The sequence below is a fragment of the Peribacillus saganii genome, assembly GCF_003429095.1.
In the GTDB taxonomy this organism is placed as follows: domain Bacteria; phylum Bacillota; class Bacilli; order Bacillales; family DSM-1321; genus Peribacillus; species Peribacillus saganii.
The window spans coordinates 1-57,671 of record NZ_QVTE01000033.1 but is presented as its reverse complement, the minus strand read 5'-3'; the positions used below and the strand labels follow the sequence as shown (position 1 = coordinate 57,671).

Below are 57,671 nucleotides of genomic sequence, written 5' to 3'. Positions count from 1 at the left end.
AACGAAGGCTCAATTCTCTCTATGAGAAAAAGGGTTTCCCTTCCTTTCGGGAATATTCTAAGGCAATTCAGGGCGATAAACAGGTTTTGAACGAATTTCTAGACCGGATGACTATCAATGTGTCTGAATTTTACCGAAATGCAAAACGGTGGGAAGTGCTGGAAAAACAAATTTTTCCCCGCCTGCTGAAAAACTCAAAAAAATTAAAAATATGGAGCGCAGCTTGTTCAACAGGAGAAGAACCATATACGATCGCAATGATTTTATCAAACATGATACCACTCTCATCTGTTTCAATAACGGCAACGGATATTGATGTCAATGTGATTGCCCGTGCCAAGCTGGGAGTATATCCATCAAGGTCCCTGAATGAGGTGCCGCCGGCTATCAAAGCAAAACATTTTACAAAAGAAGGCGAATTTTATAGGGTGACAGATGAGATAAAAAGGACAGTTACCTTTAAACAGCATAATCTCCTGGCAGATCCATTCGAGCCGCAGCATGATTTAATCATCTGCCGGAATGTCCTTATCTATTTTACGGAAGAAGCAAAGGATATTCTTTATCGGAAGTTCAGCCAGTCCATGAAATCTGGAGGTGTTTTCTTCGTTGGAAGCACAGAGCAGATTTTCAACCCGGCACAATACGATTTTGAAACGGAAGATACTTTTTTTTATAGGAAGCTCTAGACAGGGTTTCTGGCCGATAGCCTTGATCTTTGGAATACAGCCGAAGATCAAGGCTTTTTTTTAATAGAGAAAGGTAAAACCTGTTAATTTATTTTTCCTGCTAAGCTGGAACGGGCTTAAGTTAAAACACTGACGATTTGTTCTCCTCAATGAACAGTTCTGTAGCTTGGCAGAGGATGGAGGTGGAAACATCATAGTTTACTGCCCTGCCAGAATTAAGCCGGCGTTCTTTTGTATGCATTTCGCATTTTTAAAAACCGGAATTTTCTATCACTTTAGGTATCCACTTTTTGATAAACTATGGTATATTGATACATAAATCCTTTAAAGAGGAAAAGGAGGAGGAGCATTATATGCGCTATTTAACAGCAGGAGAATCGCACGGCCCTCAGTTGACAGCGTTAATCGAGGGACTTCCGGCAGGGATGCCGATTACCGAGGAAGATATTAATTCTGAGCTTGAACGCAGGCAAAAAGGCCACGGACGAGGCAGAAGGATGCAGATTGAAAAGGACAGAGCCTTTATTTCTTCAGGGGTGAGGCACGGCTATACACTCGGATCTCCAGTTGCTTTGGTCGTTGAAAATAAAGACTGGACGCATTGGACAAAAATAATGGGAAGTGACCCTCTGGCTGAGGATGAAGCAGAAGAAGTAAAGCGTAAAATTACACGTCCAAGGCCTGGACATGCAGACTTAAATGGCGGCATTAAGTATGGTCACCGGGACTTAAGGAATGTGTTGGAGCGTTCATCGGCAAGGGAAACCACTGTTCGTGTTGCTGCAGGAGCAGCAGCGAAAAAACTGCTGTCGCTGCTGGGGATTAAAATTGCATCACATGTTCTGGAAATTGGCGGAATTAAGGCCAACCCTGCAAATTATAAAACCCTTGATGAATTGAGGGAAAAGACAGAAGCGTCTCCTGTTCGCTGTTTTGATCAAGAGGCAGAAGCCAAAATGATGGCTGCAATAGATGATGCCAAGAAAAACGGTGACTCTATTGGCGGGATCGTCGAGGTTATTGCTGAAGGAATGCCAGTTGGCGTAGGCAGCTATGTTCATTATGACAGAAAGCTTGATGCTAAATTGGCTGCAGCGATGGTCAGCATAAACGCCTTTAAAGGAGTTGAGATTGGCATCGGATTTGAAGCTGCAGAGAAATTTGGAAGCGAAGTCCATGATGAGATTGCCTGGAATTCTGAAGAAGGATACTACCGTAAAACCAACAGGCTTGGCGGCCTTGAAGGCGGAATGACAACGGGAATGCCTATTGTCGTGCGCGGTGTAATGAAGCCGATTCCCACTTTGTATAAGCCTTTAAAGAGTGTAGATATTGACACAAAAGAAGAATTCACAGCAAGCATTGAACGGTCTGACAGCTGTGCCGTACCAGCCGCAGCAGTGGTAGCTGAAGCAGTGGTTGCCTGGGAGCTTGCCTCTGCGATTGTCGATCAATTCCCATCTGACCGTTTCGACAAGCTTGCAGCATATTTGGAGCAATACAGGCAAGAAACGAAGGAGTTCTAATATGGAGCAAATTATCGTCCAAACAACTTCGGAACAATATCCCGTTTATATTGGCAAAGATGCAATTAACAGACTGCCTGATTTTTTAAACAGCGCAGGGTATGGTAAGAGCAAACTGCTGATCATAACGGATAAGAAGGTTGCAAGCCTCCATTTGGAGACTGTAAAAATGCTTCTTCAGAATGAAGGTTTTTCTGTAATTGATTTCGTTGTCCCTGAAGGTGAGTTTGCTAAAACTTTCGAGGTGTTTTATCAATCCCATACATATGCACTTGAAGCAGGACTTAACCGGAAATCTCTCATCCTTGCATTAGGCGGAGGAGCAGTCGGGGATCTTGCTGGTTTTGTAGCAGCGACATTTATGCGGGGCGTACCTTTTATCCAGATTCCTACCACTTTACTTGCACATGATAGTGCGGTTGGTGGAAAAGTAGCAATTAACCATCCGTTAGGAAAAAATATGATAGGTGCCTTTCATCAGCCAATAGCTGTTTTTTATGATCTGGCATTTTTGCATACGCTCCCGCTTTCCGAACTGCGTTCAGGATTTGCGGAAGTCATCAAGCATGGATTAATTCAGGATCAAACATTTTTCAAATGGCTGACTGAAAATATTTCCGGACTGGATGAACTTATAGACGAGCAGCTGTCATATATGATTCTTAAAGGGGTAGGGATTAAGGCAGCCATTGTAAAGGAAGATGAAAAGGAATCAGGAATCAGAGCTTTCCTTAATTTGGGACATACGCTGGGTCATGCGATTGAATCTGAAATGGGATACGGAAAGATCAGTCATGGCGAAGGAGTCATCATCGGCACGATATTTGCGCTAAAACTCAGTATGAAGGAACTGGACTTGCGTTTTGATTTGCCTGGGCTTATCAAATGGCTGGATTCACTTGGCTACCGGACATCTGTACCGGCTGAACTGAATTCGGAAAAGCTAATTGCTGTCATGAAAAAAGACAAGAAAACAGTAACCAGCAAAATCAGATTTGTCCTCTTGGAACAAATCGGTATTCCCAAGTTGGTTGAACTGTCTGATAAAACTATACACGATGTGCTGGTAACAATGTACTCGTGAGCAGTACGGGTAATGACGATCCGGAATGGAGGGGCAGAAATGATTAGAGGAGTCCGCGGAGCAACGACTGTTAATATGAATGATGAGACGTTAATTGTAAGAGAGACTGAAAAGCTTTATTTGGCCATGATCAGTGAAAATGAATTAAAAGCGGATAACGTGGCTTCGGTATTGATTTCGGTCACTGATGATATTGATGCAGCTTTTCCCGCAAAAGCACAAAGAAATATTGAAGGATGGAAATATGTTCCCGTTATGTGCATGAAAGAAATTGCTGTACCTGAATCCCTTCAGCTTTGCATCAGAATAATGATGCATGTAAATACAGATAAGGGCCAGCAAGAGATCCATCATGTCTATCTAAATAATGCTGTTTCATTAAGGCCGGATTTATCGGTATCGAAGTAAGTGAATTAACCCTTTGCTGAAACTAGCATAATACTGATGATATGGGGAAACCGACACTTTTTTGAAAAAATTTTTTTAAAAATAGAATAAATACGGAAACGATTGCTGCTATGTGATACAATATCCTTATACTCTGTCGCTTTAAAGTGATGAAAGAATCGAGGCGTATTATAATGAAATGGAAAGAAGCAGTAACAAAATTACAGCCTTATCAGCCTGGCAAATCAATCGAAGAAGTGAAAAGGCAATATGGATTAACAAGCATTACCAAATTGGCATCAAATGAAAATCCGTTTGGCTGTTCGAATCTTGTCCGTGAAGCTATATCAGGCTATGGAACTTCCTATGCTCTATATCCTGATGGCTATGCTACTAATTTGAGAGCAGCCGTCGCAGAGCACGTTGGCAAGAAGGAAACAGAAATAATATTTGGTAACGGATCTGATGAGATTATTCAGATCATATCGAGAAGCCTGCTTTACCCTGGGCGGAATACTGTCATGGCAGCCCCTACATTCCCGCAATACAAACACAATGCTGTGATTGAAGGTGCAGACAGCCGTGAAGTGCCTTTAATAGACGGAGAACATGATTTATCCGGTATGCTTGCGGCAATTGATAATGAAACATCGGTTGTCTGGTTATGTTCCCCTAACAATCCGACTGGAATCCATATTCCTGCCGCGGAGCTTGTTGGGTTTTTATCCAAGGTTCCTAAGGATGTTTTGGTGGTACTTGATGAAGCGTATTATGAATATACCGATGCGGAGGATTTCCCTGATTCAGTAAAATTACTGGATTCATATGAAAATTTGATTATCTTAAGGACGTTTTCAAAGATTTATGGCCTCGCAGCTTTCAGGGTTGGTTATGGAATCGCACATGAGGAAATAATCCGCAAACTTGAGCCGGCACGCGAGCCATTTAATACGAATACGCTCGGTCAAATTGCTGCAATCGCTGCCCTTGCTGACCAGGGTTTTATAAGCCGCTGCAAAGAGGAGAATAAAATGGGCCTTCAGCAGTATTACAGCTTTTGTGAAGCAGAAGGTCTAGCTTACTATCCATCACAGGGAAATTTTATCCTGATCAACTTTGATATGGATAGTGATGAAGTGTTTCAATATCTGCTTGAAAACGGATATATCGTCCGTTCTGGCAGAGCGCTGGGCTTCCCGGGATGGGTTCGCGTGACAATAGGATCACATGAACAAAACGAAGGAATCATCGCGCAAATGAAGTCTCTTCTGGCTATGAGGAGCAAAAAACAAATAGAAATATAAATTCTTTTTTTGGAGAGTAGATAGGAGCGGAACTGTGAAAGGGAACGTTTTAGTAATTGGCCTTGGTTTGATTGGCGGATCAGTGGCACTCGCTATCAGGCAGGAGCATAAAGAGGCATTCATAACCGGCTTTGATGTTAATGAGCAAAATATCGCACTGGCAAAAGTACTTGGCATAATTGATGAAAGCTGCGATTCGGTTGAAAAAGAGGCTGCGCAGGCAGACTTGATTGTGATTGCCATACCTGTTCTCAAAACTGCTGAGATGATTAAGCGCCTTGCTGCTATGCCTTTGAAAAAAGATGTTCTGATCACAGATGTTGGCAGCACAAAAGAACGCATTGTGGAGGCGTCACAGGTTCTTGCCGAGCAGGGTATAGCCTTTATTGGTGCGCACCCAATGGCAGGTTCTCATAAAAGCGGAACAGGTGCTGCTAAAGCACATCTGTTTGAAAATGCTTTTTACATGCTGACTCCGGGGGAAAATATTACTGCTGAACAAATTGAAACGCTAAAGACTTGGCTGAAGGGGACGAGAGCACACTTTCTTGAAATAAGCCCGCGCGTTCATGACCAGCTTGCCGGAGTTATCAGCCATTTTCCGCATATCATAGCCGCCGGCCTTGTGAACCAAGCCAGGTCGAGCGAACTTGATTCGGAGCTTGTGTCAAGGCTGGCAGCAGGGGGATTCCGTGATATTACCCGGATTGCTTCCAGCAGTCCTGCCATGTGGCGGGATATCCTGCTGCAAAACCAGGAAGTCATTTTGTCATTAATGGACAGCTGGCAGACTGAAATGGAGAAGATCAAATCACTGATTAAGGAAAGGAATAGTGAAGGAATCTACCATTTCTTTGATGAGGCTAGAAGATTTAGAGATAGCTTGCCCTCCAAATCAAAGGGCGCAATTCCTGCTTTTTACGATTTATATGTGGATGTTCCGGATTATCCGGGGGTAATTTCTGAGATCACCGGTTATCTTGCCGAAGAACGAATCAGCATTACAAATATCAGAATTTTGGAGACCCGGGAAGAGATTTATGGAGTGCTAGTAATAAGCTTCCAAACAGACAATGATCGGGAAAGAGCACAGGATTGCCTCGGACGTCTTACCGAATATGATACATATTTAGTGTAAACAAACTGTAAAGAAGGATGATTGGATGGACACCGTATCACTGCAAACAAAAGTAAAATCATTGCGAGGAACGATTGAAGTCCCTGGAGATAAGTCGATCTCACATAGAGCCGTTATGTTCGGTGCGCTTGCTGAAGGTACAACGACCATCAGCCACTTTCTGCCTGGCGAGGATTGTCTTAGTACTATCTCCTGCTTCAGACAACTGGGGGTTCCAATTGAAAGGGTTGGAGACAGCGTCAAGGTTACGGGACGCGGGTTTAATGGCCTGTCAGAGCCTTCTGAGCTTCTGGATGTAGGGAATTCGGGAACTACCATCAGGCTAATGCTTGGTATTCTGGCAGGACAGCCATTTCATGCGGTCCTTGCAGGCGACAGCTCGATAGCTCAACGTCCGATGACGCGAGTGGTTGATCCGCTTAGAGTGATGGGGGCAGAAATTGACGGCCGGAAGAAGGGGGAAAGAACGCCTTTATCAATCAGGGGAGGTTCTCTTTCTTCCATTAATTACGAGATGCCTGTAGCAAGCGCACAGGTTAAATCGGCTATTTTGCTGGCTGGTTTACAGGCAGAAGGGGTCACCACTGTAAAGGAAGCATCAAAAACCCGTGACCATACTGAGCGGATGATTGCCCGGTTCGGTGGGGAAATATCGGTTAACGGGAATGAGGTATCTGTCCGGGGAAAGCAAAGATTTACAGGCACTACTATCAAAGTTCCAGGCGATATCTCATCTGCTGCCTTTTTTATGGTAGCGGCAGCAATTATCCCTGAAAGTGAAGTGACTTTGGTCAATGTAGGACTGAATCCAACACGTACCGGGATTCTTGATGTCATGCTTGCAATGGGTGCAGATGTAACAGTTGTACCGGATTCCAGTGAGGAAAATGCTGAGCCAGCAGGAACTATCATTGTCAGATCCTCACAATTGAAGGGCACTGAAATTGGGGGGGGCCTTATTCCCCGACTGATTGATGAACTGCCGGTTATTTCACTGCTGGCTGCCCATGCGGAAGGAACAACCGTGATTAAAGATGCACAGGAACTAAAGGTAAAAGAAACTAACCGGATTGATACGGTAGCAGGTGAGCTATCGAAGCTAGGAGCAGATATAACCCCAACTGACGACGGAATGATCATAAACGGCGGATCACGATTGACAGGCGGGTCTGTTTCAAGCCATGGAGACCATCGAATCGGGATGATGCTGGCTGTAGCCGGATTGGCATCTGCAGGAGAAGTGACTCTCGAAAATCCTGAAGCTATCGCCGTCTCTTATCCTCAATTTTTTGAGCATTTATCCTCACTTGTGCAAGGATAGCCTTATAAATAAAAATAGTGGTTAAAGCCCTGTTCTATATGCAGAACAGGGTTTTAAATTGAACGGATATTTTTTATTGTTTTCGTATAATCTATGTGCTGCCTATACTGGAAAGAAGTAAAAGCCCGCCCTTTTTCTTTAAGCTTATACTGTTTTGAAATTATTCCTCTTACCTGAGCTTCTCATATTTCTGCCAACCCCCTTATTAATAGACCAGGCCGCCTTGCTGTTTTCATTAAACCTGTCCAAAAAGGTCATATTTCTGCCATGAACACATATTCTGTCATAAGACAAGTTGGGGGTGGAATATGGCTTATTTGATGGAAAAATTCCAATTATTGCAGCATGGTGAGCTCAAAGAGACGTCGATGTTTATAAAAAACAATGAAATACAAACCATCCACATTTCAACAGCAAAACTCAAATTCATGAAAATGAATCTGGAGGGTTTTGTTATTGCTCCTTCCTTTTGCACGGTTGCAGGCGAGATTGGGAACGGCAAGCAAGACAGCCTAATGGAGCTATACGTAAGGAGAGGCATAACTTCGATCATCGTACCCGTGCCAATCTGTTATGAATTTGAGGTTAAAGAAAAAGTCAGAACCTTCAGGAAGAAGCTTGAAACCTCTCCTCTGGATTATGTCCTAGCCCTGCAAATTCCACAGCGACTGCTTACTCCCTCCATCATGATGTATTGCAAATCAGCAAAGATTCCTGCGGTATTTATTGAGGTCGATCAGCTGGATGCCCTGGAAAGTCTGGCATGGACCTGGATAAAACAGTCTGGATTTCCTTATAGCCCTGTACTTATTCCTCTTTTTAAGGAGAAAGAGTTTGATAGAGGGTATGAAAAACGATGGGTTCAGCTCATGCGGACTGTAAAAATCAGTAGCCTTGACAGCGGGCTGGTCGCTGGGGAACCTCTTGGGCTTGAGCAAATGAAAAAACTTGGTATCTATCCGAAAAAAGGAGATTTGCATGCCGGTGGAGAAATAAATTATAACATCTATCTTAAAGAAGCTGCTGGAGACCTCCTGAATGGAAAACACAGCCTTATTTATGATAAAGTAATTGGTACTGTTTCAAAAGGTAAGGTAATCAGAGCCGGGGAAACACTGTACCTCAATCCAGGCGATGGCAGGGAAATCATCGTACAAGTTCCCGGTTTTTTTATTTAAGAATGAAGTTTTTGCTGGAGGAAGGAATGTATATGAACTCGGTTGAAAATGTCCTGAAAATTCTAAAAAATGGAGAATTAGAGAAAGCCTTTTCACATATAAATCAAATAAAAAAGAGTGAATCGGATGAGGATATCCTGTTGCTTGCTGAAGAAATAACACAGCTTGGATTTATCGAACAGGGCAAGGATTTATTTGAATTCCTTCTCCAAAAATACCCTGATGAAGGGGAAATCCTGCTATCTCTTGCAGAGATCTTGACCGAAATGGATAAAGAGGATGAAGCAATGCTCCTACTCGAACAGATTGACCCGGAGGATGATATTTATCCAAGTGCGCTGCTGCTTGAAGCAGATTTGTATCAAATGCAAGGCATGGATGAAGTCAGTGAAAGGAAGCTTCATCAGGCCAAGCAGGCACTGCCTGATGAAATCCTCATCGACTTTGCACTTGGAGAGCTTTATTATCAGCAGGGTAAATTCGTGGAAAGTATCGCTTCATTTGAAAAAGTGCTGCCTGTCATGGAAGAGGTTGGCGGGATCGATATCAGCCAGAGGATGGCGGAAGCACTCAGCAGTTCAGGACAATTTGAAGCTGCACTCCCTTATTTTGATAAGGCTCTGGAAAATAAGCTCGAAATCAACACATTATTCGAATATGGACTTACTGCTTATCAGGCAGGATACTATGAAACGGCAGTTGCTAAACTCAGCGAGCTAAAAGAGCTTGATCCTGAATATCATTCTTTATATTTATTTCTTGCCAGATCTTATGAGCAACTTGAAGAACTGGAGCTATCCTTGAAGAGCGTAATGGAAGGGATTAAGGCGGATGAATTTAATAAGGAGCTATACTTTTTCGGCGGGAAAATTGCTCTTAAGACGGGCAGGGAGCAGGAAGCCGAAGACATGTTCCGGGAAGCTCTGGCGCTAGATCCAGGTTATTTGGAAGCAGCCCTGACATTGATGAAGCTGCTGGTGCATCAGGAACGCCATGAGGATGTCGTCGAATGTATTGAAAGCATCCGAAGCTATGGGGAAGATGACCCGCAATTTGATTGGCTCCTTGCGGTAAGCTATCAAGGACTGGAAGATTACTCAGAGGCATTAAACCATTATCAAAAAGCATATAATTCTTTTGAGACGAATCAAGACTTTCTGAATGATTATGGATATTTTTTAGTAGAAGAAGGAGACAGAGCAGGTGCTAGAGAAGTATTTAGCAAGCTGCTTAGCGAAAATCCTGCAAATGAAGAATACATCATGATGCTGGAAAGACTTGAGGCCGAATAAGAAAAATAAAAAAAGGACAGAGGAGGGAATTCGTGTGGCTGCCCCTGTATCTGTGAATGAGAAAAAAGATTTTATTCGCTGGTTTTTAAACCATTATCAACTGAAAAGAAGGGAATGTGTCTGGATATTAAATTACTTAATGAGCCATGACCAGCTGATGAAGAGGGTTCATTTTGTAGAGCAGGCGCAATATTGTCCAAGGGGGCTGATTATGTCCACACATTGTGTCGATGAAGCTCCGTTCAGATTTTACAAATCCAATATTATGACAACAGACGCCGAAAAGTCTTTTCACGATATCCGGCTTAACCGGGATGAAGAAATTTATATTCAGCTTAATTTCCGCTCGGCTTATTCCTCACACCAATATGCGGCTGTACTGGAGGAGAATCCATATGTTCCCAGGAATCTCCCGGGAAATGAAAAAGATAAAATCCTTGCCGAACAGTTCCTGGAGCAATCAATCCTAATCTTCCAAAGGGACCGGCTTATGAAACTTATTGATGAAGCTCTTGACAATAATGATTCAGATGCGTTTTCACAACTTGCTGCCCAGCTGGCTAAATTAAGCTCAATAAAACAATAATTAATTCGATGTAATAACAAAACGCGTACCTGCAAAAACAGGTGCGCGTTTTGTTATTTAAGATAGGCTATGTTAAAGCTCTTTGTTGATTACGACACTTTGTTGATGTCTAGCTGCAGCGCCCAGCCCCTCGAATGTTGTGATCAAAGGCCGGCCGTCACAACCCTGGTCATAATCCAAGCGCCTTCCGTCAGCGCTTGGATTATGCTTGCCGGACTTGCACAGGATGTGCTGGCGTCGACGTTTGGCACAGGACGTGCCAGAACTTAGTCGACGTTCCTTTTTTCACGATGTGGGTCAGAACGGCGTTGCCACAGGACGTGGCGAACTTAGCGTTCTTCCTCTGTCAGGGCGCTTTCGCTTTTCTATATTGATTGGAGCGGAAGGTGCGAGACTTCATAGCACAAAACGGATCAGAGAGACCCCGCAGGAGCCGAGGAGGCTCCCGAACCGCCACTAGATCGGAAATCAACAGGCAAGTTTAACAGAACCTAAAGAAAAGAAAGCTTGCCTTTATTAACAAGTCCAGATGCTAGTTCCTGAGTCAAGCAGCTTTTTTAAAAAGCCCCTGTGACTTCGCTGCTGGCCGTAGGTTGTAATGGCTTTAGCTACAGCACTGCCAGTCTTTAGGCGTCGTTCCTTCCCAGGATGCTTGAGAGTTTCTGAAAAGAAATGCAGTGAAAAATGCACGATTTAAAAATATTGTCATAGATACAATTCTATGAAAAAGTGCTAAGATATGAATGCAATAAACTGATGTACTAGGAGTGATAGCATGAAATGGACGCCAAATGAAGTAGATATGTTTTTACAGGCAAAGGAATATGTTGATACGGCCCTGATTCCGCTTGTACCTGTTAATTTTGCTGAGAATATAAAACAATCTGCATCCATGAAAGACTTTACTGAAATTTTAACCTTGGAAATCGAACGGCAATTTAAAGGCCGCATTATGCTTTTGCCGCAGCTTGCCTATTTATCTTCCTGGGATGAGCCAAAAAGACTGGAGCTGGCAGCGGACTGGGCCCGCGGGCTAAAAGAGCAGGGGTTTGCCCATGTGTTTTACATAACCTCCGACAGTGAATGGAGAGTGAACGAGCAAGGGCTTGAAGGTTCATTGATCTGGATTCCTTCCATACCTCTTGAACACTTGGAGGAAAAACACAAGCGGCCGATGATCGATGACCAGGTACGGCAGGTACTGGCGATTTTCACACGGAAATGGCATGATTAATATTTTTTAATAAAAACGCAATCATTTCCATCAATTTGGACACATTGTTGACATCTTTTAAATTTATCTGAATATTGACCTTGGCAAATTATTGATATATCATTGTAATGTCCTAGTTTTATAGTGTTGCTATTTGATTGGTCCGCTTGGACTCATTATAGTGATAGAGGGGGGAAAAGCATGAGCAAACATCGGGTTTCAAGACGTCAATTCCTAAGCTATACACTCACAGGTGTAGGCGGATTTATGGCGGCAGGCATGTTAATGCCTATGGTAAGGTTTGCAGTTGATCCTGTACTTAAAGCTTCAGAAGGCGGCGACTATGTCGCTACGAAACAGAAAGTGGATGATTTAACTGAGGAACCAAAGCGTGTCGATTTCACTATTAAACAAGTAGATGCGTGGTACGAATCTGAAGAAACACAAACAGCATGGGTTTATAAGGATGATAAGGGCGAGATCGTTGCATTATCACCGGTTTGTAAACATTTGGGCTGTGCCGTTGCATGGAACACAGATAAGTCGAATCCAAATCACTTCTTCTGTCCGTGCCATTACGGTTTATACACAAAAGACGGAGCAAACGTGCCGGGTACACCGCCGTTGGCTGGACTGGATGTGTACGAGCATACAACAAAAGACGGAATTCTTTACTTGGGTGCAGTAAAGCCGCATAAGGGGGCGTAATAATTGTTAAACAAGATTTATGACTGGGTTGACGAGCGTTTAGACATTACGCCTTTGTGGAGAGATATTGCAGACCACGAGGTTCCCGAACACGTTAACCCTGCGTATCATTTTTCTGCTTTTGTATACTGCTTTGGAGGATTAACCTTCTTCGTAACGGTTATCCAAATCTTATCAGGTATGTTCCTTACAATGTATTATGTGCCTGATATTAAGAACGCCTGGGAATCTGTATATTATTTGCAGAATGAAGTCGCATTCGGTCAAATTGTAAGGGGAATGCATCACTGGGGAGCAAGCTTAGTTATTGTTATGCTGTTCTTACATACATTGCGCGTATTCTTCCAAGGTGCGTATAAGAAACCACGTGAACTTAACTGGGTTGTTGGTGTATTAATTTTCTTTGTTATGCTGGGTCTAGGCTTCACGGGCTACTTATTGCCTTGGGATATGAAAGCGCTATTCGCTACAAGGGTAGGCCTTCAGATCGCTGAATCGGTGCCATTTATCGGCACAGCGGTTAAAACATTGCTTGCAGGTGATCCGACTATCGTTGGGGCACAGACATTGACTCGTTTCTTTGCGATCCATGTCTTCTTCCTTCCTGCAGCGCTTCTTGGATTAATGGGGGCTCACTTCATGATGATCCGAAAACAGGGTATTTCAGGCCCGCTATAAAATCTCGTAAATACTATAACCTTTTCAAAAAGGAGGGGGTTTTTCAATGCATCGTGGAAAAGGTATGAAGTTCGTTGGAGATTCACGTGTTCCAGCTCTATCAGAACGAAAACCCAATATTCCAAAGGATTACTCGGAATATCCAGGGAAAACAGAAGCTTTCTGGCCAAATTTCCTTCTGAAAGAATGGATGGTTGGAGCGGTGTTTTTAGTAGGTTACTTATGTTTGACAATTGCTCATCCGTCTCCGCTTGAGAGAGTGGCAGATCCTACTGACACAGCGTACATTCCGCTTCCAGACTGGTATTTCTTATTCCTATACCAACTGCTAAAGTATACGTATGCTTCCGGTCCTTATAACATAATCGGTGCCTTGGTAATACCGGGTTTGGCATTCGGAGGACTTTTACTTGCACCGTTCATTGACCGCGGTCCTGAACGCAGGCCTTCAAAGAGACCGTTGGCTACAGGTTTTATGCTGCTCGCTATTGCGGCAACATTCTACCTTACATGGGAGTCCGTTGTAACCCATGACTGGGAAGCTGCGAAAGCACAGGGTAAAATCGTTGCTGAAGCAGCCATTGATAAAGAAAGCCCTGGCTATAAAGTCTATGAAGCTCAAGGCTGTATTGGCTGCCATGGTGCAGAACTATCAGGTGGTGCGGGTGGAGTCGCTCTATTGGACACAAACCTGAAGCCTGAAGAAGTAGCTAAAATTGCTAAAGAAGGTAAAGGTGGCATGCCTGCAGGTATCTTCAAAGGTACTGATGAAGAACTAAAGCAGCTGGCTGAATTTATTTCCACAGCAAAAAGTAAATAATATGATTAAAACTGACGATTCGATCGTCAGTTTTTTTTTTCGCTGAATAATAGAGATTTAAATAGACATATTTTATAAATTAGTTCAGGTGCGGACACTAGTCCAAGAATGGATATTAGAGCGCCATTTTTTGGGAAACCTTGGATTTTGAGGGTTTTCAATGTAAAATGAAGCTAGTACATAATTGGGATTAACAAAGTTTATACTTTCCAATCCGCCAAGAAAGAGGGGCGTTTATGCAATATATATACAGTATTCTCGCAAATAGAAGTTTTCTTGTTCTTGTTTTATTTATTAATATTCTCGGCACGATTTACGGGTATTATTGGTATGGCTCGCAATTAAGCATTACACCTGATATATTCTTAATTTTTGTTCCTGATAGCCCGACTGCAAGCCTTTTCTTTGTATTTGTTATCATAGCTTTTTTAATGAAACAAAGTTGGGGCCTGGTTGAGGCGCTGGCCATAATTACCTTATTTAAGTACGGCATATGGGCTGTTATCATGAACCTCCTCACCCTCTATACTGTAGGCCAGCTAGATTGGACAGGCTATATGCTAATGGCATCACATTTTGCGATGGCTGTTCAAGGCATACTTTATTCACCTTTTTATCGGATTAAAATATGGCATTTGGCGACTGCTGGAATTTGGACAGTACATAACGATATCATCGATTACTTATTTGAAATGATGCCGCGATATAGTGATTTGATGCAGTATCTGCAGGAAATCGGCTACTTTACATTCTGGCTGAGCATACTTTCTATCTTTATCGGCTACTGGTTTGGTGTGAGGAAGAACAGATTCACCCTGTCTCTATAGCATTTGAAAGGCGAAACAAAAAATATTTGCAGGGTGGTCTACTCTCTCCCTATTACTCATACAGTTTTAATAGAGTAATGAGGAGGGACAAGTTGTATGCTTAAGAAGATTCTATTGCTATTTTTATTTGTTATGTCTGTACCGATGTCTGCTGTTTTTGCCCAATCCTCTGCCAGTTTGGGAAAGCTCGATGACATATCAGATGAAGCCCTGCAATTAGCACGGCTGCACCGCTATGATGACTCAGCGAAAATGCTGAATTATTTTTCAGAACAGTTTTTGGAGGCAACGGGTGAGGAAAAGCTTTTCAGTATGGACGAGCTTCGGATTATCACAGTGGCTCATAATGATGCGTTAAAGGCTGTTAAGGATTTAGAACAGGAAGATGAGGAAAAAATCAATTCCATTACAAAGTTTCGGCTTGTGATGGATGCTGTTCAATCGACGCACCAGCCCCTATGGACTTCGATGGAAGATCAAATGATGGCTACCTTCAGCCAGGCAAAGGAAGCCGTATTAACACAGAATTCCAAGCAATTCGAAAATAAGCTGGATACGCTGTTAGCCCAATACGATATGATTCAGCCGAGCCTGAAAATTGACTTGGATCCAGAAAGAGTACAAAAGCTGGATGCAAGGCTAAGCTTTATCAACCAATACCGTCCTCAAGTCTTTTCTGAAAAAGCCAGCCAAAAGGAGCTGGACGAGCTTCATGACGATTTGGTATCGATTTTTGATGAAATGACCGAGGATGAGACAGATCCTTCATTATGGTGGGTGATTTTCACCACTGGGAGCATAATTATTTCTACATTATCCTATGTAGGTTGGAGAAAGTATAAAGGGGACAAGGAGAAGCAAAAACCGAGCAAAGGTCAGAATGATTGACACTTATGGCCCAAACTTCTTAAAATATATGTAAGACGTAATATCTTGGAGGGTACAATGACTTACATTATTTATTTTGCGATCATCATCTTGGTTCCATTGTATGCACAAATGAAAGTAAAGAGCGCTTATAAAAGATATTCAAAGGTCCCTTCTTCTTCAAGAATGTCCGGTGCACAGGTTGCAAGGCAAATTCTTGATCAAAACGGTCTCTATAACGTAACAGTAGAAGAGACCCGAGGAGTTTTAAGTGACCATTACGACCCACGCTCTAAAACGGTTCGCCTGTCTTCGGGAAACTATCATGGCTATTCCCTGGCAAGCTCCGCGATTGCAGCTCATGAGGTAGGCCATGCTATTCAGGATCAGCAGGATTACGCTTTTCTCCGTTTTCGCCACGCTCTAGTTCCTGTAGCAAACCTTGGTTCCAATCTATCCTGGGTGCTGATCATGATCGGGATTTTTGCTCAGCTTTCCGGTTTATTGCTGATTGGTATCTTATTCATGGCTGCTGCAGTTGTTTTCCAGGTAATAACATTACCCGTTGAGTTCAATGCATCAAACAGAGCGATGGATCAGGTTGTTTCCCTAGGTATTATCCGCAATGATGAAGAACGTGAAACCCGTAAAGTGCTTAATGCTGCTGCTATGACTTATGTGGCTGCTGCTGCAGTAGCTGTACTTGAATTAGTTCGTTTGATTCTGATTTACACAGGCATGACTAGAAGTGAAGACTAAGAATGTTTATAAAAACAGCCCATCCGGCAAATCCCGGCTGGGCTGTTTTTATTCGACCAACAAAGGATTATTTTCATAACGCTGTTTGCGGAAGGTGTATTAACATGGGAGAAGTATAACAGCTGTAAAAAGTCGCGTGCAGAAAATCTTAACATGCGCAGGTATTATCATCTTTCAATCGGATTTTTATCTTGATCCAGCGTAAATCCTTCGCCAAGCACATCATGGACTACACTGACTGAAACAAATGCATGAGGATCCACAGAAGTTATCGCGTTTTTTAATCGGACGATCTCATTTTTTGCAACAACGCAATACAATACTTCCCTCTCCGTTTTAGTAAACGAACCGTAGCCCTTTAGCACTGTGACACCACGATCTAATTCTTTCATTACCTTGTCGGCAATTTCACTGTTCATATCACTGATAATTATGGCTCCCCTGGCTGAGTAGGCACCTTCCTGCATAAAATCAATGACTCGGGCGCCAATAAAAACTGCTACTAGCGTATACATTGCTTCTCGGGCATCTATGTAGGTTAAAATGGATAGGGTAATCACCAAAGCGTCAAATAAAAACATGGTCCTCCCAATGCTCCATCCGAACGCGCTCTGCGCAAGCCTTGCAATAATATCGACTCCCCCTGAAGTGCCTCCGAAACGAAAAATCATGCCTAGGCCTACTCCCAGGAAGCCCCCGGCAAATAATGCGACAAGCATGAGATCATCATGGAGCGGGACTTTAAATTGGTATCGCTCAAAGACCCAAAGCCAGGCAGAAAGACCGACTGTTCCAACGATAGTATATAGGAAGGATGTTCTGCTAAAATATTTCCAGCCGAGAAAGAACAGCGGAATATTTAATAACAGGTTCGTATAGGAGGGCCTGAGTTCCCAAACTTTATATAATATTAAGGTTACACCAGTGATACCGCCTTCAGCGAGGTTGTTTTGGATGTTAAAATGAATAAGTCCAAACGCCATGATGGCTGCACCTAAAAGGATAAAAAAGATATTTCTCAGTCGTAAGCCGAAAATCATTCGCGATCCTCCTGGAATTTCTATTCTTTCCCAATATTATATCGAAACAGGTCGCAAGGGGCAATGTGGCGAAAATATTTGTCTTCACGGATGGTTTTCGCTAACATGGAAGAATAAAGGTAAAGGGATGATCACTATGGAAAAAGTTAGGACTGTTCAGGACCTGCAAAAGGAAGTGGATGAATACATAAGCCAGTTTAAAGAAGGGTACTTCAGCCCTCTGGCAATGCTTGCCCGTATGAGTGAGGAATTGGGGGAGCTTGCGAGGGAAGTGAACCATTATTATGGCGAGAAGCCCAAAAAAAATACAGAGAAAGAAAACACTGTAGAAGAAGAGTTAGGTGATATGCTGTTTGTCTTAATCTGCTTTGCCAATTCCCTAGGCATTGATTTGCAGACTGCCCATGATCGTGTGATGAATAAGTTTAACACTAGAGATCGGGATCGCTGGACACGTATAGAATCAGGAGGAACTGAAAATGGAGAAAATTAAAATTGTTGTAGCAGGACCTAGAGGAAGAATGGGAAGAGAGGCCGTAAAACTTGTCCATGAAACTGGGGAATTTGAGCTGGTTGCCGCGCTTGACCGAAAGCATGGCGGAATGCTTGTAAAGGATATCGAAGGACTTCCCGCTATAGATGCACCTGTCTATTCTGATATTGAGGAATGTCTTTCTCTTGTTAGGGCAGATGTGTTAATTGATTTAACAACACCAGAAGTGGGCATGAAGCATACTGTAGCAGCATTAAACCATGGAGTTCGGCCGGTTGTGGGTACCACTGGCTTTTCTAAAGAAGATATACAGGAGCTTGAAGCACTTACCGCGGAGAAAGACCTGGGCTGCATCATTGCCCCCAATTTCGCAGTAGGGGCAATTTTAATGATGAAATTCTCACAAATGGCAGCGAAGTATTTTCCGGACGTTGAGATAATTGAGATGCACCATGATCAAAAACTCGATGCACCATCGGGAACGGCAGTGAAAACAGCAGATTTGATTATGGAGACCAGGACAAAGAAAACTCAAGGTCACCCTTCTGAAAAAGAGACATTAGCAGGAGCGCGCGGCGCAAATATTGACGGGATGCGCATCCATAGTGTACGCCTCCCGGGACTGGTGGCACATCAGCAGGTCATGTTTGGTTCAGACGGGCAAATGCTGACTCTTCGGCATGATTCTTTTAACCGGGCATCTTTTATGTCAGGCGTTAAGCTGGCAGTTGAAAACGTAATGAAAATGAATGTGCTTGTGTACGGCCTTGAGAATATATTAGAGTAGGTGAACCCCCATGAATATTGCATTAATTGCCCATGATGATAAAAAAGATGACTTAGTACGGTTTGTAACAGCTTATCTGGATATTTTTAAAGACCATACACTTTTTGCGACAGGCACTACCGGAAAGCGCATTATGGAAGCGACGCAGCTTTCGGTCCAGCGGTTTCAATCAGGTCCGCTTGGCGGCGACCAGGAAATTGGAGCACTCATCGCCAAGAAGGAAATGGATATGGTGATCTTTTTCCGAGATCCGCTCACTGCACAGCCCCATGAACCGGATGTTACCGCACTGGTCCGATTATGTGATGTATATTCCATTCCGCTTGCCACAAACATGGGTACAGCTGAGGTACTCATACGAGGGATGAAATATGGACTGATGGAGTGGCTTGAAGGAAATCCAGGTGAAAATAATGAATCGTAAGACTGATGTACTAGCCTTTGGCGCCCATGCAGACGATGTCGAAATCGGGATGGGCGGCACAATCTCTAAATTTACAGCCCTTGGAAAGAAGGTTGTTATCTGTGACCTGACGAAAGCAGAGCTGTCTTCTAATGGGACTGTGGATACAAGAATAGAGGAGGCAAAGGCAGCAGCCGGCATATTGGGGGTTGCGGAGCGAATTACATTAAGCCTTCCTGACCGGGGACTGTTTATGAAGGAAGAATACATAAGAAAAATCACGGAAGTTATCCGTACTTATAAGCCATCGGCCGTTTTTGCTCCGTATCCGAACGACCGCCACCCTGACCATGGAAATTGCGCCTGTTTGGTTGAAGAAGCTTCCTTTTCAGCGGGAGTTAAAAAATATGAAACAGCAAACGAGCAGGAACCTCACCGGATTGCGAAGTTTTACTATTATATGATCAATGGATTTCATAAGCCAGGGTTCGTAGTGGATATTTCCTCGCATATGGAACAGAAATTGGCCAGCCTAAATGCTTATACGAGCCAATTTCAAAAGCTTGAAGGAGGCATGGATACACCGCTTACCCATGGATACATAGAATCGGTACAGGCAAGGGAACGGTTATTTGGCAAAGAGGCTGGAGTGGATTATGCCGAGGGTTTTTTCAGCAAAAAACCTATCGTTCTTGATTTAGACCTGTTAGGAGAATAATCATGAAGCTAAAAATAGGCATTACCTGTTATCCGACTGTTGGCGGATCAGGTGTAGTGGCAACCGAACTGGGCAAGCTGCTCGCGGAAAAGGGTCATGAGATCCATTTTATTTCCTCTAGCATCCCTTTTCGGCTGAATAAAATATACAGTAATATTTTTTACCATCAGGTTGAGGTGAGCACGTACTCTGTTTTTCAATATCCTCCTTACGACTTGGCTCTTGCAAGCAAAATGGCTGAAGTAATCAAGCGTGAAAAGCTTGATATACTGCATGTTCACTATGCAATTCCGCATGCGGTTTGCGCAATCCTTGCAAAGCAGATGTCCGGAACTTCTGTTAAAATCGTCACCACGCTGCACGGAACAGATATCACAGTTCTTGGCTATGATTTATCTTTAGCAGAAATGATTAAGTTCGGCATTGAGAAATCGGATTCAGTCACTGCTGTCTCAAAGGCCCTGGTAAAGCAGACACACGAGCTTATTTCGCCTGACAAGAACATTCAGGCTGTTTATAACTTTGTCGATGAAAGAGTATACCGGAAAATGGATTCCCAGCATCTAAGGGAACAATTCGGGATAAAAACGTATGAAAAAGTAATCATTCATGTTTCCAATTTTAGAGGAGTAAAGCGGGTTCAAGACGTAATAGAAGCTTTTGCCCTAATTACAGAAAAGGTAGACGCAAAACTGTTACTCGTTGGAGATGGGCCGGAAATGTCTGCCATCTGCCGGCAAGTAAGGAATCTAGCATTAGAAGACAATGTCCTTTTTCTAGGCAAACAGGATAATTTGGAAGAGCTATATTCTATAAGTGACCTAAAGCTGCTGTTATCAGAAAAAGAAAGCTTTGGACTGGTTCTTTTGGAAGCAATGGCTTGCGGTGTTCCCTGTATTGGCACAAACATTGGAGGTATTCCGGAAGTAATTATGGACGGAGAAACCGGATTCCTCTGTGAATTGGGAGATACCCGGTCAGTAGCAGAAAAAGCAGTCATGCTTCTCAAAGACCGTGAGCTGCACACCAGTTTCTCTGCAGCCTCACGTGAGCTGGTTAAAACCAGATTCCGCTCCGATATCATTACAGAACAGTATATATCCATATATGAAGACCTACTCAGTGATACAGGAGCTTGATAATCATGAGTGAAATTTTTTCCAAGGCTGCGCCTGTTCTGCAAATAATAGAAGAGGCCGGCTATGAGGCATATTTTGTTGGAGGATCGATCAGGGACATGCTCCTGGGGAGAACCATCAGCGATGTTGATATTGCTACTTCGGCTACACCAGCAGAAATTAAGGAGATTTTTCCTAAAACCGTTGATGTGGGCATAGAACATGGAACAGTTATGGTTTTGCATCATAACGAGGCGTATGAGATTACGACATTCCGTTCAGAAAGCGGCTATTCTGATTACAGGCGGCCTGACCAAGTTACATATATAAGGTCACTTTATAAAGATTTAATGCGCCGTGATTTTACAATGAATGCAATGGCCATGGATAAGGACCGGAATCTATCAGACCCATTTGATGGCCGTAAAGCCATAGAAGAGCGGATAATCCGGACTGTTGGCAGTCCTGATGAAAGATTTAAAGAAGATGCACTGCGTATGATGAGGGCCATTCGCTTTGTGAGCCAATTAACATTTTCACTGGATGACGCAGCCTTTAAAAGCCTTGAACGGAATGGACAGCTGCTGCAAAGAATTGCAGTGGAAAGAGTCTTCGCCGAATTCGAAAAGCTGCTTAAGGGGGAAGGAAAGAAAGAAGCACTGAAAATGCTTTTGCATAGCGGGCTCTATGCCTTCTTGCCCGGATTTGAAAACAAGCAACAAGGATTATCCAAACTTATTGCCCTGCCTATTGAAAAGGTCACAGAACCTGCAGGAATTTGGTCACTGATGCTCTATTCCTTCGGAGAGCAGGATACTGAGGCTTTTTTACGGCGCTGGAAGATGCCTGTTAAGCTGATAAAGGAGATCAAAAGGATCATAGTAAACCTGCATACAGGAGTAGTTCCCTCGTCTTCAAATGAAAAACTGTTTCGTTCAGGCTTGGAGGAAGCTTTGATTACGGAAAAAATTATTTCTGTGCTCAATGATTCCGATCCCGGCCAAGCGGAGGAGCGGGTTCGACAGGCATATAAAATGCTTGCTATAAAAGCTGTCTCTGAATTGGCTGTTACAGGCAATGACTTGATGAAATGGTCTGGAAGAAAACCAGGTCCCTGGATTAAAGAGGACCTCGATAGAATTATTAAAGCAGTGCTTGAGCATCAAGTGATGAATAATAAGGCAGCAATAAAGGAGTGGCTCGTAAGTTGGAATCAAACGTAAAAATGAAGCTGATCGAGGCTTTTTCAAGGGCAGCAGAAGGCGATTTCGTTTCTGGCCAGGAGATAGCAGAAGTCATTGGCTGCTCCCGGACAGCTGTCTGGAAGCATATCGAGGAGCTTCGAAAGGAAGGCTATGAACTGGATGCGGTCAGGAAGAAGGGCTATCGGATTGTTTCTGCACCAGAAAAAGTAACAAAAACGGAAATTCAGATTGGTTTGGGAACAAACCGGTTTGGAAAAGAGGTAGTTTACGAGGAGACCGTGTCATCCACCCAGCAAATTGCCCACAGGCTTGCAAACGAGGGCGCTTCTGAAGGGACGATAGTGGTTGCGGAGGAACAGGTATCCGGCAAAGGCCGGCTATCTCGCAGCTGGCATTCGCCGAAATTCACCGGCATTTGGATGAGCATAATCCTTAGGCCGATTATACCGATTGATAAGGCCCCGCAGCTAACCCTGCTTGCGGCAGTGGCTGTAGTACAGGCCATAGAAGAGGTTACGGATACACTGCCGCAAATAAAATGGCCAAACGATATTCTCATAAATGGAAAAAAGGTAACTGGAATTTTGACGGAAATGCAGGCCGAAAGTGACGGAATCCATTCTGTAATAATAGGAATCGGCATTAATGTGAATACCAAGCAGGATGATTTTCCTGATGACTTGAAGGAAAAGGCAACCTCTATTCAGATTGAACAGGGTAAGTCTATTTCAAGAGCGAAGCTTATCCAAGTGTTGCTGCTAAGGCTTGAGAAAATATATGATTTGTATCTGGAAAAGGGATTCTCGCCCATCAAGCAGCTTTGGGAAGGTTATGCTGTGACAATAGGAAGGGACATTATTGCCACCACCCTTACCGGAACGATCACCGGGAGGGCCCTCGGGATTACAGAAGAGGGAGTCTTGCTGCTGGAGGATAATAAAGGCGAGGTCCATAAGATTTATTCAGCGGATATCAGCCTGGCCTAACATTTTTTCCCTTTCCCGGAAAGAATACAATAGCCTTTTTCATTTAGAATTTGTTATACTCTTTGTGGGCAGTATCATGAATTTGGATAATTTTATACAAATTTGAACTGCACCTGAAATAAACCATGCAAAAAATAATGATATTCTGCCTTGATCCGGGTGCCGGACTGGGACGGAGGGATGAAACTTCTGGATATTACAGGATCCTTCTGTCATGAAGGGTCTTTTTTTACTAGTTGAAGAAAGTATAACTATTTTAACTAGTACAAATCTCTAGCTCCAGCGCCCTGGGCGCTTGCGCTTTTCTATCCAGAATTCTAACATCTGAAAAGGTGTTTCATCTCCTCTTGATAAAAAAGGAGGAAGAAGGATGAAGCTATCCAATCAATTTATCAAAATGAAGAACGAAAAAGAGAAAATTGTCATGCTGACAGCCTATGATTATCCATCGGCAAAACTTGCGGAAGGGACAGGCGTTGATATGATTTTAGTCGGCGATTCTCTTGGAATGGTAGTTTTAGGTTATGACTCAACAATTCCAGTGACAGTGGAGGATATGATCCATCATACAAAAGCTGTTAAAAGAGGGGCGCAAAATACGTTTGTTGTTACAGATATGCCATTTATGAGCTATCATTTATCGATAGAAGACACGCTAAAAAATGCAGCAAGAATCATCCAGGATGGCCAGGCCGATGCTGTCAAGCTTGAGGGCGGTGGCCATGTGATTACCATGATATCTGCCCTAACCAGTGCTGGAGTGCCCGTAGTTGCCCACTTAGGTCTTACGCCGCAGTCTGTCGGAGTGCTAGGAGGCTACAAGGTCCAGGGGAAGGATGCTGATGCAGCAAGGAAACTGATTGAAGATGCTAAGGCTTGTGAAAAAGCAGGTGCACTTGCCGTAGTTCTGGAATGTGTGCCGCACCAAGTTGCGGAAATGGTTACCAAGGCATTATCTATTCCAACCATCGGAATTGGTGCCGGAAAAAAGACAGATGGCCAGGTCCTTGTTTACCATGATGTAATTAATTACGGGGTTGACAGGGTCGCTAAATTTGTCAAGGTTTATGGCAATGCAAATGAAATGATTTTTAAAGCCTTATCCCAATATGTTTCAGAGGTAAGATCGAGCTCCTTTCCGGAGGACAAGCATACATTTACAATGCAGGAAGAGGAAGTTGCCTCTCTTTACGGAGGAAAAAAATGAAGATAATCACCCGTGTAGATGAAATGCAAACTCAAATCAAGAATGAAAAATCTGCAGGCAAAAGCATCGGTTATGTGCCGACAATGGGATACTTGCATGAAGGCCATGAAACGCTGCTGCATAAGGCCCGAAGAGAAAACGACATTCTCATTTTAAGCATTTTTGTTAATCCGATCCAATTTGGGCCGAATGAAGATTATGATTCCTACCCGCGTGACATGGACAGGGATGAGCAAGCAGCAAGAAATGCAGGTGCAGATTATATTTTTTATCCAACTGTACAGGAAATGTATCAGGATGACGTTTCCGTTTCCGTTCTCGTCAAGGACAGAACTGATGTGCTCTGCGGCAGAAACAGGCCAGGTCATTTTGACGGAGTAGCAACAGTGCTGACAAAACTATTCCATATTGCCCAGCCTGACAGAGCTTACTTTGGGATGAAGGATGCCCAGCAGGTTGCCGTCGTAAAGGGACTGGTGAAGGATTTTAATTTTATGGTTGAAATTGTACCTGTTGAAACGATCAGGGAAGAGGATGGGCTTGCAAAGAGCTCCCGGAATATCAACTTGCTTGAGGAAGAACGTTCAGAGGCCAGTGAATTGTATAAGGCCCTTTCTAGCGGGAAGAAAGCAGTGTTGAATGGTGAAACAAACCCTGAATCGGTCATTTCACTTGTAAGGGAGCACCTCGAAAACCACACGCATGGAAAAATTGATTATGTAGAGGTTTATTCCTATCCAGAGCTAAAGCCGCTGTCACAACTGACTGGCACAATTATAATCGCGCTGGCAGTCAGATTCAGCAGGGCTAGGCTTATAGATAATGTTGTCTTTACCATCTAACAACATAGATTGCTATAGGAGGAAGAAGAAATGTTTCGCACAATGATGAATGGCAAAATCCACCGCGCACGTGTGACAGAAGCCAATTTAAATTATGTAGGGAGCGTTACGATCGATGAGAATATTCTTGATGCTGTCGGAATGCTTCCGAACGAGAAGGTTGCCATTGTAAACAATAATAATGGCGCACGTATTGAGACTTATATTATCGCTGGTGAGAGAGGCAGCGGAGTTGTATGCCTAAATGGTGCTGCAGCTAGGCTTGTCCAGCCCGACGACATCGTGATCATTATTTCTTATGTAATGCTTCCAGAAGAAAAAGTCCGTGACCATAAGCCAAAAGTCGCTATTATGGATGAAAATAACCGGATCGTTGAAATGATTTCACATGAGCCGGAAGCTACTGTATTTTAGTAACATAACAAGGGTGAAACTGGAAACACAGTTTTGCCCTTGTTTTATTTATTTTCTTTTGCAATGAAGGATGTCAGCGTAGTCTGAAATGGTTTAACTTTAATGATGCCCTGAAAAAAGACAGAGAATCCCTGAAGAACAATTTTTTTGAGAATAATTCCATGAAAAACGATTTGTTATTCAGTGAAAAACAATAATTCCGGCACATCAGCCAGTTGTCTTTAAAAAGACAAGGGGATATCCAGTAATCAGGCTTTTTCCATTAATATTTTTTTAAAATATATGTTAATAATAAATAATAGATTGCCTTCCAATTATAGACGGGAAGCTGTTTCCGAAATCTGGAAAAGCCTATAATCTTTATTCATAACCATTTTATAATTTTACAGCTTATGGTATAAAAAGATAGATGAAGTCCGTAAAGTGCTTGAAGTAAATTGAGGTGTAATAATAGTGCAGCGATATATAGTGATAGATTTGGAAACAACAGGAAACTCACCAAAAAAAGGGGACCGGATAATCCAATTTGCTGGAGTGGTAATTGAAAATGATCGGATCATCGACGAATTTTCTACTTTCCTTCGTCCGGATTTAGAGATTCCAGTGTTTATTGAGGAACTAACCGGAATAACGGAATCTATGGTCGAAGATGCTCCTACCTTCGAGGAAGTCGCACCGAAAATTGTTGATATGCTGAGGGATTCCTGTTTCGTTGCCCATAATGTCCTATTCGATTTATCATTTTTACAAGAAGAGTTAAAGCGCTGCGGATATCACGGTTTTTATGGTTCAACCATTGATACAGTTGAGCTTTCCAAGCTGCTGCTGCCAACTTCGGACAGCTATAAACTTAGCTATCTTGCCAAACAAGAAGGGGTCACTCACTGGAGGCCTCACCGCGCCGACAGCGATGCCTATGTTACAGCCGTGCTTTTTATAAACCTGAAGAAGAAGCTGATTTCTCTGCCGCTCCTTACTTTAAAGCATATGTATAGACTGTCGCTTTCACTTAAGAGCGAGGTGGCAGAACTGATAAAAGAAAGTATTGAAATAAGGAAGAAGTCATCTCCTATACATAACCCAAACATTGAAATTTTTCGCGGTCTTGCATTAAATCAAAGCAATGAGATTCCATCAGTCAACGAAGGTGATGTGCAAGAATATCCTGCAAGCACAGAAGAAAAGCTGGAAATGCTCAGCAAAGCTTTTTTGCATCCGGAACACCGGGCAGGACAATTAAAAATGATGGATATTGTTTATGATGCCTTGAAGAATGGGACGCACGCAATCATTGAGGCTGGCACTGGCATTGGCAAATCACTGGGTTATCTGCTGCCGGCGGCGTACGTATCCAAGTCAACAGGAACACCCATCATGATTGGAACCAATACTCTTCAGCTTCAGGAACAGCTTTTAGAAAAGGAACTCCCAAAACTAAAGACGATATTGCCTTTTCCCATATTAGCTGTACTTATTAAAGGACGAGCGAACTATCTTTCACTTGCGAAATTTGAGCGGTCTTTGAGGGAGAAAGAAGATAATTATGAAACTGCCCTAACGAAAATACAAATTCTTGTTTGGCTTACGGAAACTGCAACAGGAGACAGGGATGAACTTAATCTGACCAGCGGGGGACAGCTGTTCTGGGAACGGCTGCAAAGTGAGGAAACGATATACAAAGGCCTTCAGGAACCCTGGATGGAGAGGGATTTTTTTGAAAGGGCGAAAAAGAAAGCATCAAAAGCTGATATTATCGTAACAAATCATTCTTTTTTGCTTGCAGACTTTCGTTCAGAAAATCCCTTTTTCTCACGGGTAACGAATTTGGTGCTGGATGAAGCGCACCATTTTGAACGAGCTGCTTCAAGATACCTTGGGGAACGGCTGGATTATATTACCGTAAAGACTATGTTAAATAGAATCGGAATGCATGATCAGAAGCAATTGCTTTATCGATTGGAAAAAATGGTTCAGGAACACGGGATATCATATACTCAGCCTTATACGGCAATTGAAAGGGAGATGAATGATTTTTCCTATGAATTTGAGCAGCTGTTTTATACGCTAGCCAGATTGGCGGAAAGAAATGCGGCTGTAACAGGATTTAACAGAACTTCAATCAGGATTCATCATAGCCGGGAAAATCAAGGAAGCCTAAAGCCGGCACAGCTCCTCGCGGAAAGACTAATTCATTATCTTGGAGAGATTGATAAAAAGATTCGGGCCAGGACAGTCCTCCTGCAAGCAAAGCAAGACCAGCTTAAGAAAAATCAGCTGTTCTTTCTAAATGAAATTGATTCCATGCTTACGGGAATCTTACAGGTGAAAAGTATGCTGCATGAGTTTTTTCTCAATCCTTCAGAAGAAGCTGTCTATTTTCTCGAAACGAGCAAATCGGTTACTCATGCAAGTATATCTCTGTATTCCCAGCCAATAGATGCAGTAAAAAAGCTTTGGAAAGAGTACTTTTCAAGGTATGACAGTGTGGTAATGACATCTGCAACCCTTAGTGTGAAAGGCTCATTCCGGTTCTTTATGGACCAGCTAGGGGTACCGGACCATAAGGATATTCAAAAGGCGGTTTTTCCATCTGCCTTTGATTATCGAAAAAATGTGAAAGCGCTGATTGCGAAGGATATGCCGGATATTAACCGGGTAACGAGTGATGAATATACAAATGCCCTTGCCAGCCACATTATTACTGCTGCTTCTGCCTCAAAGGGAAGAATGCTGGTCCTATTTACTTCAAATGAGATGCTGCGGAGCACCTACGAGAAAGTAAAAGAATCCGGAAAGATTGAGGAATATTCCTTGTTTGCCCAGGGTGTGAGCAGCGGGAGCAGATCCAGGCTTATCCGTAATTTCCAGAACTTCGAAAAAGCTGTGCTATTTGGAACGGCAAGTTTTTGGGATGGAGTAGATATTCCGGGTGAAGCTCTGTCCTGCCTGGCTATCGCAAGGCTGCCTTTTTCGCCGCCAGATGAACCGATAACGGAAGCCAGAAGCAATAAAATTAGATTGGAAGGCAAAAATCCATTTTCCGTTTATGCATTGCCAGAAGCTCTCCTTCGTTTCCGGCAGGGGTTTGGCAGGCTGATAAGGACAAAAGACGACAAAGGCATCCTGTTGGTGTTAGACCGGCGTATTATCTCCGCTAAATATGGTGAAGAATTCCGCCGGGCAATTCCTGCCCTGGAGTGGGAGGAAGCTGATCTGTCAGGATTAGAGACTGAAATAGTCGATTGGCTTTAAATTTCAAAAACTGACAGAAATATTATCGGAAACCGGCAGTTGCTGTTATAATAGTATTGTCAAAAAAAGAACGCACTTAGTCGGCTAGTGAAAGTGGGGTCAGAAAGATGGAAAGCAAAATTGAAGTAATTTCGACTGTAAAGATCCAGCATTCTCCAGATCTTTATAAAATTGTCGACGCGCTGAACCGGACGCTTAAGGAAGAGGATTTAATGTTCGGACTTGCGCTGGATTCAGAAAATCAGGATAAAGCAATTTTTACTATTTATCGGACTTAGAAAGAGTGACTGCATTGAAAAAGTGGCTGATCATTACTTCTCTTGTCGTGCTGGTTCTAATCGGCATTTCTGCCGGTGCATACATACACGCGATGAAGCCCAAAAACGAAGCATATAAAAGGGCGTTTAACGAAGCTCAAAACGAAGCAGGACTCGTCACGAAGGATAAGTTTTATATTTATAATGGTATGGAGTCCTACTACGTGGTTGTCGGCAGGGATGAACAAAAAAAGCAGAAAATCGTCTGGATTCCTTTCGATAAAAAGCGTAAGGTTGTTATAAAGGATTTTCGCTCTGGCAAAACAGAGGAAGACATTAGAAAAATAGTGGCCAGTGAGATGAATCCTGAAAAAATCATCACCGTCAAACTGGGAATGGAAAAAAGTGTCCCGTTATGGGAAGTAACATACCTGGATGAGAAAAATCGCTATAACTACGAATACTATGAATTCAAAACTGGTGAATTGCTTAAATTTTACCGAAACATTTAAAATGGGGGATTTAACATGAAATTGGCAAATCGCGTACAGGCTCTTACGCCGTCTACTACACTGGCAATAACAGCAAAAGCAAAGGAATTAAAGACACAAGGCCATGATGTAATCGGCCTTGGTGCTGGTGAGCCCGATTTTAACACACCGCAGAATATTATTGATGCAGCCGTCCGCTCCATGAATGAGGGCCACACTAAATACACTCCTTCAGCCGGGCTGCCTGCACTGAAAAATGCGATTGCCGCTAAGCTTAAAAGAGATCAGGATCTTGAATATAACGTATCGGAAATTATGGTCGGTTCTGGAGCGAAGCATGTCCTTTATACTCTTTTTCAGGCCATTTTGGATGCAGGAGATGAAGTAATCGTACCAACTCCTTACTGGGTAAGCTATCCTGAGCAGGTGAAACTGGCAGGAGGGATACCCGTTTATATCGAGGGGAAAGAAGCTAATGATTTTAAAATCACTGCCGAACAGCTTGCCGGAGGCATCACCCCGAAGACAAGGGCAATTATCATTAATTCTCCGAGCAATCCTACAGGTATGATTTATACGAATGAAGAACTGCAGGCGATTGCCGAGATATGCGTTAAGAATGAAATCCTTATCGTATCCGATGAGATATATGAAAAGCTTGTATACGGTAGTGCAAGCCATACCTCTATCGCCCAGCTGTCTGATGCCATTAAAGAGCAGACTATCATTATTAACGGTGTCTCTAAATCACACTCCATGACAGGGTGGAGAATTGGCTATGCTGCCGGAAATGAAAAAATTATTAAAGCGATGACGAATTTAGCAAGCCACAGTACCTCCAATCCAACAACAACGGCACAATACGGAGCAATCGAAGCATATAATGGGCCGCAGGATACCGTTAATGAGATGAGGGATGCGTTTGAAAGCCGGCTTAATGCCATTTATGGCAAGCTAACGGCCATACCTGGAATGACATGCGTGAAGCCTCAAGGAGCGTTCTATCTTTTCCCAAATGCAAAGAAAACAGCTGACTTATCTGGATATAGCAATGTCGACGAATTCTCGCAAGCCTTGCTTGAGGAGGCGTTAGTTGCCGTTGTTCCAGGATCCGGATTTGGTGCTGACGACTATATCCGCCTGTCATATGCAACTTCCCTTGATCAGCTTGAAAAAGCGATTGAACGGATTCACAGCTTTGTGAATGCCAAAATCGAACAGGTGCAACAAGCTTAACGCAGGAGAAAGAAAACCTTGTCAATATTAGCTGACAAGGTTTTCTTTACATACTTTACTAATTCAATTGTATTTGCCTGTCATTATCCTCAAATGTATAATGATAAAGTAAAATTAGCTGTTTTGCTGTAATGATGGAGGGAAAACAAATTGAAAATTACCATAGCGGAGGTCAGCAAGCATGTTGACCAACAAGTTACTCTAGGCTGCTGGTTAGCCAATAAACGTTCAAGCGGAAAGATTGCCTTCTTGCAGCTGCGTGATGGAACTGGGTTTATCCAGGGAGTTGTTGTCAAGGCTGATGTACCGGAAGAAACTTTTGCGCAGGCAAAGTCTCTAACACAGGAATCATCCATGTATGTAACAGGAACCGTTCAGCGTGATGAGCGTTCTCCGTTTGGATATGAGCTGCTCGTTCAAGGCATTGAAGTTCTCCACGAGTCAGTTGACTATCCGATTACACCGAAGGCACACGGTCCTGAATTTTTGATGGATAATCGCCATTTATGGCTCCGTTCCAAACGCCAGCACGCTGTAATGAAGGTCCGTAACGAGATCATTCGTGCTACATACCAATTTTTCAACGAAAACGGCTTTTCAAAGGTAGATCCGCCAATCTTGACGGGAAGCGCGCCTGAAGGAACAACGGAGCTGTTTGCTACAAAGTACTTTGACGAGGATGCATTCCTTTCACAGAGCGGCCAATTATATATGGAAGCTGCGGCTATGGCACTAGGAAAAGTATTTTCGTTTGGCCCGACTTTCCGGGCGGAAAAATCCAAGACCCGCCGGCACTTAATTGAATTCTGGATGATTGAGCCTGAAATGGCGTTCTATGAGTTTGAGGATAACCTGAAGGTGCAGGAAGAATATGTATCCTTCATTGTTCAATCTGTTCTGGAAAATTGTAAGCTGGAATTGAATACTCTCGGCCGTGATGTTTCTGTTTTAGAGAAAATTACCGCGCCATTCCCGAGAATCACGTATGATGAAGCTATTAAATTTTTGCATCAAAAAGGCTTTGACGATATCCAATGGGGCGATGATTTTGGGGCTCCGCATGAAACAGCGATAGCTGAAAGCTACGATAAGCCTGTATTTATCACGCATTATCCAACAACCATAAAGCCATTCTATATGCAGCCGGATCCAAATAGGGACGACGTCGTACTTTGCGCCGACCTGATTGCTCCTGAAGGGTACGGGGAAATCATTGGCGGATCCCAGCGTATCCATGATTATGAATTATTGAAAAAACGGTTAGCAGAACATGGGTTAAACGAAGAGGCGTATAAATGGTATTTGGAGCTTAGACAATACGGCTCCGTCCCACACTCAGGCTTTGGCTTGGGCCTAGAGAGAACAGTGGGCTGGATTACCGGAGTCGAGCATGTACGTGAAACAATTCCGTTCCCTCGTTTGCTAAACCGCTTATATCCTTAATAGGGTATTTGCCTGACAGTCCAGTTTTCCTGTTCTATATGAATAAAGCTTTCAACCATTTTACGGCGGTTTAGAAGAACCTTGTCAACTGGCAAGGTTCTTCTTTTTCACTATAAATTTATGAAGCCTATAAAACTAGGAAAGCCAGGGAGGAAGGAAATTTCCTGACAGACTGTAAAAAGTTTCTCTATTTTTGGAGTTAGCCTCGGGTGGGATTTTCATGTTATACTACATATGAGGTGTGTTTCCTATGATTAAAACCGGATTGCTTGAATGGATGAAAGAAGGCCATATTCTGGTTCCTTCTTTTCTTCTATCACATTATAAAACGCTCGGATTGAATGAAAGTGAGCTTATGCTGCTGCTGCAGCTGCAAAATTTTTCTGAACAGGGAAACATGTTTCCCACTCCGGCAGAAATATCGGCAAGAATGACATTTACAGAGGCGGAATGCCTATTCTTTTTACAGAAGCTGATTCAAAAAGGCTTTATCATTATCGAAGAGCAAATTACGGATTCTATTCGCCACGAAAGCTATTCACTTGAACCGATGCAAGTAAAAATAATTAATTGTTTTTTGAGTGAGCAAAATCATAAAGAGTCGGAGCAGGTTAAGCAGGAGGAAGAAAGCCTGTATACGGTGTTCGAAAAAGAATTTGGGAGACCATTATCCCCGTTTGAATGTGAAACGCTTGCCATGTGGATGGACGATGATGCACATAAGCCGGAAATCATTAAAGCTGCGTTAAAAGAAGCTGTGATTTCCGCTAAGTTGAATTTTCGCTACATAGACAGGATTTTATTTGAATGGAAGAAGAATGGAATAAAAACCGTTGAACAGGCGAAAAGACAAGGTGAAAAATTCCGTGTTCACCAAAAGCGCGGAAGGAAGCCTGAAACGGCAGTTATAACAGACGTCCCTTTTTACAACTGGCTTGAGCAATAGAGTCGGCCAGCTATACATTTAATCAATAGTAATTCTGCCGGGCGATTGCTTCTAATTTCCCGGAAGAATGAAATTTGTCCAAAGGCGATTCATATCGCCCATTTTTTATTTGTCCAAATATTAAAATTTTTTCCAATTTAAAGAAGGTGTAAGTACTAAATGCTGAACAAAGCACAAATTCGCCAGTGTCTCGATGTAATGGGAGAGATGTTTCCCGATGCTCATTGTGAGCTAAACCATTCTAACCCGTTTGAGTTAGTAATTGCTGTAGCATTATCCGCACAATGTACTGATGCATTAGTAAATAAGGTAACGAAGGACTTGTTTAAAAAGTATAAAACTCCCGAAGATTATTTAGCGGTGCCGATTGAAGAACTGGAAGGGGATATCCGTTCCATCGGACTTTACCGCAATAAAGCAAAAAACATTCAAAAACTGTCAAGGATGATCATTGAGGACTACAATGGTGAAGTACCGAGGGACAGGGATGAATTGACAAAGCTTGCGGGTGTTGGGAGAAAGACTGCCAATGTTGTAGTGTCTGTGGCTTTTGGGGTTCCTGCAATTGCTGTTGACACACATGTTGAACGGGTGAGCAAGCGCCTCGCTTTTTGTAAATGGAAAGACAGCGTCCTTGAGGTGGAAAAAACACTCATGGCGAAGATTCCAAAGGATGAGTGGTCTATTACACACCATCGATTAATTTTCTTTGGGCGTTATCATTGCAAAGCGCAATCACCACAATGTGAGATCTGTCCGCTGCTTGATCTATGCAGGGAAGGGAAGAAAAGATTAAAAAGGAAGAATGCGCAATGACACTGGTGACTTGCAAAATACCTGCTGGTTTGGCACATCCTTTTTTTTATCCTTTTGGAGAATTGACGCTGGACCTTGATTCTTTTCAAGTGTGGAACAGTGACGCGGCATTCGCTGTATTCCCATATGAGCTGCTGGCTTCTAACGGAAGCGATGGATTTAAGCCTTGGGAAAACGACAGACAAGCTTTGCCTGACCTGTTTGAAAAGTGGAACACAAACAAATTAGAAGCAGGCCAGTTCTTCGCTGAAAGAAATGTAAAAAAAGTAGAGAGGCCGATGAAGGAAGGGCTTGCTATATTCATATCCGGCCTGTTCTGGATGAATGCGCAGCCTGTAGCTCTTTCAGCCTGGCCAGCCAGTTTAACTGAAATTTCATTTAAGCCTGTTAATGCTGCAGAGCGGTTAGACTTCATCCTGGCCAGACCTCTCTTATACCATTCCTACAAGCAGCTGTCAGAGCTCATGCTTGAGCTGGAAAAACAGTATTATAAGAAAATAGCATTACAAAAATAAACCTGGCTTCTAAAAGAAACCGGGTTTATTTATATCGAATGACTGGAAGTGAGGATGATTTGGCAAAATAGTTTTGCCTGCAGGGTTGCTAATTTAGTGGGTTGTTCTTGTCAAAATAAAAGGCAGGTCCGAAATGTAGTCGTTACTACATCGGTCCTGCCTTCATTTTTTAAACTAAATGGTTCGCATTGCTTCAGATTCTTAAAGTTTATCAGGGGATAGTACCAGGATTGGCATTGCCTGGAACGCCTTCTTGAGGAGTTCCAGGTTGTACTTGCCCGTCATCCTCAGGGTTGCTTTCCTCAGGTTCGTTCTCCTCAGGTTCATTTTCATCGGGTTGGTTCTGATCTTCATCATTGCCGTTCCCGTTCCCATTGCCGTTCCCATTGCCGTTCCCATTCCAATTTCCGTTCCCATTGCCGTTCCCGTTGCCATTACCATTCCAGTTCCCATTTTCGCCCCAACCAGGTTGTTGTTCGTCAACATCACCTTCGTCTTCGGTGTTAGGGCCTTCTGGCTGTTCTTCAGGTATCTCACCTGGAACCTGATAAGTGACTGACGCGGTGTCGCTTTTTTGTCCATCAACCGTTGCCGTAACTGTAAATTTGTAAATACCGCCCGGAACGGCACTTTGAACAATGAGTTGGTTTTCCTTCGTTGTGACAGCTTGTTCTGTTCCGCCTTCCATTGATGCCTTTACTTCAAATTCAGGCTGTGAGCCATCATCTGATGGATAATCCCATTCGAGAAGCAGCTGGTTCAGCGGCTGGTCATAGTTGACACGAAGATTACTTGGAGCATCCAGCCTGTCAAATTGCTTGGATACCTTTTTTGGCTCCGTCCCTTTAATAAAGTATTCATAGACAATTTTATCATCAGGCGTATATTTGCTTGGAAGGCTTGCAGGCATGGAACCCGCTTCTACGCCAACTTCCACAACGTTCTTCGGTTTCGTGAAATCAGCCGTTTTCACATCTTCAGATACATACGTCATAAGGTTTTTGAACATTTTCTTGGCAATATGCTGGGATTCCTGGCCCAGATAATCTTCCTTCTGATTATCATATCCTGTCCAAATGGCTGCAGTGTAGTTTGTCGTATAGCCTGCAAACCAAGCATCCCGAACTGCGCCGCTTGGAAAACCATATTCCCTTTTTTGATCTGCAGTGTAGTTGGTTGATCCTGTCTTACCTGCTACAGGAAGGCCGGGAATATTGGCTGAATGTCCTGTACCATAGCTCTTTCTAAGAACATCCTTAAGCATGTCTGAAATCATGAAGGCAGTGGATTCTTTCATCACAACCTCTGGATCTGGAGCTGTTTTGATAGTTGTATTTTTATCGCGCAAGACGATTTTCGTTACAGAGTGCGGCTTCGTATAAATTCCATTGTTTCCAAAGGCACTGTATGCACCAGCCAGCTGGAGCGGAGAAATCCCGGGATTTAGAGACCCAATGGATGCAGATTCATAGAAAGTATCTTTCTTTAATGAAATGCCAAGCTTTGCCGCGAATTCGCGAGAAGTATCCTGGCCTACTTCCTGGAATGTTTTCAATGCCGGAATGTTCAGCGAGCGTACAAGTGCTTCACGGATTGATACCTGCCCATAATGCCGCTTGGATGCATTATTTATTTTCGTACCATCAGAGTACTCATATGGCTCATCAACAATTTGTTCATAAGTGGACCATTTTAGTTTCTCAATAGCTGGACCATAATCAAGGACCGGCTTAATCGTTGAACCTGGGTCTCGCTCAATGTCAGTTGCAAAATTCATGCCGCGTTTAACGGTTGCATTTCTGCCGCCGCCTATAGCCCGAATTTCCCCCGTTTTAGTATCAAGAAGGGTAATGCCTGCCTGCATTTTGTCACTAGGATAATTGATAATTTCTTCAGTTGAAAGCATTTTATCTACATACTCCTGTGCTTTTGTATCAAGGGTTGTGTAGATTTCGAGTCCGTCAGTATGAACGTTATAGTCGCCCATATCTTCAACTTCCTCTATAACGGTATCAATAAAGTAATCATAAGGGGTTGTATCCTTTTCCTGTTTCTCAGATTTTACAAGACTCTTTTCCACAGGAATAGCCTGAGCATTTGTCATTTCGTCCTTCGTAATAAAGCCATGTTGGTTCATAAGGCCTAACACGATGTCACGCCGTTTTTTCGCCCTGTCTGGATGCTCGAATGGATTATATCTGCTTGGGCTCTGTGGTAAACCGACGAGCAGCGCTATTTCATGCAGCTCAAGATCCTTAAGTTCCCTGCCATAATATACATTGGCAGCAGTAGCAATCCCGTTGGCATCATTTGCGAACCAAATTTTATTAACGTACATTTCCAAGATTTCCTGTTTCGTGTACTTTTGTTCCAGTCTATACGCCAGCCAGGCTTCCTGTGCTTTTCGCTTAATCGTTTTATCCGGTGTAAGGAATGAGCGCTTTACCAATTGCTGGGTGATTGTACTTGCACCCTGGGATCCAAATCCCTGGGTAATATTTGCAACGACGGCGCTTCCCAGACGAAGAAGATCGACACCGTGGTGTTTGTAGAAACGCACGTCTTCCGTCGCAAGAAATGCTTCCTCAACCTCTTTCGGCAATTCTTCATACGGAATGTAATCGCGATTTTCCTTGCCTACTTCATCTATTAAGTTACCATCTTTATCATATATTTTTGATGAAATTGGGTCCTTTAGCAGCTTTTCATCAATCTTTGGGGCATCGCTGACAAAATAAGCGAAAGTCCCAGCACCGATGACCATACCGGCTATTCCCAATGTAATCAGCAAGAGAAAAATCTTTCTGAAAAGACCTCTAGGCTGTTTCTTGGTTTTGGTCTTTGCTTCGGCGATTTTTCGGCGTTCTTCCCTTGTTTTATATTTTTCTGCCATTACAGCAACCTGCCTTTCTAATTTAAACCACTAGCTATTTACTTACTCTTATTATTTCATCGATGACTTTAATATAGTCAATCCGCGGCTGAAATCCTAGGGGGATATAACTGGAATGAGCTTCCACTTCCTCTTTCGTGATTGATTTCCTTCCTCCCTGGAGCATTCGCTCCCAAAAGCCTGATAAACATTGCGAATCCATAAGGAAAATTTCATCAACCGGCGAGAATTTCAGCAGTACAAAGGAAATGCCTCCTTGTTTTGTGACAGCCTCCATATGCCTAATTTGGTGCTCATGAAAATTTTTCAATGGAAAAGAGGTTGGATTTTGGGTCTCCTTCGCTTCAAAATCAATGTAATTTCCGTTATATACCCCGTTATAATCTGTTGTAGATGCCTGTTTAAAATATGCTTCCTTAATAACGGCAGCACTTCGCTTAGGGTAGTGCACATCGACGATTTGAATAGGGGTTGGCTTCTTATGGATCACGGCAACCCCATTAGCCAGGTAATATTCATTGGAGTCATTGATATCATCCTCAAGCGATTTTCCCCTGTTGCCATAATTCGCTTTTTTAACAGGGCGGCTAGTCAAAGCGGAAACAGCCGGGACATACCTTTTCCCATTGGGATAGTGAAAGGCCACAATTCCCCCTCCTTTTTGGTACCTCATCTATGATAACAAAAATAGCGGGAAATGGGTGAATAAAAGTCACTAATTGTTGAACCCTACAAGTATTACCATGGAAAACAGAGGAAAGAGTGAATGAATCATATGAGTTTTCCGCTGTCAGACAATGAAAAACAAATTATTGATAACATTAACCGTTTAACAAAACGAGGAAATTTAGATAATATATCCAGAACAAAAGCATATGCCCAATTTTTCGATCAGCATCCTTCCATTAAATGGGCGTTTCTGGCCAGCATGGTATCACGAAATGCCGGCTATAACATGTGTGATCTTGAAGGAAAGTGGCTGAAAAAGGGGCTTCCCCGTCCTTATAGATATACATTGTTTCTAACATATGAGCGAGCAAATTGGCTAATATTTGAAGATGCATTTCCTCAGCTGCTTCTCTATCATTATTCGACGGAATTAGGGACACCTATGTTTCACTTATGCAAATATTTTTCGATTTCTTATTTTATGGAGAAAGCATGGAGTTATTTTTGGAATGAAAGAGATGAACAAAGGCTTGTTTATTCATTGATTATTAATGAGCAGAATATCATACAGGAGCCTGTGATCAACCAGCTTTTTTATAGGAAGCATGTTTTCCATTCAGCGGTTTACCTCCTCCAGGATTTGCTGCATTTCAGCATTGTTCTTTTTCCCACTTTGAATGGAGAACTGTATGGAGCTTCTGTATCCAAGTTCTCAAAACTGGAATCGCGGATTGAACTTGGTAAAAAATTGTCAGCTATTTTATTTTCGCCAGAGCTATTTCCGCAATTCTTAAAATTTTCAAGTACGATCGAACATACTGGATCCAGATTCGATTACGAACAATTTTTCAAACGAAAAAAAAGTCGGAACACCCCATTTCTTCGGACCACTTTCCCTGTAATATCCCACCACCGAAGAAACTTTCAACAGTGGGAAAGCAAGGTTAAAGTAAAAAGGAAATGGTTTCGGGAACCGGCCGTTCCCCAAAAAATTTATATAAACGATTGGTTTGCCAAAAAGCAAAAACAGATGCATTTGGGGATTACGATTGAAAATATATTTACGGGGAGATGCTGCGACAAAGAATAGGCACGTAAATTGAACATTATACAGCATCTCTATCTTTTTGTCGAATATCCGTAGATTGGCACTTTGTTTGCCGATTCTCTTCTAGTTTTGTCAACAGTGAAGGAAATGTTGATGTAATCCAAGAATGTAACAGGAAAAGCACACAGGGAGATGTAAAAATGGCAGTCAAACTTATACCAAAACAAGAGATACTAGAAATGCTTTTAGAGATAGAAGCCTCGATTGATATGTTGGAAACAAGCCTTGATAAAAGCGTTGAAAGGGAACGCAACCTCATTATGTATAACAGGGAGGATGTGGCGGAAGGCTATCAGCTGAAAATGAAAAAAGCGAGAGTATCTTCAGAACCAATAAATGGAAGCCAAAAGTTACCTAACTTAGGTAAACGCATTTCCATTGAACCAAAGCTCAGTTATTAATAAAATTCTGTAAGTCCTGGACGCTTGCCATTCGATTAAAATGATTGGTTGAATCCGCCTTGTTTACGTAAATGCCGACGTATAACTATGCTATTTACAGTTATTTCTGCTATTTTATAATTACATAGCAGACTTATGTCTGACTCCATAGTTTTTCTTAGGAGGGAGCATTTTTGGATAAAAGCTTTATTTTGGAGCAAACCAAAAAATTGATTGAATATAATCACCGTGCGGATGAAATTTTTGAACAGGTGAAAGCCGAAGGGAAGGAACGCGATTTCTATTCCGAAGTTAAGCCGTTTGCGGATGATGTTCACCTTTTAGCGAGAGAATGGGCCGAAGCAGTTAAAAGTTGGATGAAGGTAGAGAGCCTTTCTTATTTATATCCGCTTCAGGTAGACCAGGCGGCAGATAATATATCGAATGTTGCGATACAGGCATTCTATCCCAAAACAAGCCTGAGCCGTTTTAAGAGCCATGTTCAATCGGTTGAATTTACTCTCCAGAACATTTTACGGGAAGCAGAACGTAAATTAAAATAAAAGTGTGCCGCACCATATTCGTAATCTCCTCATATAGTATATCAGCTATTATCACGAGGAGGATGAAGGGCTCATGTATAGAATGGGATCCCTTTTTGGACATCAGCAGTTTACCAGACAAGATGCAGCCATTCAGCCATACGGAGGAATGGCACAGCAGATGCACTATCCCCAGCACTATGGTTTTCCTGCCGGGCAGTTTGGCGGGTACCAAGCCTTTGAACCGGCACAGTACCTCCACCCGCACCAACGGCCGCCATTTAATGGGGGAACGGCCGGAGCAGGGACATATATGCAGGGAACACAGCAGAGCCCTCCCCAAGCTGTCCCTTATTACACTGAAAAACAGAATAATCCATTTGATAACCCGCTCCAGCCGAGCACGGTCCCCCACCAGCAGCCGGGAATCCACCAGTTTGTTAATCCATATCCGAAACAGAGTTTTATGCAAAAGCCTCAGCAGGCCGGTATTTCATCAGTGCTCAATCAATTTAAAACACAGGACGGATCTATAGACATCAATAAAATGATGAATACCGCCGGGCAGGTGCTTAATACGGTCAGTCAGGTATCGGCGATGTTTAAAGGTGCTGGAAGCCTATTTAAATCATAACCGGAAATACCATCCTAGAGACCATTCTAATAATTAGAATTATAAAAGATCGATAGCTCATGAAAAAACACGGTTTATATTCACGTTTAAGTGGATATCGCCGTGTTTTTTGTTAGAAAAAAACCAAAAAACAAGGGGGTACAAAGACTCCCCCTCATTCGATTATTTGAATTCTTTTTCCCTTCAGTTTAGGCACAATTATTTCCAGCAGGCCGTTGCGATGGTTTGCTTTGATGTGTTCTCCCATGACAGGTTTTGCAAAGCCTACCGAATGGGACAGCCTGCGAGTGGATGAGTGCTTTTTAAAGATCCCTTTTGATTCGTTCTCTACCATTTCTAATTCATGATGGCTGATAGAAATGAACAGGGTTTGAGAATAAAACTCCAGTTCAATCTGTTCGCGGCTAATCCCCGGAAGTTTGGCGATGACGACATATGCGCTTTCTTTTTCGGTTAGCTCGACTGGAAAGGTTTTCTCCATTGAAGCCGTGGCAAAGAAATCATCCATCGACTGTAGTAAACCTTTAATCGGCTTATCACCGAATAATCGGTCCATTGAATGAATGAAATCGCTGAATGCATCTTTCTTCCAATTCTTAGAGGGGTGATTGTTTTCAGGTGTAGCCAAGGATTATCCCTCCTGTATGAATGCTTCTTCTAATCAATCTATGATAATAGAAACCTGTTGGTGCATTCAAAGCTTAAATATGTAAAAACAGTGAACAATGAAAAAGTGCTACGCCCATCACAATATTTCAAAATTATAGCTGGTATGATGGAAAAGCAGAACATGAAGAGAGGGGAAGACGTAATGTTTTGTGATCAATGGGAACAAACAGCAACTGGCGGATGTACTGTTGTCGGAGTCTGTGCTAAGGCTGAAAATACAGTCAGCCTGCAGGACACATTTGTTTTTACTTTAAAAGGGATTGCTGCATACAGAGCGTATGAGCACAGCTTTGTTATACAGATCCATTTGAGGCTGTGACGCACCGGACAAAGAGGGAGAGTATTATCGAGAGCTTTCAACTTCCCTGCCTCGAGAAACAGTTATCCTAACTACTTACTGCGGTGAATTCCAATTCAATGATGTAGATTATGGCACAGTACAGGGCACGAATATGCCTCAGTATATTGATCTTGGCCAATGCATTAACTCAGTATCAACAATCAAGATCGCAGCAGCACAGATATGCCTCCTTCGATTCGTTCAACTATTCACGTTTTTCACCCTCTCCTTTTTGAACAAAAGAATCCAAAAATGAAAGAATGTTAAAATGTAAAAATTTATTCCTTTTTAAACGAACATTCATTCGTTAAAATAAAAGAATGGGGTGATAATAATGAAACTGCGAAAAAATCTCCAGGAATTGATTTCAGAGCTAAAAACGAATGAAGATTTTAAAGATAACATTGCCCATTGGCATACTATAGACGCAAAACCAGCTTCAGTAGTTCCGTATCCTGAAACAATGGATAAAAGGTTACAGGAGGCGTTAAAGAAACGAAAGATTGACGGGCTGTACACCCACCAGGCAACTGCATTTGAAGCGGCGACCAAGGGAAAGAGCCTAGTCGCCGTTACGCCGACCGCTTCTGGAAAAACATTGTGCTATAACCTGCCGGTGATTCAATCAATTCTTGAAAATGACAAAACAAGGGCTCTTTACATATTCCCGACAAAGGCATTAAGTTATGATCAGAAAAGCGAATTGCATGAAATGATCACTGAGATGGAGGTCAATATTAACAGCTACACCTATGATGGTGATACTCCATCCAATATCCGCCAAAAAATCCGCAAGGCTGGACATATAGTTATAACCAACCCTGATATGCTGCATTCGGGGATTTTACCTCACCATACAAAATGGGTATCCCTATTTGAGAACCTGAAATATGTGATTATAGATGAACTTCACATATATAGAGGAGTATTTGGCAGCCATACCGCCAATGTAATTAGAAGGCTAAAGCGGATCTGCCATTTCTACGGCAGCGATCCGGTGTTTATTTGTACCTCAGCAACAATAGCAAATCCAAAGGAGCTTGCTGAAGAGCTAACTGAAAAGAGCATGGTTCTTGTAAACAATAATGGAGCGCCAAGCGGGAAAAAACACTTTGTTTTTTATAATCCTCCAATCGTAAATAAGCCGCTTAATATCAGAAGAAGTGCTATTCTGGAAGCAAGAAGACTTGCAATGGAATTTTTAAGGAACAAGATTCAAACAATCGTGTTTGCCAGAAGCCGAGTTAGGGTGGAAATTCTGCTAACGTATCTTCAGGAATTGGTATCAAAGCAACTTGGACCGAAATCTATCCGTGGTTATCGAGGCGGTTACCTACCGAAGCAGCGCAGGGAAATTGAAAAGGGTCTGAGGGAAGGCAGCATTTATGGTGTAGTCAGCACAAATGCACTGGAGCTTGGTGTAGATATAGGCCAGCTGCAGGTATGCATTATGACTGGATATCCGGGTTCAATCGCCAGTGCCTGGCAGCAGGCCGGCCGAGCGGGACGGCGGCATGGGGAAGCGCTGATCATAATGGTAGGCAGCTCCAGCGCCCTTGACCAATATATTGTCCAAAATCCGGAATATTTTTTCGGCAAGAATCCGGAAACAGCACGAATAAACCCGGATAACCTTGTTATTCTGGTCGATCATGTAAAATGCGCTGCGTATGAGCTGCCTTTTAAAGCAGGGGAAACTTTTGGGAAAGCTGAGATTGCAGATGTCCTTGAGTTTTTGACCGAGGAACGTGTCCTCCATGAAAATAACGGGAAGTGGTTTTGGATGAATGACGCTTTCCCGGCGCATAACATTTCCCTGCGTTCTGCTTCTCAGGAAAATGTGGTGATCATTGATTTGACGAATGAACCGGATGTAAAGGTTATCGGAGAGATGGACCGATATAGTGCAATGACGCTGCTTCATGATGAGGCGATTTATCTGCATCAGGGGGTCCAATTTCAAGTCGAGGAGCTGGATTGGGAAGAAAAAAAAGCATATGTGCGTGAAGTGAATGTCGATTACTATACAGATGCAAATCTTGCCGTTCAGCTCTCAGTGCTTGAAATTGACAAACAAAGAAACTCAGATTCACATGAAGCTGCATTTGGGGACGTTTCCGTTCGGGCTATGGCGACGATTTTCAAAAAAATCAAATTCGATACTCATGACAATATCGGGTCTGGCCCCATTACACTGCCTGAGGAAGAGCTTCATACTGCTTCAGCCATGCTTTCTCTTAATCCTGTAAAACTTGGCTGGGATGAAAACAGGATTGAGCAGGGAATGATTGGCGCAGCACAAGCGTTAAACGGCATGGTGCCCTTGTATGTAATGTGTGATCCGCATGATATCCATGTGTACCCGCAGGTGAAAGCGGCACATAATGAAAAACCAACGATTTTTATTTACGATCGGTATCCGGGTGGCGTCGGGCTAAGTGAAAAGGTATATGAAAATGCGGATTTGATCTTGCGTGAGACAAGGCAGATGATAGAGCGATGCCAATGTGAAACGGGATGCCCATCCTGTGTGGGGACAGATTCAGCATCTGATTCTGCAAAAAGGGATGCCGTCCAGCTCCTGAAGCTGTTTGGATCTGAGATTATATAGTATAAGAAGGGCAGTGGTGGCATGTCGCTGAAAAGCAAACTTGGACGGATGAAAAGCCATATATCTCTTCCGGAAACGGAAAACACCGTTCCGAAAGAGAAGAAGACGACTAAAGATAACTTTTCGGCCATTCCCTTTTTAGAAAAATGGACGGAAAACTTAACAAGCGTTTATCGATTGGACGGCAGCCATTGCCTGATAAGAGAGACTAGTTATCCCCTTGATTATCAGCATGGCAGCTATCGCTTTAACGATTTATTGGGCATAGTTGACAGCTGGAACAATAGTCCTCTTGAGCACCCTCTTTCTAGTGCAGGGCATCAGGCAGGGGACCTTTTCTTTTTTGATACGGAAACAACCGGACTCGGTGGAGGTACTGGCAATACAATCTTTTTGCTTGGATACGCTTTTTTTGAGAATGACCGTGTTGTCGTCCGGCAGCACATCCTTCCTGAGCCTGGAAATGAAATTCCGCTGTATCAAAGCTTTTTAGAAAAGGTCAATTATGAAACGCTTGTCACCTACAATGGGAAAGCGTTTGATTGGCCTCAGCTGAAAACAAGGCACACGCTGATCAAGGAGCATGTGCCAAAACTTCCTGATTTCGGCCATTTTGATTTGTACCATGGTTCGAGAAGGCTTTGGAAAAACAAGCTTGACAAAGTAAAACTGGCAGCAGTGGAGAAGGACATTCTTGGAGTGCAAAGGGAAAATGATATCCCTGGCTATTTAGCGCCCATTATTTACTTCGATTTTGTTGAGCGTAAGGATCCGGAGATATTATTTGGCATCATGAAGCATAACGAAATTGATGTACTCTCGTTAATTACGCTTTATATCCATCTTTCACGGCAAGTACTTCAATTGGATGGCTATAATAGAGAGTCGCTGGAAATTGCGAGGTGGCTGAAGCTGCTAGGGAATGCAGAAGCCGCCCGGCAGACTTATGAGGCTGCGATTCAAGAAGGGACAGAAACAGAACAACTAACTGCCCTGCATGGACTGGCTCTTCAATGGAAAAAGGATAAACAGTATAATAAAGCAAAGGAAGCCTGGGAACTTGTAGCTGCTGGCGGAAATGAACGGCAAAGAGTGGAGGCATGGCATGAATTGGCCAAAATGCATGAGCACCACTTCAGGGATTATGAGGCAGCTTTATTTGCGACAGAAACACTTTATGTAATACTGAACGGCAGAATAAGCCTGTACGGTCTAACTCCAGAAGATCTGGAAAAAAGGAGTGCCCGCCTGCAAAAAAAGAAAGCGAAAAACGCGGCTTTATCAGCTGATGATCGGTGAGGGGAAAATCAGATCTAAGATTTTGAACGACACTAAATTTTCATATAGTTAGCTTAATTCTTTTGCATAAAACTATTGTCGATTTTTAACAAAATGTGTAAAATGATTAACTGTGCGGGAAAATCTTTTACAAGCGGGGCTGTTAATATGTACAAAGCTGTATTAGTCTTATTCTTCGTTGTCGTATGCCTAACGGCAATTCTTTTTTCAACTTTAAAAGAAAACTTCTATTCCTTCTTATAAATTAGGTACTTTCATTAGTACATGTATCCCCCTTTCGTCATAGTCTGTTACTGTAATACAAAACCTGCCGAAAGGGGATTTATTAATGGATATGTCTAAAATGCGCAGTAGCTGCTGCGGTAAAAAACCGTATGGGGTAATGGGCGCACAAACCGGTCCTATGTATCCGTCAACTGGTGTTATGGGGGCACAAACCGGACCTATGGGTATGGCACCTGGCGTTATGGGCGCACAGACTGGTCCAATGGGTATGGGACCAGGACCGGGAGTAATGGGAACGCAAACTGGGCCTGCATATGGTGGTCCAACTCAGGTGGCTCCGGCAAACGTACTTCCAACGGTAGTTCATCCAACACAAAATGTAGTAAACCAAAATGTGATTCCGCATATTGTGCCGCACGTCCATCCAACACACACTACAACGGTAAATAATCATATCTTTAACCATCAACACTACTTCCCTCAAACTCAATCCGTTGTCAACACATGCAAGAACCAGCATTTTGCTTGCCCAGGACATCCGCCTGTATCACCAGCAATGTGTCCGCCTGTATCACCAGCTTTCTGTCCTCCAAGAAGACCGGGAATCTGCTTCTAATAAGTTGCAAGGGCTGTCCGGAAGCCCTTGCTCTTTTACATAATAAGGAATGAAGGGATGTAGTTTTGCAATGAAGGTTTTATACTTGACGGGCTACAAACCTTTTGAATTTGGCATTTTTAAAAATGATCATCCGGGTGTAAAATATATTCAAAGCGCAATTAAACAGCGAATAGCTCTATTGGCTGAAGAGGGCGTTGAATGGGTAATTATTAACGGTCAGCTCGGCGTGGAGCTTTGGGGAGCGGAGATGGTGCTCGAATTGAAAGAAGAGTACAGCCTGCTCCGCCTTGCTGTACTGACACCTTATTTAAACCAGGAAGAATCCTGGAAGGAGCATAATCGGGAATATTATGAGAGCATACTAGCCAGGGCGGATTTTGTTGATTCTATATCTAAAAAACCCTATGAAGGTCCGGCCCAATTACGTGCAAAAAGTATGTTCATGCTTCAAAAGAGTGATGCAATGCTGATTGTCTATGATGAGGAGAGGGACGGTTCGCCAAAGTATGTCTATAAAGACGCCAAGAAACATTGTGAAGCAAGCGGGTATCGTGTTCATCAGATAACATTTGATGATCTCCAGCAAGTAATTGAAGATCAAGTACAGGATGATTGGACTTAACTCTAAAATGTTTTTCCTTCATCATTCGTTGACAAATTCCTCGCTTTTTGGAAAAATATAAGAAAAGACGTTTGGCGAAAGTATTGAGGTGGGTCTTATGCTATCTGATAAGATAAAATTGACTGCAAAGGATATTCTTGAAAAGGATTTTAAAACAGCCATGCGGGGCTATAAACAGGAAGATGTAGATCAATTTTTAGATCTAATCATAAAAGATTATGAAGTGTTCCATCAGGAAATTGAGGATCTAAGGCAGGAAAATCTCCGCTTGAAGAAGCAGGCAGAGGATGTATCAAGACGCCAGGTCCAGCAGACTCCTGGTGCTGCGCCCGGAACAACAAACTTTGACATTCTTAAAAGGCTGTCAAATTTGGAGAAGCATGTTTTTGGAAACAAGCTCTTTGACTAACGGCAGCTGGCCTTATTTACCATTGCACGTTTAGCAAAACTCCGATATAATCAATTATGTTGTGATTAACGTTTGGGTAATTGCTGCAGCAATCACGCTGTAGAGGAAAGTCCATGCTCGCACAGGCTGAGATGCCTGTAGTGTTCGTGCCTGGCGAAAAAATAAGCCAGGGCAGCATTTGATGCTGACGGCCGGGAAAATGCCTAAGTTCTTAATGAATATGGCGTGAATACCTATAAAAGTGCCACAGTGACGGAGCCTTTCCAGAAATGGAAAGGGTGGAACGAGGTAAACCCCACGAGCGAGAAACCCAAATTTTGGTAGGGGAACTTTCTTCCTTGGAAATGAACGAGGGGAAAGACAGGTACAAATTGTGCTTGTAGATAGATGATTACCACCTGAGTACGAGATGAGCAATCGATTGCAGTACAACGGTACAAAACATGGCTTACAGAACGTTAACAAACATCCCAAATGAATTATAAAATCCTTCAGGGCGGAGAATTGCCCTATAATAAAACCCTGCCAAATTTTGATTTGGCGGGGTTTTATTTTGCCAATTAGGCTTTGACTTTTCAGCGCTGCATTTTTATTAATAATTTTACCTGCATACAGAATCAAACAAATTTCGACATTTTTGTGAAAAGACCCCCGGGATTTGAAAAAGATACATATTTATTCAATAAATTACATTTTCATTATTGGTATAATGTTTTAAGACACATCGTTTGATTCGGGGGGAAGCTTTGATGATTGTAGATCATTCTTTTTTGGGACTTGAAGATCACTTTTCTTTTGCTGATCTGGTTTATCAGCATATGCAAGAGGGTGTCTTTGTGTTAAACCATTCGGGTGAAATTATGGATATTAATAGCTCGGCTGAAAAGATCACTGGCTTCTCAGAAGCAGAGTTGAAAGGGATCTCTTTTCAAAAGCTTTTTTACTCTCATCAAGAATACATAAATATATGGGAGAAGACCGAAAAATTTGATACATGGACCGGTGAAACTGAGAAGGTTCGCAAAAATGGAGAGATTTACACAGACAGGATGAAAATTCAGAAATGCGAAAAATATGTCCGTAATGTTTGTTATCTTGTCTTTTTTGAAGATATATCGCCTCAAAAAAAGGCAGAAGAACAGAGGCGTTTAGCTGACAAAATATATGAAAATATTAGTGAAGGAGTCCTCTTTACGGATGCAAAAGGCAGAATTTTGTACGTAAATCCTGCTTTTCAAATTGTTACCGGTTATACTGAGGATGAAGCGTTAGGAAATACACCAAGTATCCTGCAATCGGGCTTGCACAATGAACAGTTTTACCGTGATATGTGGCGGGAGATAGGCGAAAAAGGCCGCTGGAAAGGCGAAATTTGGAATAAACGAAAAAGCGGTGAGGTCTTTCCTGAATGGCTGACCATCAGCTCTATTCTGGATGAAGGGGGAGCACTGACGAATTACTTGGCTGTCTTTTCGGACATTACTGAACAAAAGCAAGCAGAGGATCAGCTGCGTAAACTTGCTCATTATGATGTGCTGACAGGAGCCGCGAATAGATATCTGCTTAATAAAAGGCTGGAACGTCTGCTGATAACCGCAAAAAAGTATAATCAAATATTGGCCGTGTTATTTTTGGATTTGGACAGGTTCAAGCTTATAAACGATACATTGGGGCATAATTATGGTGACTTACTCTTAAAGAAGGTATATTCCCGATTAAAGGGCCTGTTGAAGAGCAAAGATATTATTGCACGTCTCGGAGGCGATGAATTTGTTATCGTTTTGCCAAACATCAAACATGCGCGGGAAGCTGTTTCGGTATGCCAGGATATCATTAAATCGCTTCAGCAGCCATTCATCCTGCACGAGCAAGAGGTGTACACATCGGCTAGTATTGGTGTGGGGCTTTTTCCTTTTGATGGCGATAACATTGATTCACTAATAAAGAATGCTGACAGGGCAATGTACCAGGCAAAAGCCAACGGTAAAAACAATTTTGAGCTTTACCATACCGGTTTGCGGATGGAAAATGAAACAAGGCAAATGGTCCTTGAGAACGGCCTTCGAAGGGCAGTTGAAAAAAAGGAGCTGTTTTTGCAGTATCATCCGCTCGTCAATCTGACCAATGGCCAAATAGAAGGTGTGGAAGCATTGCTCCGCTGGAATTCATCTGAGCTCGGCCGTATATCCCCTGCTGAATTCATTCCGATTGCAGAGGAGACAGGGTTAATCGTTCCTATCAGCGAATGGGTGATCAAGCAGGCCTGTGACGATATTAAAAGTCTTCATATTATGGGCTATAATGGTCTTAAAGTCAGCATTAACATTTCGGGCATCCATTTTAACCAGGATGATTTCGTGAAAAACATTTCTGATATCATTCAGCATACAAACATTTTTCCTCATTGCGTTGATTTGGAGATAACTGAAAGCATCATTATGCCAAATGCCCCTGAAGCGAATAATAAGTTGGTGAAGCTAAAACAATTGGGAATTAAGCTGTCCATTGATGATTTTGGTACAGGATATTCGTCGTTGAGTTATCTGCACAGGCTTCCGATTGACAGATTAAAAATTGACCAAAGCTTTATAAAGAAGCTATCGGCATATAAAGAGGATGCGTCAATTGTTCAGGCTATTATTACGATGGCCCATACCCTGAACTTAGTGGTAATAGCTGAGGGAGTAGAACGGGAAAAGCACTTAAGATTCCTGGCCAGGGAGAAATGCGATATTATCCAGGGATATTATATTACAAAGCCAGTATCATGGAATGATTTATTATTTTTCTTAGAAACATGGGATCCACAAGCTATAATGAAATAGGGTGATTTATTGAAAACTTATGATTTAATTGCAACTTCAGCCATGGGACTAGAGTCAATCGTTGCAGGCGAAGTCAGGAAACTGGGCTACGAATGTGAAGTGGAAAATGGTAGAATTAGCTTTAAAGGTGACGAGCAGGCCATCGCCAAATCTAACCTTTGGCTGAGAACGGCAGACCGGGTCAAAATCAAGGTCGGCGAGTTTGAGGCAAAAACATTTGACGATCTTTTCGAAAAAACGAAAGCCCTTGATTGGGAAAGATATTTGCCGGAGGATGCAGAATTTCCTGTTTCTGGGAAATCTGTAAAATCGACGCTTTATTCTGTGCCTGATTGTCAGGCGATAGTTAAAAAAGCCATTGTAGACCGATTAAAAAAGCATTATAGACGTGAAAGATGGTTTGAAGAAACAGGAGCTTTATATAAAATTGAAGTCGCTATCCTGAAGGATACCGTAACTCTCACCATAGACACCAGCGGGGCCGGATTGCATAAGCGCGGCTACCGGACTGGACAAGGGGAAGCCCCTTTAAAAGAAACACTTGCCGCTGCTCTTATCTTGCTCACAAACTGGCATCCTGACCGACCATTTATCGATCCGTTCTGCGGTTCAGGAACAATACCGATTGAAGCAGCATTGATAGGACAAAATATTGCTCCGGGATTTAATCGCGAGTTCGCATCGGAAAAGTGGGAATGGATGGGCGAAAAGGTCTGGGGTGAAGCACGGATCGAAGCTGAAGATCTCGCCAATTATGACCAGCAGCTAGATATTGCTGGCTACGATATAGACCATAAAATGATAGAAATTGCAAAGAACAATAGCGTTGAAGCCGGCCTTGGGGACCTGCTGCAATTTAAGCAAATGCAGGTCAGCGATGTTACATCAAAAAAGGAATATGGTGTCATTGTCGGGAATCCTCCGTACGGAGAACGCCTCGGTGAAAAACATGCCGTTGAGCAAATGTATCGGCAAATGGGAAAAACGTTTGAAAAACTTGATACGTGGTCGGTTTATATTATCACCTCCCATCCTGATTTTGAAAAATTTTATGGAAAGCAAGCGACGAAAAAACGGAAGCTGTTTAATGGTTTTATCCGGACGGACTACCATCAGTTTTTCGGTCCAAGGCCTCCGAGGAAATAAGTAAAAGATGATGTATACAGCGCCCAGCTCCTGCATAAAATGAGATTATCTTTTTTATTGGAGAGGAGCGATCCAATGCAGGAAAGAATGGCAGATTTCGAATTGATTACAAAGGCGCTGTTTACATCATATGAAAAAATTCGACTGGAAGGAAACTGCGAAAAAGGCATGAGTGGACTGAGGGAAGCCGAAAAAAATATGCTTCAGGCACTGACCTTCCAGCTTCAGCAGCAGAATAATCTCGATTAATTGGTTGTTTACATTTTTCGAGCTTTATTTGAATTAAAAAAGCTGACGCGGATTTTGCTTTCCGCCAAAACATTTCTCAAAACCTTGCCTTACCTATGGCAAGGTTTTTTCTTGACTATCATAAGAGATTCAGCAATAATTTAATTTTATGCCTAAGGGTTATTAGTCCCCATATCTATTAGGGGTTATAAAGGGGAGAATAGAATGCTTCAAACATTGCCATTTACTGTTTCAAAAAGTGATTCCTTTTATGAAAAATTCTCCGAATGGATTGGCGATGTCTTTTATGATATTCTGCCGGAAAAAGGATTTGAGCTCCGTGATGAGCAGGTATTTATGGCTTTCCAGCTGGAAAAAGCTTTCAAGGATAAAGAAGTCATTTTTGCGGAAGCAGGTGTAGGCACTGGAAAAACCCTCGTTTATTTGTTATATGCCATCTGTTATGCAAGATATACGAATAAGCCCGCGATTATTTCATGTGCAGATGAAACATTAATTGAGCAGCTGGTGAAGGAGGAAGGGGATATTGCAAAAATTAAAAATGCACTGGATATCTCCGTTGACGTCCGCCTTGCCAAATATCATGACCAATACCTTTGTTTAAAAAAGCTCGATTATGCAGTATCAAATGAAGATTCTGAAACGATCGACCGCCTATATGATGAGCTGCCTGGGTTTGTGAATGAAGGGAGCTCAATGGTTTCCTACACACCATATGGTGACCGTAAAGAGTATCCTTATGTAAATGATGAAGAATGGTCAAAAGTTGGGTGGGATCAGCTTCAAAGTTGTTTCAGCTGTGAAAAGCGGCATCGCTGCGGACAGACACTTTTTCGAGATTATTACCGTAAAGCCGCCGATCTGATTATTTGCTCCCATGATTTCTATATGGAGCATATTTGGACAAAAGACGCCAGGAAACGAGAAGGACAACTGCCCCTGCTTCCAGAACACAGCTGTGTGGTTTTTGACGAAGGGCATCTGCTGGAGTTTTCGGCCCAAAAGGCACTTACCTATAAAGTCGCTGATAACACTTTGTCGACCATACTCCAAGGACTTATGGCAAACGATGTCCGCGATGAAACTTTATATATCATTGAGGACCTTATAGACATGAATGAAGAGTTTTTTGCTTTATTGCAAAAGCACTCCATTCCTGTCACAGGTTCCAACCGCCATACCATCATTTCATCATCTGCGCTGAAAAAATGCGGTGAATCTCTTCACCGAAAAGTGGAGGAATTAGAAGAAAGCCTTGTCTTCGAAGCGGAAATGTACACGATAAATGAATATGATTTAAAGGTAACAGAGGAGTTTTTGGAGCAGTTTGGCTACTCAATGTCACTATTCTTAAATGACAAACAGGCGGTCAGCTGGTTTGAACAGCATGCGCAATCAAATACACTCGTCATTATGCCGCGACTGGTGCAGGACATCCTGGGTGAAGAGGTATTCTCAAAGAAAATTCCATATGTTTTTTCTTCAGCAACGCTTTCAGAGGATAAATCGTTTGATTATATCGCAAGCAGTCTGGGCATTAGCGATTACCTCAGTTTCAGCGTCGAATCACCTTTTGATTACACTGAAGTAATGCAGATGAATTTGCCTGAATTTAAAGCAGAGGACCGAGAAAGCAAAATGAACTATGCTCTTAAAAGCATTCATGATTCGGAAGGACGGACACTTGTCCTGTTTCGTTCTCAGGAAGATCTGCAATGGTTTAAGGCAAATGCGGCCGATTCGCCATATCCATTTTATTATGAAGGTGATATGGAAATTAGCGAGCTGGTTAGAAGGTTTCAGGAAGAGGAGCATTCCGTGCTGCTTTCGTATCATCTTTGGGAAGGTTTGGACATCCCAGGGGAGTCTCTAAAGAATGTGATCATCTTTTCGCTTCCATATCCTCCAAATGATCCGGTGTTTGAGGCTAAAAGGCAATCGTCCGCTAATCCATTAGAGGATGTAGACATGCCATACATGCTTCTCAGGCTGCGGCAGGGAATTGGACGCCTTATTCGAACGTCTCAGGATGAAGGTTCCGTGCATATATTGCTTCCTGATGATTTAGATGAGCGCACTGATGCTAAAATTAAGTCTGTATTGCCAACCTTATAAAGCCAAAGACCCGCACTCCTGAAATGGCAGTGCGGGTCTTTTTGCAGATGCAGCAAGCATATTCAGGACAGGATAAATATATTAATCTGTTTATTCTTTAACATCTTTTTCATCCATACTTTCAACACATGAGAAGCAGTATATTTCACCGTCCTGTTTTACCCCGTCAAAAAACCCATCTCTGCAGTATATGCGTCGGCCGCAACTTTTGCACCCGCCAACCGGTTCTAGCATGGCAGTCAGTCCCTCCGCTAAATATTTTCTTTTATCGTAGCATTAATTGAAAGTAGTAAGAAATATTATAGTAATGAAAATCCAGGAATAAACCATGACTAATTTTGTTGGCTGTTATGATAAAATGGGAGGGTGTGAAAGGTAAAATAAGGATTTTCCTTTGCCCATTGGTGATGCCTGGGCTAAAGCCGTGGAAGTTATGCCAGGACGATAAAGTTCTATAAGAGGTACATTCCTGGTGCTAAGATAAGGGGGCGTATTTGTGTCTATTGATAAAGTTAAAAGAGAATTTGTGGAGTACGTGAAAAAGATATCTGCGTATAGTGAAGCACTTGGATTGGTGTATTGGGATATGCGGACAGGAGCACCCAAAAAAGGGATAGAACAAAGAGCCGAGGTTATTGGCATTTTGTCGTCAGAGGTTTTCAGCATGACTACAAGTGAAGAAATGGCCTCCTATATTGCCCGCCTATCCAATCAGGAAGCGATAAGAAAGCTGGATGAGGTAACGAACAAACTGGTTCAGGAATGTAAAAAGGAATATGAAAGAAACAAAAAAATTCCTGCTGATGAATATAAACAATACGTTGTTCTTCAGTCAAAGTCCCAATCTGTCTGGGAAGAAGCAAAAGAAAAATCTGATTTCAGCCTTTTTCAGCCATATTTAGAGCAGATTGTTGCGTATATAAAAAAATTCGTTTCCTATTGGGGCTACGAAAATAATAAATATGACACGTTGCTGGATATGTATGAGCCTGGCATGACAATAGAAATTCTTGACGATGTATTTGGCAAGCTCAGGGAAAGAATTGTACCTCTTGTAAAGGATATTGCAGATAATCCAAACAAGCCGGAAACATCTTTTTTATTTAAAAGATTCCCAAAAGAGAAACAGAAGGAATTTAGTATCGAAATCTTAAAGGAGCTTGGTTATGATTTTGATGCGGGAAGGCTGGATGAAACAGTTCATCCATTTGCGATTGGCTTGAATCCAGGAGATGTGAGAATTACAACAAAATATGATGAAAACGACTTTAGGACTGCGGTATTTGGTACGATTCATGAGTGCGGCCATGCTGTGTATGAACAGAATATTGATAGTAAATTGACTGGAACCCCGCTTGCCGATGGAACATCCATGGGGATTCATGAATCGCAATCGCTATTCTTTGAAAACTTTATCGGACGCAATTTTAGTTTTTGGCAAAAGGAATATGATCTCCTTAAAAAATATACTGGAGATCAATTTGCAAATGTTAGTGTGGAGGATTTCTACAGGGCAATCAATGAATCAAAGCCATCATTGATCCGGATTGAGGCAGACGAATTGACTTATCCTCTCCATATCATGATCCGGTACGAAATTGAGAAAGCCTTGATAAATGATGAACTGGAAGTAAGTGATCTGCCAGCGGTATGGAATAAAAAATATGAGGAGTATCTCGGGGTCCGCCCGGAAAACGACGCAGAGGGAGTGCTGCAGGACGTGCACTGGTCTGATGGAAGCTTTGGCTATTTCCCTTCCTATGCGCTTGGCTATATGTATGCAGCTCAATTCAAGGCTGCCATGTTAAAAGATATACCTGAATTTGATAGATTGTTGAAGGCAGGGAGTATAGCACCAATTAAAAAATGGCTCACGGAAAAGATCCATAAGTATGGAAAAACAAAGAAACCGCTAGAAATTTTGATGGATACTACAGGAGAAGGCCTTAATGCCAATTATTTAATTGAATATCTCGAGGAGAAATACAGGAGTGTTTATAAGCTGCAAAACGAAAGCTAAGGTGAATTGCGAATGAAACTTTTTCTTCCAGCTTTGGCGATCCTGTTTGCAGCAACATTATGGGGTGCAATTGGGATTTTCGTTAAGGGCCTCGCGGAAGCTGGATTTTCGTCCATGGAAATCGTTACAGTAAGAGTTGTTGCATCAAGCGCCATTCTGCTCTTAATCGGGATGCTGAAGAACAGAAATCTATTGAAGATTAAAATAAAAGATATTTATTTATTTGTTGGAACAGGGATTTTGAGCATCGTCTTCTTTAATTGGTGTTATTTTACGTCAATGAACATGCTGTCAATTTCTACGGCTGTGATTCTCTTATACACCGCGCCTGTATTCGTGATGGTTCTCTCAGTACTTTTTTTACATGAGAAATTCACTGTAAGGAAAATAGTCCTTCTTTTCTGTACCCTTGCAGGCTGTTTCCTTGTGACAGGAGCGTTAGAATCAGGTCTAAAGCAGGGAAATCCGGCCGGGTATCTTGTAGGACTTGGCTCAGGGCTTGGATATGCCTTGTACAGCATTTTTGGAAAGGCAGCACTGGATAAGTACCAAACCTTTACCATTACTGCCTATACGTTTTTCGTAGCAAGTTTGTTTTTATTACCGATTACTAAAATTTGGATTAAGGCTCCGCTCTTTATTGACACTGGAATCATATTAAATGTGCTTGGTTTAAGCCTGCTATCAACTGTATTGGCTTATCTGTTGTATACATGGGGCCTTCAGGCGATGGATAGCAGCAGGGCAGCGGTTCTTGCCACAGTTGAGCCATTGACGGCAATGATCATAGGGTTTGCTATCTTTGGTGAAAAACTATCACCATTGCAATTAACCGGTGCAGGGTTCATACTTCTGGCTGTTGCTCTTTATAATAGAAGAAACAGATTTACTGAAGAAAAGGGCACTGAAAGCATACTGGATGGGTAGGAAGCCAGGAAGAATTAAATAATTTCCGCCAGGGAAATACCCTTTGTCAATTAAAAGGGAAATGGGTTTGGTTTAATAGGGGGTATATTACAGGATGGGCAAAAAAATACCCCCAAAATTCGTACACTTTGTATAAAAATCTGATTTCTATATCACCCAAGTTAGTAGCCACCAACGCGAAGCATCAATTATGTAATTTATTATTGATTATTAGTAAACTTTTCCTTATGGATAAAGGATAACGGCTCAATTATACTCTATCGGGGTATAGTCGTTTCAAGTGAATCGTTAACTTTCCCATATTTTTTATCAACATTAATAAATGTTATCGTCAACTTTGCTTATTTATCATCAAAAACACAATAGCATCAACTACCTGTTTAATCCGCTTTTTTGGGACCCGATTTAGTAGCTGATAAGAAAAAAGCAGATCCAAAATGGACCTGCTCAGATTGTCGACAAAAGGGGTTCGGAATGGTCTCATTCCGAACCCCTTTTTAGTGATTATTTCTATTTTTGCTTATTTTGAGTGTGAATGGACCTCACTTAGCCTTATTTATTAGGCCATTTCTGGACCTTGCCATGTCCAGTCTGCCATCTTCTTCAAATTCATGGCAGCGAAAGTAAGCTGCCGCATAGAGCGAATGCCAAATGTATAATGAATGAAAGTGAGTTTAATCAGGATTACAGGGTCAATACTTGGGCGGCCCACTTCCGAGTAGACATCCGTCACCAAGTCATAGATAAATGAGAAGTCAAGGGCTGCTTCCATCTTATGGGCCAAATGGTCCTGTGGGACAAGCTGGTCTAAAGTAACCATCTC

At 42.5% G+C, this 57,671-nt stretch carries 55 protein-coding genes, 1 other RNA gene and 2 pseudogenes (1 of these 58 running past the window's edge); 53 read left to right on the top strand and 5 right to left on the bottom strand.

Annotated features, from left to right (window positions below; translation table 11 throughout):
• The 17 genes from D0469_RS12215 to D0469_RS12135 form a co-directional block, all read left to right on the top strand.
• Positions 1 to 689: the 3' portion of a CheR family methyltransferase gene (locus D0469_RS12215; RefSeq protein ID WP_117327020.1), read on the top strand. 85 nt of this gene lie to the left of the window's left edge; 689 of the gene's 774 nt are visible here — the last part of the coding sequence; the start codon falls outside the window, past its left edge; its stop codon occupies positions 687 to 689.
• Between the two features lie 353 nt (positions 690 to 1,042).
• On the top strand, positions 1,043 to 2,215 hold the full coding sequence (gene aroC, locus D0469_RS12210; RefSeq protein ID WP_117327019.1) for a chorismate synthase: 1,173 nt from the start codon (positions 1,043 to 1,045) through the stop codon (positions 2,213 to 2,215).
• Between the two features lies 1 nt (position 2,216).
• A complete protein-coding gene (gene aroB / locus D0469_RS12205; RefSeq protein ID WP_117327018.1) occupies positions 2,217 to 3,299 on the top strand; it encodes a 3-dehydroquinate synthase in 1,083 nt (360 codons plus the stop codon).
• A gap of 39 nt (positions 3,300 to 3,338) precedes the next feature.
• Entirely contained in the window at positions 3,339 to 3,707 is a 369-nt protein-coding gene (gene aroH, locus D0469_RS12200) for a chorismate mutase (protein ID WP_117327017.1), read from the top strand.
• Positions 3,708 to 3,880: 173 nt separating this feature from the next.
• Complete coding sequence (gene hisC, locus D0469_RS12195; protein ID WP_117327016.1) at positions 3,881 to 4,990, top strand: histidinol-phosphate transaminase; 1,110 nt, start codon at positions 3,881 to 3,883, stop codon at positions 4,988 to 4,990.
• A 34-nt stretch (positions 4,991 to 5,024) separates the two neighbouring features.
• Positions 5,025 to 6,128 (top strand): prephenate dehydrogenase, encoded by a 1,104-nt coding sequence (locus tag D0469_RS12190; RefSeq protein WP_117327015.1) that lies wholly within the window; start codon positions 5,025 to 5,027, stop codon positions 6,126 to 6,128.
• A gap of 25 nt (positions 6,129 to 6,153) precedes the next feature.
• Positions 6,154 to 7,449: a 3-phosphoshikimate 1-carboxyvinyltransferase gene (gene aroA / locus D0469_RS12185; RefSeq protein ID WP_117327014.1), complete on the top strand. Its 1,296-nt coding sequence runs from the start codon at positions 6,154 to 6,156 to the stop codon at positions 7,447 to 7,449.
• Between the two features lie 308 nt (positions 7,450 to 7,757).
• Positions 7,758 to 8,627, top strand: a complete 870-nt coding sequence (locus tag D0469_RS12180; RefSeq protein WP_117327013.1) for a hypothetical protein — start codon at positions 7,758 to 7,760, stop codon at positions 8,625 to 8,627.
• Between the two features lie 32 nt (positions 8,628 to 8,659).
• A complete protein-coding gene (locus D0469_RS12175) occupies positions 8,660 to 9,919 on the top strand; it encodes a tetratricopeptide repeat protein (protein WP_117327042.1) in 1,260 nt (419 codons plus the stop codon).
• Between the two features lie 34 nt (positions 9,920 to 9,953).
• The gene (locus D0469_RS12170; RefSeq protein ID WP_117327012.1) at positions 9,954 to 10,505 is read left to right on the top strand and encodes a ReoY family proteolytic degradation factor; all 552 of its coding nucleotides are present in this window, start codon (positions 9,954 to 9,956) and stop codon (positions 10,503 to 10,505) included.
• A gap of 775 nt (positions 10,506 to 11,280) precedes the next feature.
• The gene (locus D0469_RS12165; protein WP_117327011.1) at positions 11,281 to 11,739 is read left to right on the top strand and encodes a YpiF family protein; all 459 of its coding nucleotides are present in this window, start codon (positions 11,281 to 11,283) and stop codon (positions 11,737 to 11,739) included.
• 180 nt (positions 11,740 to 11,919) lie between these two features.
• Positions 11,920 to 12,426 (top strand): QcrA and Rieske domain-containing protein, encoded by a 507-nt coding sequence (locus tag D0469_RS12160; RefSeq protein ID WP_117327010.1) that lies wholly within the window; start codon positions 11,920 to 11,922, stop codon positions 12,424 to 12,426.
• 3 nt (positions 12,427 to 12,429) lie between these two features.
• The gene (gene qcrB / locus D0469_RS12155) at positions 12,430 to 13,104 is read left to right on the top strand and encodes a menaquinol-cytochrome c reductase cytochrome b subunit (RefSeq protein WP_117327009.1); all 675 of its coding nucleotides are present in this window, start codon (positions 12,430 to 12,432) and stop codon (positions 13,102 to 13,104) included.
• Between the two features lie 46 nt (positions 13,105 to 13,150).
• On the top strand, positions 13,151 to 13,924 hold the full coding sequence (locus tag D0469_RS12150; protein ID WP_117327008.1) for a menaquinol-cytochrome c reductase cytochrome b/c subunit: 774 nt from the start codon (positions 13,151 to 13,153) through the stop codon (positions 13,922 to 13,924).
• A 236-nt stretch (positions 13,925 to 14,160) separates the two neighbouring features.
• Positions 14,161 to 14,751 (top strand): lipoprotein heptaprenylglyceryl N-acetyltransferase LhaT, encoded by a 591-nt coding sequence (gene lhaT / locus D0469_RS12145; protein WP_117327007.1) that lies wholly within the window; start codon positions 14,161 to 14,163, stop codon positions 14,749 to 14,751.
• 96 nt (positions 14,752 to 14,847) lie between these two features.
• The gene (ypjB, locus tag D0469_RS12140; protein ID WP_117327006.1) at positions 14,848 to 15,639 is read left to right on the top strand and encodes a sporulation protein YpjB; all 792 of its coding nucleotides are present in this window, start codon (positions 14,848 to 14,850) and stop codon (positions 15,637 to 15,639) included.
• Positions 15,640 to 15,696: 57 nt separating this feature from the next.
• The gene (locus D0469_RS12135) at positions 15,697 to 16,377 is read left to right on the top strand and encodes a zinc metallopeptidase (protein WP_117327005.1); all 681 of its coding nucleotides are present in this window, start codon (positions 15,697 to 15,699) and stop codon (positions 16,375 to 16,377) included.
• A 167-nt stretch (positions 16,378 to 16,544) separates the two neighbouring features.
• Here the strand turns inward: D0469_RS12135 and D0469_RS12130 are convergent, their stop codons facing one another.
• Positions 16,545 to 17,417 (bottom strand): YitT family protein, encoded by an 873-nt coding sequence (locus D0469_RS12130; protein ID WP_117327004.1) that lies wholly within the window; start codon positions 17,415 to 17,417, stop codon positions 16,545 to 16,547.
• A 136-nt stretch (positions 17,418 to 17,553) separates the two neighbouring features.
• Between D0469_RS12130 and D0469_RS12125 the strand changes: the two genes are divergently transcribed.
• The 18 genes from D0469_RS12125 (at position 17,554) to D0469_RS12040 (ending at position 34,546) form a co-directional block, all read left to right on the top strand.
• Entirely contained in the window at positions 17,554 to 17,910 is a 357-nt protein-coding gene (locus tag D0469_RS12125) for a nucleotide pyrophosphohydrolase (RefSeq protein ID WP_117327003.1), read from the top strand.
• Positions 17,897 to 18,697: a 4-hydroxy-tetrahydrodipicolinate reductase gene (gene dapB, locus D0469_RS12120; RefSeq protein ID WP_117327002.1), complete on the top strand. Its 801-nt coding sequence runs from the start codon at positions 17,897 to 17,899 to the stop codon at positions 18,695 to 18,697. Before D0469_RS12125 ends, dapB begins: the two co-directional genes overlap by 14 nt.
• Positions 18,698 to 18,707: 10 nt before the next feature.
• Positions 18,708 to 19,121 carry a methylglyoxal synthase gene (mgsA, locus tag D0469_RS12115; protein WP_117327001.1) on the top strand — a complete coding sequence of 138 codons (414 nt, stop codon included), beginning with the start codon at positions 18,708 to 18,710 and terminating at the stop codon, positions 19,119 to 19,121.
• Positions 19,111 to 19,818: a bacillithiol biosynthesis deacetylase BshB1 gene (gene bshB1, locus D0469_RS12110; protein WP_117327000.1), complete on the top strand. Its 708-nt coding sequence runs from the start codon at positions 19,111 to 19,113 to the stop codon at positions 19,816 to 19,818. The genes mgsA and bshB1 overlap by 11 nt, the downstream gene beginning before the upstream one ends.
• 2 nt (positions 19,819 to 19,820) lie before the next feature.
• Positions 19,821 to 20,957, top strand: a complete 1,137-nt coding sequence (gene bshA / locus D0469_RS12105; RefSeq protein ID WP_199478491.1) for an N-acetyl-alpha-D-glucosaminyl L-malate synthase BshA — start codon at positions 19,821 to 19,823, stop codon at positions 20,955 to 20,957.
• A 5-nt stretch (positions 20,958 to 20,962) separates the two neighbouring features.
• The gene (locus D0469_RS12100; RefSeq protein ID WP_117326998.1) at positions 20,963 to 22,159 is read left to right on the top strand and encodes a CCA tRNA nucleotidyltransferase; all 1,197 of its coding nucleotides are present in this window, start codon (positions 20,963 to 20,965) and stop codon (positions 22,157 to 22,159) included.
• Positions 22,144 to 23,127, top strand: coding sequence for a biotin--[acetyl-CoA-carboxylase] ligase (locus tag D0469_RS12095; protein ID WP_117326997.1), 984 nt, complete (start codon positions 22,144 to 22,146; stop codon positions 23,125 to 23,127). The genes D0469_RS12100 and D0469_RS12095 overlap by 16 nt, the downstream gene beginning before the upstream one ends.
• Before the next feature lie 370 nt (positions 23,128 to 23,497).
• Entirely contained in the window at positions 23,498 to 24,334 is an 837-nt protein-coding gene (gene panB, locus D0469_RS12090) for a 3-methyl-2-oxobutanoate hydroxymethyltransferase (protein WP_117326996.1), read from the top strand.
• Positions 24,331 to 25,176: a pantoate--beta-alanine ligase gene (panC, locus tag D0469_RS12085; RefSeq protein ID WP_117326995.1), complete on the top strand. Its 846-nt coding sequence runs from the start codon at positions 24,331 to 24,333 to the stop codon at positions 25,174 to 25,176. The genes panB and panC overlap by 4 nt, the downstream gene beginning before the upstream one ends.
• 30 nt (positions 25,177 to 25,206) lie before the next feature.
• Entirely contained in the window at positions 25,207 to 25,590 is a 384-nt protein-coding gene (gene panD, locus D0469_RS12080) for an aspartate 1-decarboxylase (RefSeq protein ID WP_117326994.1), read from the top strand.
• Between the two features lie 453 nt (positions 25,591 to 26,043).
• A complete protein-coding gene (gene dinG, locus D0469_RS12075) occupies positions 26,044 to 28,842 on the top strand; it encodes an ATP-dependent DNA helicase DinG (protein ID WP_158553445.1) in 2,799 nt (932 codons plus the stop codon).
• A gap of 107 nt (positions 28,843 to 28,949) precedes the next feature.
• Positions 28,950 to 29,120 (top strand): YpmA family protein, encoded by a 171-nt coding sequence (locus D0469_RS12070; RefSeq protein ID WP_117326992.1) that lies wholly within the window; start codon positions 28,950 to 28,952, stop codon positions 29,118 to 29,120.
• A 14-nt stretch (positions 29,121 to 29,134) separates the two neighbouring features.
• On the top strand, positions 29,135 to 29,611 hold the full coding sequence (locus D0469_RS12065) for a cell wall elongation regulator TseB-like domain-containing protein (RefSeq protein WP_117326991.1): 477 nt from the start codon (positions 29,135 to 29,137) through the stop codon (positions 29,609 to 29,611).
• A gap of 15 nt (positions 29,612 to 29,626) precedes the next feature.
• Positions 29,627 to 30,826, top strand: a complete 1,200-nt coding sequence (locus D0469_RS12060) for a pyridoxal phosphate-dependent aminotransferase (protein WP_117326990.1) — start codon at positions 29,627 to 29,629, stop codon at positions 30,824 to 30,826.
• Between the two features lie 150 nt (positions 30,827 to 30,976).
• Positions 30,977 to 32,269: an asparagine--tRNA ligase gene (gene asnS, locus D0469_RS12055; RefSeq protein ID WP_117326989.1), complete on the top strand. Its 1,293-nt coding sequence runs from the start codon at positions 30,977 to 30,979 to the stop codon at positions 32,267 to 32,269.
• A 250-nt stretch (positions 32,270 to 32,519) separates the two neighbouring features.
• Entirely contained in the window at positions 32,520 to 33,215 is a 696-nt protein-coding gene (locus D0469_RS12050) for a DnaD domain-containing protein (protein ID WP_117326988.1), read from the top strand.
• 159 nt (positions 33,216 to 33,374) lie between these two features.
• Positions 33,375 to 34,031 (top strand): endonuclease III, encoded by a 657-nt coding sequence (nth, locus tag D0469_RS12045; RefSeq protein WP_117326987.1) that lies wholly within the window; start codon positions 33,375 to 33,377, stop codon positions 34,029 to 34,031.
• Positions 34,028 to 34,546 carry a YpoC family protein gene (locus tag D0469_RS12040; RefSeq protein WP_117326986.1) on the top strand — a complete coding sequence of 173 codons (519 nt, stop codon included), beginning with the start codon at positions 34,028 to 34,030 and terminating at the stop codon, positions 34,544 to 34,546. Before nth ends, D0469_RS12040 begins: the two co-directional genes overlap by 4 nt.
• A gap of 211 nt (positions 34,547 to 34,757) precedes the next feature.
• Here D0469_RS12040 and D0469_RS12035 read toward each other — a convergent pair whose 3' ends face one another.
• Positions 34,758 to 37,439 carry a penicillin-binding protein 1A gene (locus tag D0469_RS12035; protein ID WP_117326985.1) on the bottom strand — a complete coding sequence of 894 codons (2,682 nt, stop codon included), beginning with the start codon at positions 37,437 to 37,439 and terminating at the stop codon, positions 34,758 to 34,760.
• 34 nt (positions 37,440 to 37,473) lie between these two features.
• Positions 37,474 to 38,085: a Holliday junction resolvase RecU gene (gene recU / locus D0469_RS12030; protein WP_117326984.1), complete on the bottom strand. Its 612-nt coding sequence runs from the start codon at positions 38,083 to 38,085 to the stop codon at positions 37,474 to 37,476.
• A gap of 120 nt (positions 38,086 to 38,205) precedes the next feature.
• On the opposite strand from recU, the gene D0469_RS12025 reads away from it, so the two are divergent.
• The 4 genes from D0469_RS12025 (at position 38,206) to D0469_RS12010 (ending at position 40,772) form a co-directional block, all read left to right on the top strand.
• The gene (locus D0469_RS12025; protein ID WP_117326983.1) at positions 38,206 to 39,198 is read left to right on the top strand and encodes a DUF2515 family protein; all 993 of its coding nucleotides are present in this window, start codon (positions 38,206 to 38,208) and stop codon (positions 39,196 to 39,198) included.
• Positions 39,199 to 39,356: 158 nt separating this feature from the next.
• On the top strand, positions 39,357 to 39,617 hold the full coding sequence (locus D0469_RS12020; protein ID WP_117326982.1) for a hypothetical protein: 261 nt from the start codon (positions 39,357 to 39,359) through the stop codon (positions 39,615 to 39,617).
• Between the two features lie 173 nt (positions 39,618 to 39,790).
• A complete protein-coding gene (locus D0469_RS12015; protein ID WP_117326981.1) occupies positions 39,791 to 40,159 on the top strand; it encodes a YppE family protein in 369 nt (122 codons plus the stop codon).
• 73 nt (positions 40,160 to 40,232) lie between these two features.
• Entirely contained in the window at positions 40,233 to 40,772 is a 540-nt protein-coding gene (locus tag D0469_RS12010) for a YppG family protein (RefSeq protein WP_117326980.1), read from the top strand.
• 154 nt (positions 40,773 to 40,926) lie between these two features.
• Here the strand turns inward: D0469_RS12010 and D0469_RS12005 are convergent, their stop codons facing one another.
• Complete coding sequence (locus D0469_RS12005; RefSeq protein WP_117326979.1) at positions 40,927 to 41,400, bottom strand: Hsp20/alpha crystallin family protein; 474 nt, start codon at positions 41,398 to 41,400, stop codon at positions 40,927 to 40,929.
• Between the two features lie 183 nt (positions 41,401 to 41,583).
• Here D0469_RS12005 and D0469_RS21125 point away from each other — a divergent pair, with 183 nt between their 5' ends.
• From D0469_RS21125 to D0469_RS11940, 14 genes and pseudogenes are all read left to right on the top strand, one after another.
• A complete protein-coding gene (locus D0469_RS21125) occupies positions 41,584 to 41,760 on the top strand; it encodes a hypothetical protein (protein WP_158553443.1) in 177 nt (58 codons plus the stop codon).
• Positions 41,753 to 41,959, top strand: a pseudogene (locus tag D0469_RS11995) (hydroxylamine reductase); the annotation flags it as partial. The gene D0469_RS21125 and the pseudogene D0469_RS11995, both read left to right, overlap by 8 nt.
• Before the next feature lie 156 nt (positions 41,960 to 42,115).
• Entirely contained in the window at positions 42,116 to 44,392 is a 2,277-nt protein-coding gene (locus D0469_RS11990) for a DEAD/DEAH box helicase (RefSeq protein ID WP_117326977.1), read from the top strand.
• Between the two features lie 21 nt (positions 44,393 to 44,413).
• Entirely contained in the window at positions 44,414 to 45,691 is a 1,278-nt protein-coding gene (locus tag D0469_RS11985; protein ID WP_117326976.1) for a ribonuclease H-like domain-containing protein, read from the top strand.
• Positions 45,692 to 46,019: 328 nt separating this feature from the next.
• Positions 46,020 to 46,532, top strand: a complete 513-nt coding sequence (locus tag D0469_RS21670) for a spore coat protein (RefSeq protein WP_233523037.1) — start codon at positions 46,020 to 46,022, stop codon at positions 46,530 to 46,532.
• 70 nt (positions 46,533 to 46,602) lie between these two features.
• Positions 46,603 to 47,157 carry a DUF1273 domain-containing protein gene (locus tag D0469_RS11975; protein ID WP_117326975.1) on the top strand — a complete coding sequence of 185 codons (555 nt, stop codon included), beginning with the start codon at positions 46,603 to 46,605 and terminating at the stop codon, positions 47,155 to 47,157.
• Between the two features lie 97 nt (positions 47,158 to 47,254).
• A complete protein-coding gene (gene gpsB / locus D0469_RS11970; protein WP_117326974.1) occupies positions 47,255 to 47,566 on the top strand; it encodes a cell division regulator GpsB in 312 nt (103 codons plus the stop codon).
• 68 nt (positions 47,567 to 47,634) lie between these two features.
• An RNA gene (gene rnpB, locus D0469_RS11965) (RNase P RNA component class B) lies at positions 47,635 to 48,022 on the top strand.
• 293 nt (positions 48,023 to 48,315) lie between these two features.
• Positions 48,316 to 50,391, top strand: coding sequence for a sensor domain-containing protein (locus tag D0469_RS11960; RefSeq protein WP_117326973.1), 2,076 nt, complete (start codon positions 48,316 to 48,318; stop codon positions 50,389 to 50,391).
• A gap of 9 nt (positions 50,392 to 50,400) precedes the next feature.
• Complete coding sequence (locus tag D0469_RS11955; RefSeq protein ID WP_117326972.1) at positions 50,401 to 51,537, top strand: THUMP domain-containing class I SAM-dependent RNA methyltransferase; 1,137 nt, start codon at positions 50,401 to 50,403, stop codon at positions 51,535 to 51,537.
• 75 nt (positions 51,538 to 51,612) lie between these two features.
• Positions 51,613 to 51,786, top strand: coding sequence for a hypothetical protein (locus D0469_RS21120; protein WP_158553441.1), 174 nt, complete (start codon positions 51,613 to 51,615; stop codon positions 51,784 to 51,786).
• A gap of 204 nt (positions 51,787 to 51,990) precedes the next feature.
• On the top strand, positions 51,991 to 53,901 hold the full coding sequence (locus tag D0469_RS11950; RefSeq protein WP_117326971.1) for an ATP-dependent DNA helicase: 1,911 nt from the start codon (positions 51,991 to 51,993) through the stop codon (positions 53,899 to 53,901).
• Between the two features lie 496 nt (positions 53,902 to 54,397).
• Positions 54,398 to 55,921, top strand: coding sequence for a carboxypeptidase M32 (locus D0469_RS11945; protein ID WP_117326970.1), 1,524 nt, complete (start codon positions 54,398 to 54,400; stop codon positions 55,919 to 55,921).
• Positions 55,922 to 55,933: 12 nt separating this feature from the next.
• The gene (locus D0469_RS11940; RefSeq protein ID WP_117326969.1) at positions 55,934 to 56,848 is read left to right on the top strand and encodes a DMT family transporter; all 915 of its coding nucleotides are present in this window, start codon (positions 55,934 to 55,936) and stop codon (positions 56,846 to 56,848) included.
• 628 nt (positions 56,849 to 57,476) lie between these two features.
• Here D0469_RS11940 and D0469_RS11935 read toward each other — a convergent pair.
• Positions 57,477 to 57,671: pseudogene (locus tag D0469_RS11935) on the bottom strand (transposase); the annotation flags it as partial.

Bases quoted from the DNA above. Each gene is read 5' to 3' on its own strand.
- hisC (WP_117327016.1), top strand. From the start codon at position 3,881: ATGAAATGGAAAGAAGCAGTAACAAAATTACAGCCTTATCAGCCTGGC.
- D0469_RS12175 (WP_117327042.1), top strand. From the start codon at position 8,660: ATGAACTCGGTTGAAAATGTCCTGAAAATTCTAAAAAATGGAGAATTA.
- D0469_RS12160 (WP_117327010.1), top strand. From the start codon at position 11,920: ATGAGCAAACATCGGGTTTCAAGACGTCAATTCCTAAGCTATACACTC.
- D0469_RS21125 (WP_158553443.1), top strand. From the start codon at position 41,584: ATGTTTTGTGATCAATGGGAACAAACAGCAACTGGCGGATGTACTGTT.
- D0469_RS12125 (WP_117327003.1), top strand. From the start codon at position 17,554: ATGGAAAAAGTTAGGACTGTTCAGGACCTGCAAAAGGAAGTGGATGAA.
- D0469_RS12100 (WP_117326998.1), top strand. From the start codon at position 20,963: ATGAGTGAAATTTTTTCCAAGGCTGCGCCTGTTCTGCAAATAATAGAA.
- D0469_RS11950 (WP_117326971.1), top strand. From the start codon at position 51,991: ATGCTTCAAACATTGCCATTTACTGTTTCAAAAAGTGATTCCTTTTAT.
- panD (WP_117326994.1), top strand. From the start codon at position 25,207: ATGTTTCGCACAATGATGAATGGCAAAATCCACCGCGCACGTGTGACA.
- D0469_RS11985 (WP_117326976.1), top strand. From the start codon at position 44,414: ATGTCGCTGAAAAGCAAACTTGGACGGATGAAAAGCCATATATCTCTT.
- bshB1 (WP_117327000.1), top strand. From the start codon at position 19,111: ATGAATCGTAAGACTGATGTACTAGCCTTTGGCGCCCATGCAGACGAT.
- D0469_RS12130 (WP_117327004.1), bottom strand. From the start codon at position 17,417: ATGATTTTCGGCTTACGACTGAGAAATATCTTTTTTATCCTTTTAGGT.
- D0469_RS21670 (WP_233523037.1), top strand. From the start codon at position 46,020: ATGGATATGTCTAAAATGCGCAGTAGCTGCTGCGGTAAAAAACCGTAT.
- D0469_RS12050 (WP_117326988.1), top strand. From the start codon at position 32,520: ATGATTAAAACCGGATTGCTTGAATGGATGAAAGAAGGCCATATTCTG.
- mgsA (WP_117327001.1), top strand. From the start codon at position 18,708: ATGAATATTGCATTAATTGCCCATGATGATAAAAAAGATGACTTAGTA.
- panC (WP_117326995.1), top strand. From the start codon at position 24,331: ATGAAGATAATCACCCGTGTAGATGAAATGCAAACTCAAATCAAGAAT.
- D0469_RS12070 (WP_117326992.1), top strand. From the start codon at position 28,950: ATGGAAAGCAAAATTGAAGTAATTTCGACTGTAAAGATCCAGCATTCT.
- ypjB (WP_117327006.1), top strand. From the start codon at position 14,848: ATGCTTAAGAAGATTCTATTGCTATTTTTATTTGTTATGTCTGTACCG.
- D0469_RS12040 (WP_117326986.1), top strand. From the start codon at position 34,028: ATGACACTGGTGACTTGCAAAATACCTGCTGGTTTGGCACATCCTTTT.
- D0469_RS11960 (WP_117326973.1), top strand. From the start codon at position 48,316: ATGATTGTAGATCATTCTTTTTTGGGACTTGAAGATCACTTTTCTTTT.
- D0469_RS12020 (WP_117326982.1), top strand. From the start codon at position 39,357: ATGGCAGTCAAACTTATACCAAAACAAGAGATACTAGAAATGCTTTTA.
- aroA (WP_117327014.1), top strand. From the start codon at position 6,154: ATGGACACCGTATCACTGCAAACAAAAGTAAAATCATTGCGAGGAACG.
- D0469_RS21120 (WP_158553441.1), top strand. From the start codon at position 51,613: ATGCAGGAAAGAATGGCAGATTTCGAATTGATTACAAAGGCGCTGTTT.
- D0469_RS11990 (WP_117326977.1), top strand. From the start codon at position 42,116: ATGAAACTGCGAAAAAATCTCCAGGAATTGATTTCAGAGCTAAAAACG.
- panB (WP_117326996.1), top strand. From the start codon at position 23,498: ATGAAGCTATCCAATCAATTTATCAAAATGAAGAACGAAAAAGAGAAA.
- aroC (WP_117327019.1), top strand. From the start codon at position 1,043: ATGCGCTATTTAACAGCAGGAGAATCGCACGGCCCTCAGTTGACAGCG.
- bshA (WP_199478491.1), top strand. From the start codon at position 19,821: ATGAAGCTAAAAATAGGCATTACCTGTTATCCGACTGTTGGCGGATCA.
- dapB (WP_117327002.1), top strand. From the start codon at position 17,897: ATGGAGAAAATTAAAATTGTTGTAGCAGGACCTAGAGGAAGAATGGGA.
- lhaT (WP_117327007.1), top strand. From the start codon at position 14,161: ATGCAATATATATACAGTATTCTCGCAAATAGAAGTTTTCTTGTTCTT.
- aroB (WP_117327018.1), top strand. From the start codon at position 2,217: ATGGAGCAAATTATCGTCCAAACAACTTCGGAACAATATCCCGTTTAT.
- D0469_RS11940 (WP_117326969.1), top strand. From the start codon at position 55,934: ATGAAACTTTTTCTTCCAGCTTTGGCGATCCTGTTTGCAGCAACATTA.
- D0469_RS12010 (WP_117326980.1), top strand. From the start codon at position 40,233: ATGTATAGAATGGGATCCCTTTTTGGACATCAGCAGTTTACCAGACAA.
- D0469_RS12135 (WP_117327005.1), top strand. From the start codon at position 15,697: ATGACTTACATTATTTATTTTGCGATCATCATCTTGGTTCCATTGTAT.
- D0469_RS12165 (WP_117327011.1), top strand. From the start codon at position 11,281: ATGAAATGGACGCCAAATGAAGTAGATATGTTTTTACAGGCAAAGGAA.
- gpsB (WP_117326974.1), top strand. From the start codon at position 47,255: ATGCTATCTGATAAGATAAAATTGACTGCAAAGGATATTCTTGAAAAG.
- aroH (WP_117327017.1), top strand. From the start codon at position 3,339: ATGATTAGAGGAGTCCGCGGAGCAACGACTGTTAATATGAATGATGAG.
- D0469_RS12180 (WP_117327013.1), top strand. From the start codon at position 7,758: ATGGCTTATTTGATGGAAAAATTCCAATTATTGCAGCATGGTGAGCTC.
- D0469_RS11975 (WP_117326975.1), top strand. From the start codon at position 46,603: ATGAAGGTTTTATACTTGACGGGCTACAAACCTTTTGAATTTGGCATT.
- nth (WP_117326987.1), top strand. From the start codon at position 33,375: ATGCTGAACAAAGCACAAATTCGCCAGTGTCTCGATGTAATGGGAGAG.
- D0469_RS12025 (WP_117326983.1), top strand. From the start codon at position 38,206: ATGAATCATATGAGTTTTCCGCTGTCAGACAATGAAAAACAAATTATT.
- D0469_RS12035 (WP_117326985.1), bottom strand. From the start codon at position 37,439: ATGGCAGAAAAATATAAAACAAGGGAAGAACGCCGAAAAATCGCCGAA.
- D0469_RS12060 (WP_117326990.1), top strand. From the start codon at position 29,627: ATGAAATTGGCAAATCGCGTACAGGCTCTTACGCCGTCTACTACACTG.
- D0469_RS12150 (WP_117327008.1), top strand. From the start codon at position 13,151: ATGCATCGTGGAAAAGGTATGAAGTTCGTTGGAGATTCACGTGTTCCA.